The 57,671-nt window shown below is 48.9% G+C and carries 53 protein-coding genes and 16 pseudogenes (1 of these 69 only partly in view); 37 read left to right on the plus strand and 32 right to left on the minus strand.

Annotated elements, in window-relative coordinates; all coding sequences use genetic code 11:
• Positions 1 to 313: 313 nt before the first annotated feature.
• A complete protein-coding gene (locus tag O3W44_RS23355) occupies positions 314 to 796 on the plus strand; it encodes a hypothetical protein (protein WP_269295060.1) in 483 nt (160 codons plus the stop codon).
• A gap of 215 nt (positions 797 to 1,011) precedes the next feature.
• On the opposite strand, the gene O3W44_RS23360 is transcribed toward O3W44_RS23355, so the two are convergent.
• The 4 genes from O3W44_RS23360 to O3W44_RS23375 form a co-directional block, all read right to left on the minus strand.
• The gene (locus tag O3W44_RS23360) at positions 1,012 to 1,353 is read right to left on the minus strand and encodes an aromatic-ring hydroxylase C-terminal domain-containing protein (RefSeq protein ID WP_269295061.1); all 342 of its coding nucleotides are present in this window, start codon (positions 1,351 to 1,353) and stop codon (positions 1,012 to 1,014) included.
• A complete protein-coding gene (locus O3W44_RS23365; protein WP_269295062.1) occupies positions 1,346 to 2,548 on the minus strand; it encodes an FAD-dependent monooxygenase in 1,203 nt (400 codons plus the stop codon). The genes O3W44_RS23360 and O3W44_RS23365 overlap by 8 nt, the downstream gene beginning before the upstream one ends.
• Positions 2,549 to 2,753: 205 nt before the next feature.
• Positions 2,754 to 3,329, minus strand: coding sequence for an NlpC/P60 family protein (locus O3W44_RS23370; protein ID WP_269294999.1), 576 nt, complete (start codon positions 3,327 to 3,329; stop codon positions 2,754 to 2,756).
• Between the two features lie 928 nt (positions 3,330 to 4,257).
• On the minus strand, positions 4,258 to 5,316 hold the full coding sequence (locus O3W44_RS23375; protein ID WP_269295063.1) for a RepB family plasmid replication initiator protein: 1,059 nt from the start codon (positions 5,314 to 5,316) through the stop codon (positions 4,258 to 4,260).
• A 1,816-nt stretch (positions 5,317 to 7,132) separates the two neighbouring features.
• Between O3W44_RS23375 and O3W44_RS23380 the strand changes: the two are divergent.
• Positions 7,133 to 8,334 (plus strand): annotated as a pseudogene (locus O3W44_RS23380) (AAA family ATPase).
• Between the two features lie 59 nt (positions 8,335 to 8,393).
• A pseudogene (locus tag O3W44_RS23385) lies at positions 8,394 to 9,313 on the plus strand (ParB family protein).
• A gap of 64 nt (positions 9,314 to 9,377) precedes the next feature.
• Here O3W44_RS23385 and O3W44_RS23390 read toward each other — a convergent pair.
• Both O3W44_RS23390 and O3W44_RS23395 read right to left on the minus strand, forming a co-directional pair.
• Positions 9,378 to 9,758 (minus strand): LysR substrate-binding domain-containing protein, encoded by a 381-nt coding sequence (locus O3W44_RS23390; RefSeq protein ID WP_331283471.1) that lies wholly within the window; start codon positions 9,756 to 9,758, stop codon positions 9,378 to 9,380.
• On the minus strand, positions 9,740 to 10,231 hold the full coding sequence (locus O3W44_RS23395) for a LysR family transcriptional regulator (protein WP_269295000.1): 492 nt from the start codon (positions 10,229 to 10,231) through the stop codon (positions 9,740 to 9,742). Before O3W44_RS23395 ends, O3W44_RS23390 begins: the two co-directional genes overlap by 19 nt.
• Before the next feature lie 92 nt (positions 10,232 to 10,323).
• On the opposite strand from O3W44_RS23395, the gene O3W44_RS23400 reads away from it, so the two are divergent.
• Both O3W44_RS23400 and O3W44_RS23405 read left to right on the plus strand, forming a co-directional pair.
• Positions 10,324 to 10,977, plus strand: a complete 654-nt coding sequence (locus O3W44_RS23400; protein WP_269295064.1) for a DMT family transporter — start codon at positions 10,324 to 10,326, stop codon at positions 10,975 to 10,977.
• A complete protein-coding gene (locus O3W44_RS23405; protein ID WP_269295107.1) occupies positions 10,935 to 11,246 on the plus strand; it encodes an EamA family transporter in 312 nt (103 codons plus the stop codon). Before O3W44_RS23400 ends, O3W44_RS23405 begins: the two co-directional genes overlap by 43 nt.
• An 81-nt stretch (positions 11,247 to 11,327) precedes the next feature.
• On the opposite strand, the gene O3W44_RS23410 is transcribed toward O3W44_RS23405, so the two are convergent.
• From O3W44_RS23410 to O3W44_RS25230, 5 genes and pseudogenes are all read right to left on the minus strand, one after another.
• The gene (locus tag O3W44_RS23410) at positions 11,328 to 12,143 is read right to left on the minus strand and encodes a MetQ/NlpA family ABC transporter substrate-binding protein (RefSeq protein ID WP_269295108.1); all 816 of its coding nucleotides are present in this window, start codon (positions 12,141 to 12,143) and stop codon (positions 11,328 to 11,330) included.
• Between the two features lie 230 nt (positions 12,144 to 12,373).
• A pseudogene (locus tag O3W44_RS23415) lies at positions 12,374 to 13,193 on the minus strand (alpha/beta fold hydrolase).
• 48 nt (positions 13,194 to 13,241) lie between these two features.
• Positions 13,242 to 14,868: pseudogene (locus O3W44_RS23420) on the minus strand (MFS transporter).
• Positions 14,869 to 15,110: 242 nt separating this feature from the next.
• Positions 15,111 to 16,327: pseudogene (locus O3W44_RS25225) on the minus strand (amidohydrolase family protein).
• Between the two features lie 17 nt (positions 16,328 to 16,344).
• Entirely contained in the window at positions 16,345 to 16,986 is a 642-nt protein-coding gene (locus O3W44_RS25230) for an amidohydrolase family protein (protein WP_442954695.1), read from the minus strand.
• A gap of 331 nt (positions 16,987 to 17,317) precedes the next feature.
• Between O3W44_RS25230 and O3W44_RS23430 the strand changes: the two genes are divergently transcribed.
• The 8 genes and pseudogenes from O3W44_RS23430 (at position 17,318) to O3W44_RS23465 (ending at position 24,267) form a co-directional block, all read left to right on the plus strand.
• The gene (locus tag O3W44_RS23430; protein ID WP_269295004.1) at positions 17,318 to 18,004 is read left to right on the plus strand and encodes a hydrolase; all 687 of its coding nucleotides are present in this window, start codon (positions 17,318 to 17,320) and stop codon (positions 18,002 to 18,004) included.
• Between the two features lie 102 nt (positions 18,005 to 18,106).
• The gene (locus O3W44_RS25235; protein WP_442954691.1) at positions 18,107 to 18,202 is read left to right on the plus strand and encodes a hypothetical protein; all 96 of its coding nucleotides are present in this window, start codon (positions 18,107 to 18,109) and stop codon (positions 18,200 to 18,202) included.
• Positions 18,203 to 18,327: 125 nt separating this feature from the next.
• Positions 18,328 to 18,710: pseudogene (locus tag O3W44_RS23440) on the plus strand (response regulator transcription factor).
• The gene (locus O3W44_RS23445) at positions 18,710 to 19,540 is read left to right on the plus strand and encodes a serine/threonine protein kinase (protein WP_269295065.1); all 831 of its coding nucleotides are present in this window, start codon (positions 18,710 to 18,712) and stop codon (positions 19,538 to 19,540) included. The pseudogene O3W44_RS23440 and the gene O3W44_RS23445 overlap by 1 nt, the downstream one beginning before the upstream one ends.
• Positions 19,483 to 21,498 carry an ATP-binding protein gene (locus O3W44_RS23450; protein WP_269295066.1) on the plus strand — a complete coding sequence of 672 codons (2,016 nt, stop codon included), beginning with the start codon at positions 19,483 to 19,485 and terminating at the stop codon, positions 21,496 to 21,498. The genes O3W44_RS23445 and O3W44_RS23450 overlap by 58 nt, the downstream gene beginning before the upstream one ends.
• Positions 21,468 to 21,938, plus strand: a complete 471-nt coding sequence (locus O3W44_RS23455; RefSeq protein ID WP_269295067.1) for a hypothetical protein — start codon at positions 21,468 to 21,470, stop codon at positions 21,936 to 21,938. The genes O3W44_RS23450 and O3W44_RS23455 overlap by 31 nt, the downstream gene beginning before the upstream one ends.
• A gap of 87 nt (positions 21,939 to 22,025) precedes the next feature.
• Positions 22,026 to 23,006 (plus strand): hypothetical protein, encoded by a 981-nt coding sequence (locus O3W44_RS23460; RefSeq protein WP_269295068.1) that lies wholly within the window; start codon positions 22,026 to 22,028, stop codon positions 23,004 to 23,006.
• On the plus strand, positions 22,993 to 24,267 hold the full coding sequence (locus tag O3W44_RS23465) for a sensor histidine kinase (protein WP_269295069.1): 1,275 nt from the start codon (positions 22,993 to 22,995) through the stop codon (positions 24,265 to 24,267). Before O3W44_RS23460 ends, O3W44_RS23465 begins: the two co-directional genes overlap by 14 nt.
• Positions 24,268 to 24,320: 53 nt before the next feature.
• Here the strand turns inward: O3W44_RS23465 and O3W44_RS23470 are convergent, their stop codons facing one another.
• The 5 genes from O3W44_RS23470 to O3W44_RS23490 all read right to left on the minus strand — a co-directional run bounded on the left by O3W44_RS23470 (position 24,321) and on the right by O3W44_RS23490 (position 26,655).
• A complete protein-coding gene (locus O3W44_RS23470) occupies positions 24,321 to 24,941 on the minus strand; it encodes a response regulator transcription factor (RefSeq protein ID WP_269295106.1) in 621 nt (206 codons plus the stop codon).
• 697 nt (positions 24,942 to 25,638) lie between these two features.
• Positions 25,639 to 26,001, minus strand: a complete 363-nt coding sequence (locus O3W44_RS23475; protein ID WP_269295070.1) for an EthD domain-containing protein — start codon at positions 25,999 to 26,001, stop codon at positions 25,639 to 25,641.
• Positions 25,998 to 26,252, minus strand: coding sequence for a hypothetical protein (locus tag O3W44_RS23480; protein ID WP_269295071.1), 255 nt, complete (start codon positions 26,250 to 26,252; stop codon positions 25,998 to 26,000). The genes O3W44_RS23475 and O3W44_RS23480 overlap by 4 nt, the downstream gene beginning before the upstream one ends.
• Positions 26,249 to 26,464, minus strand: coding sequence for a hypothetical protein (locus tag O3W44_RS23485; RefSeq protein WP_269295072.1), 216 nt, complete (start codon positions 26,462 to 26,464; stop codon positions 26,249 to 26,251). Before O3W44_RS23485 ends, O3W44_RS23480 begins: the two co-directional genes overlap by 4 nt.
• Positions 26,461 to 26,655 (minus strand): hypothetical protein, encoded by a 195-nt coding sequence (locus tag O3W44_RS23490; protein ID WP_269295073.1) that lies wholly within the window; start codon positions 26,653 to 26,655, stop codon positions 26,461 to 26,463. The genes O3W44_RS23485 and O3W44_RS23490 overlap by 4 nt, the downstream gene beginning before the upstream one ends.
• A gap of 464 nt (positions 26,656 to 27,119) precedes the next feature.
• On the opposite strand from O3W44_RS23490, the gene O3W44_RS23495 reads away from it, so the two are divergent.
• Together O3W44_RS23495 and O3W44_RS23500 are read left to right on the plus strand one after the other, a co-directional pair.
• On the plus strand, positions 27,120 to 28,514 hold the full coding sequence (locus O3W44_RS23495) for an SGNH/GDSL hydrolase family protein (protein ID WP_269295074.1): 1,395 nt from the start codon (positions 27,120 to 27,122) through the stop codon (positions 28,512 to 28,514).
• Positions 28,501 to 29,091 carry an autotransporter outer membrane beta-barrel domain-containing protein gene (locus tag O3W44_RS23500; protein WP_269295075.1) on the plus strand — a complete coding sequence of 197 codons (591 nt, stop codon included), beginning with the start codon at positions 28,501 to 28,503 and terminating at the stop codon, positions 29,089 to 29,091. Before O3W44_RS23495 ends, O3W44_RS23500 begins: the two co-directional genes overlap by 14 nt.
• A 97-nt stretch (positions 29,092 to 29,188) precedes the next feature.
• Here the strand turns inward: O3W44_RS23500 and O3W44_RS23505 are convergent, their stop codons facing one another.
• Together O3W44_RS23505 and O3W44_RS23510 are read right to left on the minus strand one after the other, a co-directional pair.
• Complete coding sequence (locus O3W44_RS23505; RefSeq protein WP_269295076.1) at positions 29,189 to 29,458, minus strand: hypothetical protein; 270 nt, start codon at positions 29,456 to 29,458, stop codon at positions 29,189 to 29,191.
• Complete coding sequence (locus O3W44_RS23510; protein ID WP_269295077.1) at positions 29,413 to 30,054, minus strand: hypothetical protein; 642 nt, start codon at positions 30,052 to 30,054, stop codon at positions 29,413 to 29,415. The genes O3W44_RS23505 and O3W44_RS23510 overlap by 46 nt, the downstream gene beginning before the upstream one ends.
• Positions 30,055 to 30,642: 588 nt before the next feature.
• Between O3W44_RS23510 and O3W44_RS23515 the strand changes: the two genes are divergently transcribed.
• The 4 genes from O3W44_RS23515 to O3W44_RS23530 all read left to right on the plus strand — a co-directional run bounded on the left by O3W44_RS23515 (position 30,643) and on the right by O3W44_RS23530 (position 32,166).
• The gene (locus O3W44_RS23515; RefSeq protein ID WP_269295078.1) at positions 30,643 to 30,894 is read left to right on the plus strand and encodes a hypothetical protein; all 252 of its coding nucleotides are present in this window, start codon (positions 30,643 to 30,645) and stop codon (positions 30,892 to 30,894) included.
• Positions 30,895 to 31,234: 340 nt separating this feature from the next.
• A complete protein-coding gene (locus O3W44_RS23520) occupies positions 31,235 to 31,759 on the plus strand; it encodes a CS1 type fimbrial major subunit (protein ID WP_269295079.1) in 525 nt (174 codons plus the stop codon).
• Complete coding sequence (locus O3W44_RS23525) at positions 31,752 to 31,919, plus strand: CfaE/CblD family pilus tip adhesin (protein WP_269295080.1); 168 nt, start codon at positions 31,752 to 31,754, stop codon at positions 31,917 to 31,919. Before O3W44_RS23520 ends, O3W44_RS23525 begins: the two co-directional genes overlap by 8 nt.
• Positions 31,920 to 32,034: 115 nt before the next feature.
• Positions 32,035 to 32,166, plus strand: a complete 132-nt coding sequence (locus O3W44_RS23530; RefSeq protein ID WP_269295109.1) for a hypothetical protein — start codon at positions 32,035 to 32,037, stop codon at positions 32,164 to 32,166.
• On the opposite strand, the pseudogene rluF reads toward O3W44_RS23530, so the two are convergent.
• Positions 32,132 to 32,998, minus strand: a pseudogene (gene rluF, locus O3W44_RS23535) (23S rRNA pseudouridine(2604) synthase RluF). The gene O3W44_RS23530 and the pseudogene rluF overlap by 35 nt on opposite strands.
• 147 nt (positions 32,999 to 33,145) lie before the next feature.
• A pseudogene (locus tag O3W44_RS23540) lies at positions 33,146 to 34,038 on the minus strand (LysR family transcriptional regulator).
• Between the two features lie 113 nt (positions 34,039 to 34,151).
• On the opposite strand from O3W44_RS23540, the pseudogene O3W44_RS23545 reads away from it, so the two are divergent.
• Positions 34,152 to 35,356 (plus strand): annotated as a pseudogene (locus tag O3W44_RS23545) (MFS transporter).
• A 75-nt stretch (positions 35,357 to 35,431) separates the two neighbouring features.
• Here the strand turns inward: O3W44_RS23545 and O3W44_RS23550 are convergent.
• Both O3W44_RS23550 and O3W44_RS23560 read right to left on the minus strand, forming a co-directional pair.
• On the minus strand, positions 35,432 to 36,241 hold the full coding sequence (locus O3W44_RS23550) for a YbfB/YjiJ family MFS transporter (RefSeq protein ID WP_442954696.1): 810 nt from the start codon (positions 36,239 to 36,241) through the stop codon (positions 35,432 to 35,434).
• Between the two features lie 5 nt (positions 36,242 to 36,246).
• Positions 36,247 to 36,846 carry a YbfB/YjiJ family MFS transporter gene (locus tag O3W44_RS23560; RefSeq protein WP_269295081.1) on the minus strand — a complete coding sequence of 200 codons (600 nt, stop codon included), beginning with the start codon at positions 36,844 to 36,846 and terminating at the stop codon, positions 36,247 to 36,249.
• On the opposite strand from O3W44_RS23560, the pseudogene O3W44_RS23565 reads away from it, so the two are divergent.
• Positions 36,798 to 37,576, plus strand: a pseudogene (locus O3W44_RS23565) (helix-turn-helix transcriptional regulator). The gene O3W44_RS23560 and the pseudogene O3W44_RS23565 overlap by 49 nt on opposite strands.
• Positions 37,577 to 38,306: 730 nt before the next feature.
• Here O3W44_RS23565 and O3W44_RS23570 read toward each other — a convergent pair.
• Positions 38,307 to 39,756, minus strand: a pseudogene (locus tag O3W44_RS23570) (flagellin N-terminal helical domain-containing protein).
• 186 nt (positions 39,757 to 39,942) lie between these two features.
• Positions 39,943 to 40,693, minus strand: a pseudogene (locus tag O3W44_RS23575) (SDR family NAD(P)-dependent oxidoreductase).
• A 175-nt stretch (positions 40,694 to 40,868) separates the two neighbouring features.
• On the opposite strand from O3W44_RS23575, the pseudogene O3W44_RS23580 reads away from it, so the two are divergent.
• Positions 40,869 to 41,783: pseudogene (locus tag O3W44_RS23580) on the plus strand (LysR family transcriptional regulator).
• 75 nt (positions 41,784 to 41,858) lie between these two features.
• Here O3W44_RS23580 and O3W44_RS25240 read toward each other — a convergent pair.
• The 3 genes and pseudogenes from O3W44_RS25240 to O3W44_RS23600 form a co-directional block, all read right to left on the minus strand.
• Positions 41,859 to 43,349 (minus strand): annotated as a pseudogene (locus tag O3W44_RS25240) (sensor domain-containing diguanylate cyclase).
• Positions 43,350 to 43,854: 505 nt separating this feature from the next.
• Entirely contained in the window at positions 43,855 to 44,736 is an 882-nt protein-coding gene (locus O3W44_RS23595) for a tyrosine-type recombinase/integrase (RefSeq protein WP_269295084.1), read from the minus strand.
• Positions 44,700 to 44,888, minus strand: coding sequence for a hypothetical protein (locus tag O3W44_RS23600; RefSeq protein WP_269295085.1), 189 nt, complete (start codon positions 44,886 to 44,888; stop codon positions 44,700 to 44,702). Before O3W44_RS23600 ends, O3W44_RS23595 begins: the two co-directional genes overlap by 37 nt.
• An 835-nt stretch (positions 44,889 to 45,723) precedes the next feature.
• On the opposite strand from O3W44_RS23600, the gene O3W44_RS23605 reads away from it, so the two are divergent.
• From O3W44_RS23605 to O3W44_RS23655, 11 genes are all read left to right on the plus strand, one after another.
• Entirely contained in the window at positions 45,724 to 45,936 is a 213-nt protein-coding gene (locus O3W44_RS23605; protein WP_269295086.1) for a hypothetical protein, read from the plus strand.
• A gap of 5 nt (positions 45,937 to 45,941) precedes the next feature.
• Positions 45,942 to 46,427: a hypothetical protein gene (locus O3W44_RS23610; protein WP_269295087.1), complete on the plus strand. Its 486-nt coding sequence runs from the start codon at positions 45,942 to 45,944 to the stop codon at positions 46,425 to 46,427.
• 160 nt (positions 46,428 to 46,587) lie between these two features.
• Positions 46,588 to 46,710, plus strand: coding sequence for a hypothetical protein (locus O3W44_RS23615; RefSeq protein WP_269295088.1), 123 nt, complete (start codon positions 46,588 to 46,590; stop codon positions 46,708 to 46,710).
• Positions 46,707 to 47,105, plus strand: a complete 399-nt coding sequence (locus tag O3W44_RS23620) for a hypothetical protein (protein ID WP_269295089.1) — start codon at positions 46,707 to 46,709, stop codon at positions 47,103 to 47,105. The genes O3W44_RS23615 and O3W44_RS23620 overlap by 4 nt, the downstream gene beginning before the upstream one ends.
• A 95-nt stretch (positions 47,106 to 47,200) precedes the next feature.
• Positions 47,201 to 48,316 (plus strand): hypothetical protein, encoded by a 1,116-nt coding sequence (locus tag O3W44_RS23625; RefSeq protein ID WP_269295090.1) that lies wholly within the window; start codon positions 47,201 to 47,203, stop codon positions 48,314 to 48,316.
• Positions 48,313 to 49,695: a hypothetical protein gene (locus O3W44_RS23630; protein WP_269295091.1), complete on the plus strand. Its 1,383-nt coding sequence runs from the start codon at positions 48,313 to 48,315 to the stop codon at positions 49,693 to 49,695. The genes O3W44_RS23625 and O3W44_RS23630 overlap by 4 nt, the downstream gene beginning before the upstream one ends.
• Positions 49,676 to 50,167 carry a hypothetical protein gene (locus O3W44_RS23635; RefSeq protein ID WP_269295092.1) on the plus strand — a complete coding sequence of 164 codons (492 nt, stop codon included), beginning with the start codon at positions 49,676 to 49,678 and terminating at the stop codon, positions 50,165 to 50,167. Before O3W44_RS23630 ends, O3W44_RS23635 begins: the two co-directional genes overlap by 20 nt.
• On the plus strand, positions 50,157 to 50,483 hold the full coding sequence (locus O3W44_RS23640) for a hypothetical protein (RefSeq protein ID WP_269295093.1): 327 nt from the start codon (positions 50,157 to 50,159) through the stop codon (positions 50,481 to 50,483). The genes O3W44_RS23635 and O3W44_RS23640 overlap by 11 nt, the downstream gene beginning before the upstream one ends.
• Complete coding sequence (locus O3W44_RS23645) at positions 50,410 to 50,769, plus strand: autotransporter outer membrane beta-barrel domain-containing protein (protein WP_269295094.1); 360 nt, start codon at positions 50,410 to 50,412, stop codon at positions 50,767 to 50,769. Before O3W44_RS23640 ends, O3W44_RS23645 begins: the two co-directional genes overlap by 74 nt.
• A complete protein-coding gene (locus O3W44_RS23650; RefSeq protein WP_269295095.1) occupies positions 50,720 to 51,529 on the plus strand; it encodes an autotransporter outer membrane beta-barrel domain-containing protein in 810 nt (269 codons plus the stop codon). Before O3W44_RS23645 ends, O3W44_RS23650 begins: the two co-directional genes overlap by 50 nt.
• Positions 51,448 to 51,795 (plus strand): hypothetical protein, encoded by a 348-nt coding sequence (locus tag O3W44_RS23655; RefSeq protein WP_269295096.1) that lies wholly within the window; start codon positions 51,448 to 51,450, stop codon positions 51,793 to 51,795. Before O3W44_RS23650 ends, O3W44_RS23655 begins: the two co-directional genes overlap by 82 nt.
• A gap of 7 nt (positions 51,796 to 51,802) precedes the next feature.
• On the opposite strand, the gene O3W44_RS23660 is transcribed toward O3W44_RS23655, so the two are convergent.
• A complete protein-coding gene (locus tag O3W44_RS23660; RefSeq protein ID WP_269295097.1) occupies positions 51,803 to 51,994 on the minus strand; it encodes a hypothetical protein in 192 nt (63 codons plus the stop codon).
• 431 nt (positions 51,995 to 52,425) lie between these two features.
• Positions 52,426 to 52,614 (minus strand): hypothetical protein, encoded by a 189-nt coding sequence (locus tag O3W44_RS23665; protein ID WP_269295098.1) that lies wholly within the window; start codon positions 52,612 to 52,614, stop codon positions 52,426 to 52,428.
• A 649-nt stretch (positions 52,615 to 53,263) separates the two neighbouring features.
• On the opposite strand from O3W44_RS23665, the gene O3W44_RS23670 reads away from it, so the two are divergent.
• Positions 53,264 to 53,428, plus strand: a complete 165-nt coding sequence (locus O3W44_RS23670; protein WP_269295099.1) for a hypothetical protein — start codon at positions 53,264 to 53,266, stop codon at positions 53,426 to 53,428.
• A 619-nt stretch (positions 53,429 to 54,047) separates the two neighbouring features.
• Entirely contained in the window at positions 54,048 to 54,626 is a 579-nt protein-coding gene (locus tag O3W44_RS23675; RefSeq protein WP_269295100.1) for a hypothetical protein, read from the plus strand.
• Between the two features lie 49 nt (positions 54,627 to 54,675).
• Here O3W44_RS23675 and O3W44_RS23680 read toward each other — a convergent pair whose 3' ends face one another.
• The 3 genes and pseudogenes from O3W44_RS23680 to O3W44_RS25250 form a co-directional block, all read right to left on the minus strand.
• Positions 54,676 to 54,822: a hypothetical protein gene (locus O3W44_RS23680; RefSeq protein WP_269295101.1), complete on the minus strand. Its 147-nt coding sequence runs from the start codon at positions 54,820 to 54,822 to the stop codon at positions 54,676 to 54,678.
• 151 nt (positions 54,823 to 54,973) lie between these two features.
• Complete coding sequence (locus tag O3W44_RS25245; RefSeq protein ID WP_442954697.1) at positions 54,974 to 55,249, minus strand: oxidoreductase; 276 nt, start codon at positions 55,247 to 55,249, stop codon at positions 54,974 to 54,976.
• 712 nt (positions 55,250 to 55,961) lie between these two features.
• A pseudogene (locus O3W44_RS25250) lies at positions 55,962 to 56,093 on the minus strand (ISNCY family transposase); the annotation flags it as partial.
• Between the two features lie 939 nt (positions 56,094 to 57,032).
• Here O3W44_RS25250 and O3W44_RS23690 point away from each other — a divergent pair.
• The gene (locus tag O3W44_RS23690; RefSeq protein WP_269295103.1) at positions 57,033 to 57,179 is read left to right on the plus strand and encodes a hypothetical protein; all 147 of its coding nucleotides are present in this window, start codon (positions 57,033 to 57,035) and stop codon (positions 57,177 to 57,179) included.
• A 274-nt stretch (positions 57,180 to 57,453) separates the two neighbouring features.
• Positions 57,454 to 57,671, plus strand: a pseudogene (locus O3W44_RS23695) (alpha/beta fold hydrolase) (its annotated part continues 530 nt past the right edge of the window); the annotation flags it as partial.

Here is a 57,671-nt window from a genome sequence, read left to right on the forward strand (position 1 = left end):
CCACATTCGTTGCTCTGGCCATGATTTATTTATTTTTCATCACCAAAGGGAGTTGGGGAGATAAAAATTTCTTTGACCATTATCTTTTCCTTAGCAAGAGTGGGAAGTGTAATTTTTACATAAACAGTGACGCGCATGACAGTATTCGTCACAATGAAATTATTCAATCACAATCTTTCAACTGCTTGAAATATCCTTACATTTATCTAACAGCTTATCACGGAATCAATTCAGCAACATTTACTGCTTGCCAGCGTTCCTTAACAAAATATGGCGATGCAAACTGTGCTACTACTTATATCAGGGAGATAAAGTGAAAATCCTTAACCGTAAAGGCGTTGCTGCACTCTTTTGTTTAGTTTTATTAAGCGGCGTTTTTTTTATTTCAAATAATAAGCATGATAACTTTACATGTATCTCACGCTTATATGTTGAACAGGGAGGATATGATTACACTATTATCAATCATTTTATAGATAACGATGGTGAAGGTAAAAGCATTATCCGGGGACGGCGCATTGATAAGAATGGCCGGGTCGAAAACATTCATCGAAAAATTGAATTTGATTATAGTAAAAGAGGAAAAGAGTATACTTTTGTCAGCAATGACATTAGCTTATTGCCGGGCGATCAGATCGGTAGCAGTGATGAAATCAACCAGAGCCTTAAAAAACAGTTTCAGAGCTTTTATCTGGGAAAAGGTGCGGTGCTACGGCTACGCATTTACCCTCAGGGTAAAAATGGCAGCGTATTTGTTAACAGTAATACGCTAAATTTTTATTGCGATAAAGTATGATAAACCCCCAAATTAACCTCTGGAGCTCAAAGCTGTCTGTGAATAACAACATGTTATCTGCATTCGCTGGTTAAAAATCTCGTTTCGCAAAAACTTATTGTTAACATTTTTTTAATGAAAATCATCGATGACCAAATCATCTTATATAGTTGGTTTTAATAGCATTGATTATTCATCCTAACACTTGTGGTTTCCGATACTTTCAGTTATCTGTTTCATGCACCCGATCGTTTAAATGTTATTTTAGATTTAACATACCATGACTGCAGGTTAGCAAGATGATTATTTGATGAGGCCAGCGCAACATATCCATCGGGTCGGATAAGGTAAAGGGCATTTTGCGCCAGACCAAACTGGGCATAAGTTTCATGCCAGTTGAAGTGTTCTACCACGACGCCAACCTGATGGCACCATTCTGCAACGTTATCCGAAAATTCGCCGTAAATATGAACCTGCCATTTTAAAGTTTGCAAGCTGGCGAAGTTATTTATCATTTCATTTTTTACCCAGGGCAGGCGATCGCCCCCGGAAACGTTGCCAGCCTTTCCTTCACTCAATGTTGAGTGCCGATAATTCAGACTTATTTGTGATAACACCGAAAAAAGACGTTTTTGCAATGCGGGTATATGATACGCCGTAGAGGCTATAAAAGGAAAAAAACAGACTGCGAAAACCGGTTGCCAGTAAAGTTTTGCCATTGATGATGCTGAATGCTTTATCGGTAGTTTTCACCAGTTTATAGGCAAATTTTTGCCGTTCAGTCTGATATGTTTTGAGCAGGCTTTCTGAAGCCTCATTTTTAACAACTGCTGCCAGTTTCCAGGCCAGATTCACCGCGTCACCAATGCCTGTATTCATGCCCTGCCCACCGACGGGACTGTGCACATGTGCCGCATCGCCAAGAAGAAAAACGTTATTATGCTGAAAATTTTTGGCAACCCGATGATGAACACGATATTCAGAAAACCAGTTAACTGTTGAGACCTTCAGGCTGAGATTTTTGACACAGCGTGAATTGATATCGTCAAACGCATATTCGCCACGTTTAGTATATTTATCAGGCTTAAAAGTACCAATCAGGCGCATCTTGTTTTGTTGTCCATAAGGTAAAACCACAAGGAAATCAGTCCGCTCAAGGGCAATATGCGCTTCCTTGTCTGCTGCTTTTCCCGTTGCTTCTACGTCCGCAACATAATAGAGCTTGTCGTAAGTTCCTCCTTCAAACGAAACCTGCAATATCTCTCTCACCCGCGAGTGCGCACCGTCACAGCCAGCTAAAAATTGCGCCTCAATTTTATTAATACTGCCATCAGCGTTTCGTATTGAAGCAACGATACCCTCTCTGTTCTGCGTAAAGTCGATAAGCTCCGTGTTGCGCTCAATGTTGATACCAACAGACTGTAAATAGCGTTCAAGTAAAGCTTCATGGCTATCCTGAGGAAAAATTAACAGCCAGGGATAAGGCGTCAGCGTATCGCCTATTGCATCAAATATAAAACGCGCTTTTCTTTTGCCATTGACATGCAAATTGACATGGGTATCGCGATTTCCCAGTTTGACCAGTTCATCTGCTAAACCGATTTGTTGATAGAGTTCCAGGGTGCGTGCATGGACGACCATCGCGCGTGATTGCGTTACATGGCTGTCGAGCTTATCGATTATCCTCACTGTTATACCCAGCCTATTTAGCCACAGTGCCAATACCAGTCCTGTTGGACCCGCTCCCGTAATAAAAACCTGGGTTTTTGACATGTGGCCTCCGGCTTTTAACGCGCGTTTACGCAGTTATCATTACTGGCAAGCAATTCAATATCCACTTCACCGACATTATTAGCGTAATACAGTGGTAATAAGATGGGATAAAACATCCAGTAAAAGCCAGAAACAGAGTGTTTTCAATCTGACAGACGTAACGACCAGGACTTTGAGCGCCAGTCATTATCGGATGATATCGGCGCTAATTCTTAGCTAACAGATCATGCTGCTGGGCAGAATTGAAAGATATTTCTGCTTTGTATTCACCAGGAAGTCGCCGGGCCTGATAAAAAACGGATTTCCAGTAACTGTTACGTAATGAGGACCGTATAACGCCTTTACTGTAGGACGCATGAAAGAAATGCTGGTTAGTGTCATAAAATCCAACATGCAACTGACGATGAATGCGGAAAAAGACCAGATCTCCCGGCACGAGTTGTTTTTTGCTGACGGGTTTTCCCATGTGAATAAGCTGTCGGGTAGTGACTCTTTCTAGCGGAAGATTGAATCTGTCTTTGAGGGTTCTCCATACAAACCCAGAGCAATCCACGCCCTTAAGGTCTGTCCCTCCCCAGTGATAAGGTGTGCCCTGCCAGGAATACATCTGGTCATGCAACGCCGCAATAACAGAGATGAGATCGGAATCCTGCTGTGAGTTTAATGAAGTTTTGTTGCCGCCTTTATCAGGTTTTTGATGAGCGGTAGAAACATCAGAGGAACAGGCTGTTAACGTGATGACAGCAGCAAATAAAATTGCTCCTGATACTTCTTTAAACATGAGACTTAATACCTGCTTGAAAGAGAAGTGTTATAGCTCGCTTTATGCCTTACTGGCAGAAATTATTGTACTGTAAAAAGTATATAAATACCCTCGCCCTCTTACTTAACTTTACAATTTAAAATAACAACCTAATATTATTAATATTGGCAATAATTTCAATTGGTTATATTATATATTTTTAATTTTCTCTTTATTTCAGACAGGAATTGCGTAATAACCGCAGCTTTAGCATGTAGGAATTTTAAAATATCTGGTAAATCTTTTTTTTATTTTGAGAGCTCCTCTTACGCATTGTTTCTGTTAAAAACTAGATGGGCACTGATTTATGGATAACGTTGCCTGGCAGCTACTTCAGTTAGATCCGTGATGAAAGTGACGCGAAAGCCTCCTGTAGACGTCGAGCCATGAAATTTTTTGCAATGACCTGTTATCCATGCCCTGCTTCGCTTGTTATTGACAGTTTTTAACAACCACTGAAGGGAGATAATGCGCTGATCCACAACGTTTGGGGATCGCTATCCACTGTAGCGAGCATCTGTACGCCGACAACCCCTGCCAACAACCACTGTAGTAAGTACACACATTTTAATAACCACTATAGAGAGTAAAACTTTCCAGTAACCACTATAACGAGAGCACACAAGGCACTTTAAAAGACATGATCCCATAGTCCGCATTATGGAAGCCCAAACAGATGGCATCGCGATTGTGATTATGGAATTACTGATATGTTTTGTGGCGCGGCTTTGCTGGCGAGTTGCACTACAGCTCAGCTTCAAATAACCACTATAGAGAGCATAGCTACTCACTACAGTGGTTGGTCTCTCACTGTAGTGGATAACCACGCCGGTAGGAACATTCTCGCTACAGTCGATAGATCATTTCTGACTACAATGGATAGACAGAACGTTACTCGCTATAGTGGTTATCGATTTTTACTTTTTCTTATTTTTTCAAGCAATTCAAGCTCTTCAGGAGAAAGCATGACCATCTCCCCTTCTTGCCTGGTTTGCTGTTTTTTCACAGCTGGCTTAACTGGGAGTGAATCAATAGTACTGTCAATGTCATCATCTGACAGATCCGGCAAACTGAGTGGGATATCCGCAGGTCTTAGTTTAGGACGGCGATAGTGCACGCAAAAGTAAACCGTGTTGCCTTTTTTGACCTCTGTATAATCCAGATAACCAATCTCTTTCAGTTGCTCCATCGCCTTTCTGACGGTAGCGTTCTGAGTAATGGTGCGTGATGTGAGGTTTAATCTTGCCCGCAAACGTGCCATTGAAATGGGTGCAGGATCGGGCGGCAGGCTTTCAATGAATGTGTAGAGAGCCTGAGCAGACTCTTTACGAGATAATTCATTTATCGCTCTGAGCTGCAGCAAGACTTTTTTATCAAACTGGTAGAGTTCAAAGATTTTCGGATCTGCCTGAAGCGTGACGCTGTCATTTTTCGCGCTGTATTTTGCCGACTGAACAAGGTGCGTCACGTAGTACTCCCCTTCTTTATTGCTGAAAGAGAGAGTATTGGTCGCAATACGAGTTAAAGACGCATCCAGACGGCTTCTGAGCTTCGCTGAGGAACGTACAGAAGGTATGCCACAGAGTTTTGCAAAATCAACGAACGGCAGCGTTACGCTGTCTCCCAGGACCTTGTATTTAGCAAAGGCATGAATGATCCCGACCCATGTTTTAAAGTCATTATCCATGTCCAGTCGGGCGCCCATGATCTTTATGTTCTCATATCCCTCAGACTTAACGATCGATAACTGTTTCAGTTCATCTGTCACATCCATTGTAGAGGTCTGATTCTGCCTGCCGCGATTCGTTGATTTAAGCGTAGGGACAAACAAACCAAGCCTCATCAACGCCACTGGCTGGACGGTGTTATTGCTGTTAGGTGTGAGGTTGATAACTTCGCCAGTGCGTTTATCAGTTTCACTGAAAGCGTCAGTTATCGCCCTGTTTTCTTGTTCTTTCTTCGGCATGGGATTTCCGTGACAGGAACAAGCGATAGTCGCCGTTACTCGATACAGTGGATACTAGCACTCACTACAGTGGATAAGCTACTCGCCACAGTGGATTATTTACTCTCTCTAGTGGTTGTTCTTCTCACTATAGAGGTTAGTGATCAGAGCTAAAGTCACGTATACCCACGGTTAAACTGAAAACAGGGATTTTCAGAATATTATGTAAGTTTGAAACGGGCTCAGCTTTGTAGTCACGTCATAATTTAGCTCAGCAAAATCAGTGCATAAAAACAGCAAACTTATTGCCGTCTCTCTGGATGTCTTACTGTGAGCTGTGTCGGGAGGGGTTTCACCGGGCTTATCCCGGATTCAATTGATTCACAACCTTATTGCTTATTTACTCACTACAGTGGTTGTGACCTTCTCGCCAGCGTGGTTGGTAACGCTCGCTACAGTGGTTGATCGACTCACTACAGTGGTTATTCTACTCTCTATAGTGGTTAACGATCCCCTTTCAGGCCTTTTGTACCAAGGGCTAACAAGGTACGGGGATCTTTATAGGATCTAATAAGGATCTCATTAGGATCAAGTAATTGGATCTGGCCTGTGGATAATGAGGATAACCAGCTAAAAATGTACTGACATATTTTGGTCAGATTCCTGTCAACTGGCTTACAGGTTTTAAACACACGCAGCCCTGCTGACTTACGATTAAGCACCAGCATAAAACCAGATATCGGCTGATGAACCTTTTTAGTCTGTAATGAAAACTCTTACTGCCTGGCCAGTCTTACCACTGCTATTTTTCAGACAACTGATTCACTCCCCTTCAGAACACACCTTTTCCTTTAATGAGATGAGCGGGCATCATGTTACCGTGATAAAAATTTCCTATTCACACTCTCATTTTTAATGTTATCACCATGATTTTTTACTTATAACATATTGATAATAATAGATTTAATTAAAATTTTCAGGGTGAAATCACCCCCTTCTTGACCGATTTTATTGGTATTATGTCCATAAAATTCATGGTTTATTAAAGTTAATGCTGCTGAGCTTCACAAGCTAAATTAACTGACCTTTTACATCAGAAATTGATCCTGTGAATTGGCATCTGTACAACAGCGACTTAATGTAATAAACATGACAGGTTAAAGTGCTTCTGGATTTGAGTTATCCATGTTCTGCTACTGCTGTTTTCTTCATAACAGGGCGACGACAAACCCTTTTCTAACCTACTTTCCACTTTAGCAAAATCATTTACACGCTTTGTCTTTCTGCGAGTCATAATGTGTCCAGCGATGTATCTCTCTCAATTAGCGTTATCGTTAATACCGAAATCGAAGGATGCATTATTTTCAATGTTGCCTGACATGTTCCTCAATCTGTTAGCCGTATTTAAAAACGCGCCGATTTTCACCAAACGATTATTGACTTAACCATATGATAAATAATTATTTTTTTTGAAATTTTCATTATGAAAACACCGCTGCAATACAGTAAATTTTCTGCCGTGGCCCTTCGAAAAACTTTCTACGGAACAGGACCATTGAGTTAACCTGGCCTTACCTGACTCATTTTCCTTTGCAATACGACAACTAACCCTTCTGCCGATTTATTACGGAACGGTCCAAAAACAGATTTTCCCGGCACAATTTAGAACCTGTGCTACACGTAACAAAAGAGCGTCTCTCTTATTCCGGCAGTGTTATAAAATGCACTCCTCATCCAGCAAGTAGAAAAAAATCCAGGTTTTTGTGATTTTTCTAAAAAATTGGCAGGTTTTTGTTTTTTGTGTAGTATGCCAAAAAACATTATCTGCGAGGGGCTTATGAAGCGTGATTACGGTGGCGTACTTGAGATGGCAAAACGCGCCAACACCATGCTGCATGGATTGAGCAATCATATTGAGCAGCAACGTCAGGAATTCAACCAAACAGGTTTTTACCAAACGTTCTCACGTAATGCTGTTGCCAACATGCCATTGCTAAGTAAACATGCTGTGGTGGCGGCCATAGGTGACATGGAAGAAAAAGGGTACCTTTTTGGCAAGAAGCAAACCGGTAGTACTTCACAATACGCATTAAGCCTGCAAAACGTCATCGACATTTATCATCACCGGAAAGTACCGAAATATCGTGACAGGCATAAGGGCCCGTTTGTGGTTTTTGTGGTCAGCCTGAAAGGGGTGTTTCTAAAACGGTGAGTACCGTAACCCTTGCTCATGGTATGCGTGCCCATCCGGCAATGTTGCACAACGATCTGCGAATTCTGGTGATTGACCTGGACCCTCAGGCCTCAAGCACAATGTTTTTAAGTCATACCAACAGTGTAGGATCCGTACTGGAAACTGCTGCACAGGCAATGTTGAATGACCTTGATGCTGAACAGCTGCGTAGTCAGTTTATCAAACCAACTGTCATGCCTGGCGTAGATGTTATCCCTGCCTCTATTGATGACGGTTTCGTGGCAAGCGACTGGGACGCGCTGGTGGAAGAGCATTTACCGGGTGTTGCTCCATCTGAAGTACTACGTCGAAACGTGATTGACAGACTGGCTGATGACTACGATTTTATTTTTGTCGATACTGGTCCACATCTTGACTCATTTATGCTCAATGCCATTGCAGCGAGTGATATTTTATTAACCCCTACTCCGCCTGCTCAGGTCGATTTCCACTCTACGATGAAATACCTGACACGCTTACCTGAAATGCTCGAACGCATAGAGGCAGAGGGAGTGGAGCCTCGCCTGAAAGCCAACATCGGCTTCATGTCCAAAATGACCTCCAAGCACGATCATCTCACCTCGCAAAGCTATGCTCGCGAAGTGTTTACAAAATCAATGTTAGATGCTGGCTTACCTCGACTTGATGGGTTTGAGCGTTGTGGTGAATCTTTTGATACGGTGATTAGCGCAAATCCAACCTCCTATCCAGGCAGTGCTGATGCATTACGTAAAGCAAAACATGAAGCTGAGCAGTTCTCCCGGGCTGTTTTTGACCGCATCGAATACATCAGGAGCACGCTGTGAGCGAACATAAACAGTTAAAGCGGATCGGCAGAACGTTAGGGCAATCCGCGATTGCCAGTATGATTGACAGCAATAATCATTCACGGGTTTTTACGCTGAAATCAGGTCAGGCGGCAACCTTTGTACGTCAATTGATCCCTCATGATAATATCGAGGAAAGAACCTTTATTGATCCTCAGATTAATGGGCGTGATCAGGCGACGCTGACCGAAGAGTCTGTAAAAGATATTTCCCGTACCATTACGTTACAACAGTTCTTTCCTGCCATAGGTCGCATGAGTGAAGGCCGTATAGAAATCATGGATGGCTCGCGACGTCGTGCGGCTTGCCTTTTTCGGGTGCCAGTCTTGAGGTGTTGGTCACAGCAGATGAGATTAGCATCGGTGATGCACGCCAGCTGGCGGCTGATATTCAAACCGCGAAGGAACATAACCTGCGCGAACTCGGTCTGCGATTCATGCTGATGCATGATAATGGTATGAGCAAAAGCGATATTGCAAAAGCTGAAGGCATTTCAAATGCTAAAGTTTCGCGTGCTTTTCAGGCTGCCGCCGTACCGGGTGACATTATCGAAATGTTTCCGGTCGTGTCGGAACTGACACTACAGGACTATCAGTTACTGCTAGATGTCTCTGAAGAAGCGAAAGCAGAAGCTGTAGACATTTCTGGTGTGATTGCACAAATTCAGAAAAATATTGAAGACGCGGGCGAGCTGAACGGCGATATCAATGCAGACGATAAAAAAGCGCAGATTCTGAGTTATTTCCGTGCGGCAAAACGCCAGCTTAAAAATCCCTCGCCAGCGAAAAAAATCGTTACCGAGAAGCTGGCAAGCTTCACCGATCGTAATGCTTATGCAAGACGTAAAATCAATGATGACAAACGTCTGGTGCAATATGAATTCAGTCGTCTGCCTAAAGATGTTGCGGATAAAATTGATAAAGCTATCAAAGATATTCTCTCTGGTATGAATGCCTAATCACTGTAAGCACCAGCCATAGCGATCGCCAGGCCATCATAACGCGGGGTCTGGCAGAGCGGCTTTAAAGCTTAAAAGAATTTTGCACCATCTCTTCTAATACAGAAGCGGCAGGTTCGGCATTCGCAGATGAAGAACGCAACAGAAGGATCTCATGCGGCGCTATTTGAGGAAATGAATGGAGTATCTGCATCGAAGCTGATACCCGGCCACGATCAATCAGGCTAATGCCTAAACCTGCTTCAACGCAGGCTTCTACTGCTCTTGCTGAGGGGCTGGTCAAAATAACTTTCCACGGCTGGCCTGTCAAAGCCAGCGAAGTTGTCATTGCCTCTCTGTAAGGACAATGAGCAGCGTGCAGTGCAAGGGGAACAGGCTCGTTATGGCGAAGTATAAAATGCCGACCCGCTACCCAAACTGGCAGAGTTACCGCCAGGCGCTGCAGCGCCCTTTTTCCGAAATGCCAGGCTGTACGACGACAGCCAGATCAAGCTGATTACGACCGATTTGCTGCATAAGTAACTGGCTTGATGCTGTCAATACTTCCAGTTCAACCTCAGGGCACAATGCAGTAAATGCAGGCAAGATATTGCGAATAACAGGCGTGGCATATTCGTCAGGAATACCCAGCCGGATGCGTCCTTTGACTGCCGTTTCGTGCAAATCGTTGAGAATATCATCATGTGCTTTTAACAGAACCGCTGTAGTCGCCAGTAATTTTTGCCCGAGCGGCGTTAGCGTAACGGATTGATTATCTCGCTCAAGTAATTTTCCCCCTGCGATCTCTTCCAGGCGTTGAATCTGAACACTCACGGCTGCCGGGCTTTTATTTACCTGGGCGGCGGCGGCACGAAACTGTCCCAGGCGGGCAACACAATGAAACGTTCGCAGCAGTGTAATATCCAGCGTGACAGGCATAATTCAACTCCTTTAAACAAGTAAGTTAAGAAGTATCGTTTTATTGAATTATAGGCCTTCATTAAAATTTACCTTTAATGGAGGTGTTACTCATGTTCAATTCACACTCTCGCGTTAAAGGCAACACGCAGGCCAAAGCTAAGGGTTTGTTCGCGCTTTCACTGATCGTGCCTGAAATTTTGCTGGTTCTGGCATGGAGCTCAGGCTTTGTCGGCGTCCGTTATTCTGCCGATTACGCGCCAGTTCTGACGGTTATATTTTGGCGATGTGCTGTCGTGGTAGTTTTACTGCTTCCCTGGGGTGCCAGAGAAATTTTGCGTATACAACCTGCGGTTTTATTTACACAAGCCGGTATTGGGCTGCTTGCAATGTTTGGTTATCTGGCCTGCGTGGCAAAAGGAATTGAATACGGGGTACCTGCGGGACTGGCAGCATTAATGGCCGATCTTCTGCCACTCGGTACGGCGTTACTCAGTAGCCTTTTTCTGGGCCAGCGTTTGGTTGCAAAAACATGGTGTGGCCTGATGCTTGGCGTGGCAGGTGTTTTGATTGTCACTTCAGGCGCGCTCTCCTGGGGTAAGGCTCCACTCTGGACTTATGGGTTGCCATTGCTGGGTATGATCTCACTGGCTTTGGCAACCTTGTTGCAAAAAACGTTAAAAGCAGCTTCCTCTGTCAGTCTCCCGGGAACGCTGTGGTTGCAGTGTGTTGTTTCATTGCCTTTTTTGGCGGGCTTTCGGCGATAAAAGGGGAATTGCTACCTGTTATATCGACAGGATTTGCCATCAGCGTGGCCTGGACAGCCTTGTTCTCAACGCTGGCGGGTTATGGCCTTTACTGGTTTTGCCTGAAGCGGACATCCGCCGTCCGGGTTGCCAGTGTGCTTTATCTGAGTCCTGCTGTGACGTTGTTATGGTCGAAAGCGGCATTCAACGAGCCGCTTTCCTGGACAATGCTCACAGGCGCACTGTTATCAGGTTATGGTCTTTGGCTGGTGGTAAAGGCTGAGGGATAAAGCAAAAAAGGGCGTTAAAAACAGAGCCAGCAAAAAGGCCGCAGCGTTAAAGACGACGGCCTGTCTGAAAGTAAGAATAAATTAAACGGCAGGCAGGCTGTTACCAGCCTTTATCGCATCACCTTTATACACTTCGCGGGCTTTTTCCGCGACTTCAGGCGATTGTACCGCCGCCTTCAGCTTTTGAATCTTATCGCTGTCTTTGTTTTCTTCACGAGAAACCAGCGCATTGACGTAAGGTGAAGCGGCACCTTCCATAAATAAACCATCACGGTTAGCGGACAATCCGGCCTGAGCAGAGAAGTTGGTGTTAATGATAGACAACGTAACGTTTGGATCATCAAGTGTACGGGTTAACTGTGGTGTATCTACTTCCGTCAGTTTCAGATGCTTAGGGTTTTCAACAATATCCAGCGTGGTGGGTAAATAACCCACGCCCTCTTTGAGCCTGAGCAGGCCCTGCGCCTGTAACAGCAGCAGGCTACGCCCAAGGGTGGTGGCTTCGTTTGAAATGGTAATTGTTGCGCCATCCTGCAGTTCGCTAATATTTTTGATTTTATGTGAATAAGCAGCAATTGGAAAAACAAAGGTTTTACCGACAACAGCGAACTTGTAGCCGCGCTCTTTTGACTGATCTTCTAAATAGGGAAGGCTCTGGAAAGCATTAGCATCAACATCTTTATTGTTCAGGGCTTCATTGGGTAAAACATAGTCGTTAAAAGAAATGACCTCAACGTCGAGCTTGTACTTATCCTTAGCGACTTTTTGCACTTCCTGCCAAATTTCCTGATCGGGCCCGGTATTAATTGCAACCTTCACTTTATTATCATTATCTGGCGAGCAGGCGGTCAGTAATAAAACAGTGCTGGCGAGCAACGCCGTAAACAAACCTTTCATCATTTAAAATCCTTACGGTATAGATAAGTTCTGAATAGTAATACAACTCAGCCAGACTGCACACTTACCGTCGGATATAACATATAACGACAAATTTGCATTACGATGAATTTATGCGCAGCGTAAAATTTCTTCGAATCTGCGTTGCGGCCATAAAAAAGCCGGCTTGTTCGCAGACGCCGGCTCTTGAGAGGTGCAGGGCAGGTTATTAGCCTGCCTGGATAACAAATTTAACGAGACTGCAAAAACGACAGCAAATCTTCATTCAGCTGATTTTGATGCGTTACGGCAAAGCCATGAGGGGCATTGTCATACACTTTCAGTTCTGCATCCGCGATCATCTCTGCCGCCATTTTACCGGTTGATTCAAACGGAACGACCTGATCGTTACTGCCATGAATAACCAGCGTCGGAACGTCAATCTTCGCCATGTCAGCGCGGAAATCTGTTTCTGAGAATGCTGTGACACAGTCCAGGGTGCCTTTAGCGAAGCCAGCAGGGCGATGTTTAGCGTCTGGGTTAAAACGCCTTCTGAAACCACCTGACCTGCATTAGTGCCATAAAACGTCGCGTTAAAATCACTGATAAATTGCGCACGATCCTTGCTTAGCCGTCGCGGATGCCAGCAAAAACGGATAAATCGATACCTTGCGGATAGTCACTGATTTTGCCAAAGACAGGCGTCACGGCACCTAACAGCACCAGTGCCGCAATACGTTCACTGCCGTAACGGCCAATATAACGCGCAACATCACCGCCACCCATAGAGAAACCGACCAGAGTTACATCCTGCAGATCCAGGTGATTAATCAGCTCATTAATGTCAGACGCGAAAGTATCATAGTCATAACCTGTCCAGGGCTGATCTGAACGGCCAAAGCCACGTCGGTCAAAGGCGATTGCGCGATAACCACGCTCCGCCAGAAAGTTCATCTGACTGTCCCACATATCTGCATCCAGTGGCCAGCCGTGGCTGAATAAAACCGGTTTTCCTGTTCCCCAGTCTTTGAAATAGATCTGCGTACCGTCGTGGGTTTTAAATGTGCTCATAGTAAGGACCTTTGTTGGGTTTAAAGAATAAAAGCCGGGTAACATTAATTACATCGGTGCCACCAGATACCGGACTTCAGGATGTTTCTCGCCCTGGTGGAAGGCGTAAACGCGACGCTGTATCTTTTGATCGTTCATGGTGTAGCGATCCTGTTGTCGCAAATGCTCCATCCATGAAGCCACGACAAAGGTTTCGACAAAAATGCCGGGTTGAAGAATATCTTCATAAACACACCAGTTAATCGCGCCGCCACGACGTCGCACGCGACGCATATCCTGCATACATACGATAAACTGGCGCGCATCATCCGCGTGGATAAGGTACTCATAGCTCACCATCACCGGGCCCCGGTCATGATGAATGTCAATTGCCGGAATGGCTTCGCTTCCGCTGCTGGCATCCAGATTCAGATCCGGATCTTTATCCAGGCGCCAGCGAAAAACCGTTGTGCTGGCAATAAACATGCCTGCCGCTGCGATGCACAGCGATACTGGAATTGAAAAATGCGATGCCAGCTGTCCCCAGACAGCACTGCCAACTGTCATTGAGCCAAAAACACCGTCAGATAGACCGCCAGCGCACGGGCTTTTACCCATTTAGCTGCGCTGCGTTGTGCACCGAGATTGAGCGTAGATAGCACGGCAATCCATGAAAAACCGGTAAAGAATATAAATGCATTCAGTAGCCAGAAATGACGGACAAAAGCCAGGGCCAGCATGGTCAGGGCAAACAGCAGACTGGCCAGTACCATCAGGCTGTCTGAACTGAAACGCTTACGCAGGCGAGGGAGCAGGACAGCCCCGAAGATGGCACCGACGCCTATAAAAGCCAGCATGATCCCATAACCGCCTGGCCCAAGCCCAAGCTCCCGACGAGCCACCAGCGGCAGCAAAGCCCAGCCGGCACTGCCGAACAGGAAAAAGGCAACAGTGCGTATCAATACATTACGTAAGACCGGCGCAGCATGGACATAGCGAAGCCCGGCGCGCACAGCAGAAAAGAAATGTTCTGGTGGCAGGCGCTGAATGCCTGGCTCGGCTTTCCAGCGATACAGCACCCAGGCCACGCCCAGCACAGAGATTGCGTTGAGCAGGAACACCATCCAGGGGCCGACAAATGAAAGAATTAGCCCGCCAAGCGCCGGACCGATTGCGCGGCTGATATTGATCCCTAAAGAATTAAGCGCAATGGCGGGGCCCAGCGCATTTTTACTGACCAGGTCCGGCACAATAGCCTGAAAGGGGGCGAACTCATTGCCGCACCGGCACTCAGTAAAAAGGCCGCAATTAACAGAATCAGTGGTGTCACGTGGCCTGTAAACGACAGCGCAGTCAATCCGGCTGCCGTGATGAAGACCCAGACCTGAGAAAAAAGCAGATATTTACGGCGATCAACAATATCTGCCATCACCCCAGAGGGCAGGGCAAAAAGAAACATAGGCAGACTGCTGGCGGCCTGCACCATGGCGACAGACAGCGGATCGGCACTGAGCGTTAACATGGTCCAGTTCACGCCGACATCGTTCATCCATGAACCGATATTGGAAACAACAGTCGCCAGCCACAACATGCGAAACACAGGTTGATGCAACGGTTGCCAGGGAGAAGCACTTACTGCCGGCGTTTCTTTTAACGCTTCTGCCGTTGCGCTGTGAATATCGTTAATTTGCGCCATGTCGCGCCTCCTGTAAATCGCCTGCGAACAATAACCAGCCAGACTGACCTTCGGTTACAGACCGGTCAGGATGAACAACAGCCTCGCAACCCGTAAGATGCCAGTGCGGGTAAGCAGGCGACCCCAGTGATAAACACCGGACAGACAATTTCTGCGTGCAGCACCGGCAGGCTACCCGCCAGGCGCACGCAGAACAGCCCCCGAGCATGCCGGGGTGCAATCAAAGAGAGCTATTCACAGGACTAAAACGCAAAGCAGCTACAGCCGAGTGCGCCCCAGAAGGCGTTATCATCGGCCACGGGCACGCCTGAGCCACGAGCAACATCGTGATTATGTGTGTGAATGCCACACGGTCCGCTGCAGTGGTGCGCCTGTGGCATCATGCCAACACGAGTTTGTGCAACGGAAGGCGCGCAGCGGTAGTGGCCTGGGACATTCACGACAGGCGACCATTCAGGCAACACCGGAATTGAGGGCGGCGCTTCAGCATTAAAGCTCCCGGCTGCGTAAACCACCTCGCCATTTACGACGGTAAGAACAGATTCAATGCCTTTGATTTCCTCTTCCGGCACCCTGAAATAGTCTTTGCTCAATACCGCCATATCGGCCAGCTGGCCGACTTTAATCTGACCTTTTTACCCTGCTCACTGGAGAACCATGCGCTGCCCTGGGTCCAGAGCATCAGAGCGGTTTCTCTGTCGAGGCGAGCGTTGACATCATACATTTGCATTCCGCCAACGGTGCGACCGGAAACCAGCCAGTAAAGTGCCGTCCAGGGGTTATAACTGGCTACGCGGGTTGCATCGGTGCCCAGTCCAACAGGCACACCCGTTTCGAGCATACGGGCAACCGGTGGCGTATGGCGTGTGGCTTCCAGACCGTATCGTTCGGCAAAATATTCACCCTGAAACGCCATACGATGCTGTACAGCAATTCCGCCACCCAGTTCTTTGATGCGATCAATATTCTTCTGAGTAACGGTTTCGGCATGATCAAAGAACCAGTGCAGGCCGTTAAACGGAATATCGCGGTTGACTCTCTCAAAGACATCAAGCATGCGGCTGATGGATTCGTTATAAGTCGCATGCAGGCGGAATGGCCAACGATGTTCAACCAGGTGGCGTACCACGCGCTCCAGTTCCTCTTCCATGCCGGGCGCCAGATCCGGCCGAGGTTCGAGAAAGTCTTCAAAATCAGCCGCCGAAAAAACCAGCATTTCACCTGCGCCGTTATGGCGAAAATAGTCACTGCCCTGGCCTGGCGTGAGCATATCTGTCCACTTTTCGAAATCTTCCAGTTCATGGCCAGGCCGCTGTGTAAACAGGTTATAGGCGATGCGGATCGTCATCTGCTTTTTCTGATGCAGTTCGGCAATGACTGCGTAATCTTCCGGATAGTTCTGGAAACCGCCGCCGGCATCAATGGCACTGGTCAGACCCAGCCGGTTGAGTTCGCGCATAAACTGACGGGTGGAGTTTATCTGTTGCTCAAGCGGCAGCTTTGGCCCCTTGCCAGCGTTGAATAGAGGATCATGGCGTTTGGTCGGGCAATTAACATTCCGGTTGGGTTGCCATGGCTGTCACGCTGGATCTCTCCACCTGGTGGATTCGGTGTATCTTTGGTATAGCCAACGACTTTCAGCGCGGCGCGATTGAGCAGTGCGCGATCGTATAAATGCAGGATAAATACGGGTGTGTCCGGTGCGGCTTCATTGATTTCATCCAGCGTTGGCATGCGGCGCTCGGCAAACTGAAACTCCGTCCAGCCACCCACTACGCGAACCCACTGGGGTGTTGGAGTACGCAGCGCCTGCTCTTTGAGCATACGTAACGCATCGGACAGTGACGGAACGCCTTCCCAACGCAGTTCAAGGTTGTAATTCAGACCACCACGGATCAGATGTAAATGTGAATCATTAAGGCCAGGAACCGCTGTGTGGCGTTTTAAATCAATAATTTTAGTGCCTTCGCAGTGATGTTGCATGACTTCTGCAAGGCTTCCTACTGCCAGAAACTTGCCTTCACGAATCGCGACAGCGTCGGCGATCGGGTTTTCCCGATCAACAGTATGGAAGGTGCCATTCGTTAAAATCAGCTCTGCTTTACCAGGCGAAACCATAAATCCTCCTGAACCGATATGTCCGCTAAAGCGACTGCTGTCGCAGGACGGGGATTGCGCTGCCGCAAGTCATGCAGGGCACAGATATGGCGGGATTATGGGTAGCGTGATGTCACAGCGTCTAGTTATACGAACGTATAGTTATACACAGAGATAATAGTGCCGAAAAAAAAAGTCTCATACACTCCTGCCAGACAGTAATTTCCAGTCAGATTCAGGATCACGTTAAAACGTGAGCAACGATCTGTAAGGGACTTCGGGTTACTGCCTTCTTTTGCGCCGTATTCATATTCACGGAAATCCAGCTACATTAACCTCAATGGGTAAACGCATGTCTGACTCTAAGCTTGAAGTACTGACTCCTCATAACAGCCAGATTATTTTCATCGACCAGCAGCCTCAGATGGCGTTTGGCGTGCAGTCAATTGACCGTCAGGTGTTAAAAAACAATACCGTTGCGCTGGCAAAAGCGGCGAAAGTTTTCAATATCCCGACAATCATCACCACGGTTGAGACTGAAAGCTTTTCTGGCCACACCTATCCTGAATTGCTGGACGTGTTTCCGGGGCAGGATATTCTGGAGCGCACCTCGATGAATTCGTGGGATGACCAGAAAGTGCGCGATGCACTCGCGAAGAACGGCAAGAAAAAAGTGGTTGTGTCGGGTCTCTGGACTGAAGTCTGCAACAACAGCTTTGCGCTGTGTGCCATGCTGGAAGGCGGGTATGAGATCTATATGGTGGCAGATGCTTCCGGCGGCACCACTAAAGAAGCCCATGACTATGCTATGCAGCGCATGATCCAGGCCGGTGTGATCCCGGTAACCTGGCAGCAGGTTATGCTGGAGTGGCAGCGTGACTGGGCACACCGGGATACCTACGATGCGGTAATGAATATTGCAAAAGAGCATTCTGGCGCCTACGGCATCGGTGTGGATTACGCTTACACCATGGTGCATAAAGCGCCTTCTCGCCAGAAGAGCGAGCATCACACGCTGGCTCCGGTTCCTGCACGCTAATCTCCTTAGCTAACCGGGGCTCATCGCGCCGGTTAGCTTGCCGTATGAAAGGAGAGCCCCGGCGCTTGCAGGGGCAGGTTAAGTCAAAGGGCGGTTTATACCGTGCTCTGTCTCCGTTCACCGGCATTGCCTGTGGTTGCCTTGCTGGAACGCTTCGGTATGCTGGTGAATAAACAGCTGATCTGCCTGATTATCTGACAGCCTGTTACTCTCGCCAGGTTTCACTATGAATGTGTGTCTGAAATCACCGGCACGCCGCCTGCGAGCGAAAAGCACCCTGGAAAGCGTGCTCACCTGCGTGAATACTGCCAGAGGAACACAGCATGACGCTGTCACAGCGCATTATCATCGTCGATGACGAACGTTCCGTCCGCAACGGATTGAGCAATCTACTTGAATCAGAAGGCTATGCTACTGCGGCTTTTTCCTCGGCGGAGGCGTTACTCAATGACGATATCGCGCTTGCTGACGCTGCCTTTTTATTATTGATGTCAGACTGAAAGGACAAAGCGGACTGGAGCTGTTCCGTGAGTTGTGTCACCGGCTAAGAAAGCCGTTGGGTATTCTCATCTCGGGAGACAGCGATGAGGATATGTCCTGGCGCGCGCTGGAGTCAGGTGCGATTGCATTTTTGGCCAAACCTATTGAAATAGATATGCTTTTTTACCACATTCGTCGCGAATTAACTTCCGGGGAGACGGACTGATGAGTTCACTACCTTTCTCTCCACAGCGTCAGGGAGAAGAGGGACTTTCGCTCTCAGACGAGGTGATTTTAACCTCACTTGCCCTGGAAGGCGGTATCGCCTGGTCACTGTGTCATTCTAAAACTTCAGGCGAGACTTTCATTATTGCCCGGGCAGCCAGCGACGAAGCGGCGTTTCAGGTAACACAACTGCTAAAAAATGAATTTGCGCTGCGACATCAGTTGGCAGACAGTTGGGCAATAATCCCGACCGGGCATACCTTTTATCATGGCCGGTATGCACTGATTTATCCGCCTTTTTCTTTTAAGACGCTGACCAGCCTGATGCGGTCACCGTTACCTGCGATCACTGAATTTTTAAGCAATGCCATCAAATTGTGCGCTCCGCTTAGTGAGATGCATCTTCAGGGACTCATTCACGGCAATATTAAACCCTCAAACTACTTTTATGATCATGATGGCGCGTTTCGCTTAAGCGGATTTGGGCTTTCTTCTGCCTCTGCAGAGGCTTTGCTGCATTCGCGATTACCGGTTAGCGGCGGCACGCTGGCTTATATGTCGCCGGAACATACCACCCGTACACCTTACCGCGTTAACAGCCTGAGCGATCTCTACAGCCTTGGCATAGTGCTTTACGAGTTGCTGACAGGAAAGTTGCCTTTCATGCCAGCCGAAGGGGATATTCAGAATGGGTGCATCTTCATATCGCCTCTGATCCTTGCCCTCCACATTTCATCCGGCCCGATGTTCCCTCCGTGCTGTCTGCAATCATTATGCGTTTACTGGCAAAGCTGCCTGAAAATCGCTATCAGAGCGTGGCCGGACTGTTAGCCGATCTCAGACGTTGTCACGGCACGCTGACGGAAGGAGGCGAAATCGCAGAGTTTACTACTGGCCTACGGGACACGCTGTCAGCAACAGATCCCTCGGCCACGCTTTATGCATCCCACCCGCAAGCAGCCAGGTTAACGGCTGTGCTGGAGAAGGTCAGTCAAAGCGGAACATCTTGTTTGGTGATGATCACTGGCGCCCCCGGTACGGGTAAGTCCTCTTTGATCTTCTCGGCCCTGAAACATATTCAGGCAGAAAAAGTGCTTTTGACGGTAAGTAAAGCCGATCGGTATTCACCGGTCATTCCTTACGCGCTGGTTACCGCGGCTTTGCGATCGTTGACGTTACATATACTGGGCATGCCTGCAGCCGAACTGACGCGCTGGAAATCGCGCATTTTGCAGGCGGTTGGCGATTGTGCAGGATTAGCGGTGAATTTGGTGCCCGAGTTAGGTTTGCTGTTAAACCTTAAATCGCAAACGCCCACTGAAACAGATTTTGTTAATGCAGGTGCTCAGTTCACCTTAACGGCATGTAATTTAATCAAGGCATTTGCAACAGCGGAACTCCCGCTGGTGATATTGATTGATGATATTCACTGGGCTGATGAGGCCAGTCTGCACCTGTTTGAAAACCTTTTTAAACACCATGAAGCTATTCCGTTGATGCTGATCGTGACGCAACGTGACTTAGCGTCACTGCCGTGCTCGTTGATACATGCGCATCTGACCCGGTTGCGTCATGCTGCGAATAATGTGGTTGAAATCATGCCTGAGCCGCTTACGGTAAAAGCGGTGGCGCGCTGGCTGGCCAGTGTGTTGCACGTACGCGCCTCAACGACCACCGGTTTAGCGCAATTAATTCATGAAAAAACAGGGGGTAATCCTCTGTTTGTGCAGGAGTTTTATCAACAGGCTGCGCTGGATGGGTTGATCACGTCGGCAAAGCATACGGGTAAATGGAGCTATGATCGCAAGGCAATAATGGCGCGCCGTTATACCGAGAACGTGGCCAGCAGGGTAATGCAACAGCTTAGCGTTATGCCGGAGCAAACCAAGGATTTACTGGGCAGCCTCGCATGCCTTGGCGGCTCGGGTAACTTGACGCTGTTAAGCCAGGTAAAATACCTGACGCGGGAAGAAATTAACGACAGGTTAGCCCCGGCAGTGCAGGCTCAGCTGATCAGTCTCACGGGTGATAACTATGCGTTCACCCATGATCGGGTTCATGAAACCGCTTTTGCCCTGATTGCGGCAGAGGCGCAAAACCATTTGCATTACCGGGCAGCCAGCCAGTTAGCTGAGCAGATTTCTCATTCGGAGGGAAACGATGCTCTGTTCCGTGCCGTTTACCATATCGCTTTGATCACCGGGACGCCGCCTGCCTCCGCTCGGGCTGAAGAGTTCTATTCGCTGGTGTTTTTAGCCGCCAAACGGGCCAAAAACACAGGCGATTACGCGTCTGCGCTGCGCTTTCTGCAAACCGCCAGAACGCTTAAACCGCAGCGGCCTTTTATCCTCATGCTTGAAGAAGCGGAGTGTGAATTTCTGCATGGTAATCTCGCGTCTGCGCTTAATATCTGCGGAAAAATGTTGAGCGCCCCTGGCGATCTGACCGAAAAAGCCAGGGCGGCCTGTCTGATGGCTGAAATTCATATGCGTCAGTCAGATATTCCGCTGGCTCTGGAAACCACCATCGCCTGGCTGGCCGTTTTCGGCATTCATTTCATTCGCCATCCTGATAATGATGAATGTGATGCGGCACGTACATCACTTCAGCAGCGGGTAGGTCGCGATCCGCATAGTGCCTTTATGCCCTTAGCGTTAATGCAGGATCATGAAATCGAATCGGTGATGAATCTGTTAGCCAGCTCGACTGTGTTCGCCATTTTGTCTGCCCGCGATTGCATTTTCTGCTGCTATGCAAAATGCTGCATCTCACGCTTGATCATGGCGTAACGGGAGCATCTGCCTTTGCCATCTCATGGTATGGCGTACTCATCGGAGATCGCTATGGTGAATATAAGCTGGGTTTCCGGTGCGGCATTCTCGCCCGCGAATTGGTTAATCAACATGATTTCACGCAGTATCGCGCCAGAACATTAATCTCACTCGACAGATTAAGCATCTGGACGCAACCCATTTCATTTGCGATAGATTGCGCAAAAGCGACGTTTGCTGCTGCTGTGGCTATCGGCGATCGCACCACGGCCTGTTTCGCGCTGCGCCATCAGATCATGAACTGCCTGGCGCGGGGCGATCATCTTGATGCGATTCTGACCTCCATTGAGCGTGCGCTGGCTTTCGTTCGCAAAGCACGATTTAAAGATGTGGAAAACGTTCTGATTATGCAGCGTTGCTATGTTAACACGCTGCGCAATCCAACGGGCGACCCCTGACAGGCCATCATCTTTTTCCGCCTTCTCACCGGATACGGCGCCCACCGCGACGCCGTCAGGGGCCATCGCGCTGGTCAAATTCTGGTCGTGGATATACCGTGGCAAAGCGCATTTTTAAGTGAAGAATTTATCAGCGCCAGCCACTGTTTTGATCAGGCCGCACGGTTGAGAGAGTCCATTGCCGGACATATTCATATTTTTGATTTTCATTTTTACAGTGCACTTTCGCTGACGGTGCCACTGATTGCTGAACAATACACGCCGGATGTTCAGAACAAAGTCGTGCATCACTACCAGCAAATTGCCGGCTGGGCAAACGAGAATCCTGGTACTTTTTCTGACAAAGAGGCGCTCTTGTCGGCAGAAATATGCCGCCTGGAGGGAAAAAGCCTGCCCGCCATGGAAAAATATGAGACAGCAATACGTCTTTCACAGGAAGGCGGCTTTATACACATCAATGCACTGTGTCATGAACTGGCAGGGAACTTTGCCCATTATGCAGGCCTGAATGTTGCGGCTGATGCCTACTTTAAAAAAGCGATCAACGCCTGGAGAGAGTGGGGGGCAGCGGCTAAGGTGAGGCAGCTTGAAAGAAAACACCCCTATCTGGTCACTGCTGCGCCAGTAACGCCTTTCAACACCATCTCTTTCGCACAGAATGAAACGGTGCGTGATTTAGAGAGTGTGGTGACGGCCATCAGAGCGTTGACAGAAGAGATCAATCTTGACCGCCTGATCAATACGCTGATGATGATGCTGCTGGAGCGAGCGGGCGCACAACGTTGTTTACTGATCCGCATCCTGGACAATAACCTGCCTGAAACAGAAGCAAAAGCGGTAATGACCCCTGACGGGATCCGCGTTGACATTGTGAATGAAGCGCCGACAGCAACTGATTTGCCGCTTTCCGTTCTGTCTGCGGTAATTCGTACCGGACAGGAAATCCGTACCGGAAAGCCAGAGATATTTAGCCCGTTCAGTCAGGATCCCTATCTTGTCGCTTCCGGCGCGGCGGTAATGTGTTCCTGTATTCAAACAGGCCAAACTGGTTGGCGTGCTCTATTTTGAAAACCGGCTCATGCCTGATGTATTTACCGCCGAACATTCAAAAATCATTAGCACGTTAGGTGCTCAGGCAGCCGTTTCACTTGAAACGGCACGTTTGTATAGTGAATTGCTTGAAGAGAACGTACAGCGCCGACGGGTTGAGAAAGAACTGCGTGCCAGCCAGACCTCTCTGATGCAAGGCGAACAGATTAGCAATACCGGAAGCTGGCGCTGGGAACTGAAACAGGATCTGATGATGATATCGGATGAATATGGCCGCATTCTCGGGTTACCTGCCGCGCAAAAATCCCTTTCAATGGCTGATTTTTTAACCCGCGTTCATCCAGACGATCAACCCAGTATCAGTGAGCGGGTCTCGGAGAGCGTGCGTAATGGCATGAATATGCGGGCGGAGTTCCGTATTCTGCGACCCGATGGCGACTGTCGCTATATCCTGGGAATTGGCGATCCCGTTGAAAACTGGCCTGATGTTAAAGAATATTTTGGCATTATTCGGGATATTACGGCGCAGCGTCAGGCGGAAGATGCCGTTCGCATTGCCCAGGCGGATCTGGCGCGCGTTTCACGTGCCACCACGATTGGTCAGCTTACTGCCTCAATCGCGCATGAAATAAACCAGCCATTAATGTCGATTGTTGCCAATGCGGGGGCGAGCATGCGCTGGCTGAATCGGGATCCGCGTTATCTGGCAAACGCGCGGGAAAGTTTGCAGGAGATCATTACTGAGGGGAAACGTGCGGGCGACATCATTCGCGGCCTTCATGCCTTAACCCGAAAACAAGAAACTTTATTCACACAGGCGAATCTGCACACCATTGCCCGCCATATTCTGTCTATTTCGCGCAACGAAATTGAACAAAAATGGATCGCGCTGGAGTTAAAACTGCAGGCAAACAGCGCCGAAATCTACTGTGACAATATTCAGATACAGCAGGTTTTGCTCAATCTTATCGTTAATGCGATCGAAGCGATGAGCGGTGTTGAGCATCGTCCCCGAATACTGACACTGACCTCAACCAACCCCAGCGCAGATACGCTACGCTTCGAAGTGGCTGATACAGGCAGCGGCTTGTCACCCGACGTTATCGGTCATCTTTTCGACTCATTCTTCACGACAAAGAAAGAGGGGATGGGCATGGGGCTTACCATCAGTCAAAGCATTATCAAAAAACATGGTGGGGAATTAATGGCTGACAACCGGCTGCCACATGGAAGCGTGTTCTGGTTTACTCTGGAGGTAAAGCCAGAACAGAACACGTAACAGGCTGGCCTTCTTACCGGCGCAATTTTCCTGCACCGATAAGGATAAAGGCGTTACCGGCTGCGAGACTTACCCAGATTGAGCCTTTCGGCTGCTCTGACTAAATCAGAAAGTGAACGTGCCTGCATTTTTTCCATTACGCGTCGCTTGTGTACTTTAGCGGTAATTTCACTTACCCCCATCTCGTGCGCAATTTGTTTGTTCAGCAGGCCGCCAATAGCCAGTAACATGACTTCAGACTCGCGGGGAGTGAGTGATTGATGGCGAACTGTCAGGTCGAGCTTTTCAATTGAAGAGACCATATTTTCCTGGGAAATGTGCAATGCTTTAGAAACGCTATTGAGAATTTCCTCAGGATCGGCAGGCTTAGTCAGAAATTCGTAAGCGCCCTCTTTCATTGCTTTTACCGTGACAGGAATAGTGCCAAATCCGGTAAGAAAAATAGTGGGTATTGAATAGCCCCGTTGATGTAATGTGCGGTTAACGTTTAATCCGTCTAAATTGGGCATGTTAATATCCAGAATAAGACAACAGGGCGCAGGGTAGATGGGATGTGATAAAAAATCCTGAGGTGAAGAGAAATCCGCAACATCATAATCTTCTGAGCGAAGTAGTTGTATCAGAGAATTTCTTACTGAATCATCATCATCTACTACGTAAACCATTTGATTCATATTTCCCCCAACTGGAAACGGATTAGCGGCTACCTGATTCAAAGGATCACCTGTGCACAACAAGGAATGAAAAGCGATAAAGACGACAAGATAAAGCAAGCTAAAGGGTCACCGCGATAATACCATAATAATTCTCATTATCACCTTTAAAGTCAGCACTGCGCGCAGGTAAGGTAACCCACTGACCCAAAAGGTCAAATCATGAGCAGGTTTTGAGCCAGGTTAACAGCAAAAGTGTAATTTTCAGGTTTGGCGGCAAAGTGACGTCGGCTCGCGACCTGTCACCGTGCTGGCGTGATTCAACGAAATAAACGCATCATCGAAATATCGTTAACAGAGATAATCTGCTTATATTCATAGCGCAAAATGCGTGCTTTTATCAACTGCGGGTTAACATGCAAACTTTTAAACGGCGATTCAGCCATTTTAATATGGACGAGTCTGTCATACGCCGGTTATCTCTATTGCAATAGCAGCATTGCTGTTAACAGTTAATTCGTGTGGCATAAGGTTGTTTCTGAATAATTATTGCGTGTGAAAAGTAGTTGCCATTAACACCAGGTGAAATAATCCATATATATTAAAAAATTATGAAGATAAAAATGGTTGTGCATCGTTCAATAAACGGCTTTGAAGCCAGCCGTTTATTAAAACCCACATCATGCCGATATAATATTTTTGTCTGGCTGCATTAACATCATGTTTTTTTGGTGACTTTTTCTGATGACAACCGGTTAATTACATTATAATTTACTGCTGTCCAAAATTCAGATCGCTCAGAATCAATAATGGTGTGCTCAGCGGCTTCAATATGTGCCCAGTCACGTGTGCAGATATAGTCTTCTACATCATTTAAGGACGCGAAAGACAGGACGGTTATGCCATCTATTTTCTCGCCTTCAGGATCTTCCTGCGTCAGGTCAAAGGGGTGAAGCTGAGCATAGCGGCTGACATATTTTTTTGTTGCGTCCATGGAGGCGACGAGATCGGCATGATCGTGCAACCACTGGTGTTGAAATGCTTCCCGGCTCAAAGCGGGCTGCCGGTAATGAATTTTCACCAGGCTGAAAGGATCGCGGTGACGGGCAGAGGAATAATAATGAATTCACGCGCCAGCTGCCGCGTAACTTTACGAAACACCGTTTGCTCATCGGCAATAATGCGTTTGGCATACTGCTCTTGTGTAAGGGTTTGTTCTGTGTCGTCTACTGAGTTGTAAGCGATGTAGGCAAACCCATCCCATGAGAGACGATGATAGACCGGCACTCGTGCTGCGGGGTCAGCGACGAGGCGGTTGTGATCGTCGATCATGGCACGATAGGGGGTCTAAACCAGGAGGAGGGGCCAGATGCCAGCCGGTGAACCTGATCGTAGCGCAAAACGCTGTCATTTTGTGTACCGGGCCCCGCATAGGCAAATTTCGGCCCATGTACCTTACGCCAGTATTCATCCCAGTGTTCAAAGGCAAGATTTGGTTCAGCCTCCAGTGCCAGTTTTGCAGCATGGCGATCTGGCTCAGTCACTTCTTTTCCTGTGCAATCAACAGAAGACCCTTTATCGTGCGGGCGTTCAGTCCACTGCGTATTATCGCTACGTAATACAAATGTCGGCGTAACAACAAGGGGCTGGTTTGATGCTTCTTTGGTTTCACCTGCGGGGGACGCTGCAACATATCGGAGCGAGTAAGATCGCCGAAGTGGGAAGTATCGTTCATCTCTTTTCCTTATTGCCAGTGAATATAAACATCTGCACGGGTTTGTTTAGGTCCCTGCCGCTTGCACCGGATACCACCGCTTTGATTAACGTACAACAGGGCATTTTTCGAACGGCAGGGTAAACAGACACTATAGCCTGCTGTCGCGCCAGCGAAGCCACGCTGAATAAATTGAGATGAACCACGCGCTTATCGATACAAAACAGATTTAACGCTGATTTCCCGCGCAGCCGGAAAATTCTTTGCCACACTGATAAAGATTTTCACTGGCTCAATTTTAATTTGTCCTTGTTTCTTCTCTGAAAGGATCACTTCGATTCTTTGCCTTAGCGGCATCGTTCCGCACGTTATGACGTGAAGTGGTAAACATTTCTCTTGCGCTGAAACGCTGCTGATAAAAGCGCAAGCCGTTGAACAATGCGGTCAGGCTTGCGGGCTTCAGTCTGACTGTTAATTCGGAGCTGATGATGAAGAATAATACCAATGCGTCCTCTCACACTTCCCTCGCGGTTATTACTACGCTAAGTGCTTTGTTGATGCCGGTTTCCGCTTCAGCATGGGATAGTCTCACCGTTTTCGGCGACAGCTTAAGTGATGGCGGTAATATTGGCCGTTACACCTGGGATGGCGCTACGCATCCGCTTTATGATGAAATCCTTGCTCAGAATATGGGACAAACGCTGCTTCCCTCTTCTCAGGGGAAGCAACTACGCCGCTGGAGGCGCGGTAGCGACGCCTTTACTGAATCCGGATCTCAATACGCAAGATCAGGTTTCTGCCTGGTTTACCGCCATGGGGGAAGGGCTGACAGCAATGGTCTGTATATTCACTGGATCGGTGGCAACGATCTGGCTGCGGCGGTCATCAGTCCGCTGTTCGCAACGGAAATTGTTGATAACAGCGCAACAGCGGCTGCCGCGCAGGTAAAAACGTTACTGGATGCAGGCGCGGGGGCAGTGATTGTGCCTACCGTTCCTGATGTAGGCGCAACGCCTGCAGTGACAGAAGCGATTCTCAGCCTGCTGGGGCCAGCCGCTGAACCTGCACTGGCGGCGGCGTTCCAGTCTCTTGACAGCGCCGTAACGCCGGATGCCGCATCACGCCAGCAGGCGATTGAAACGGCGCTGACGCAGGCGGCGTCTGAAATTTCCTCCATTCCCGCCGTGCGTGATGCGCTGGCCCAACAGCTGATTGCCGCCTGGCAAACCATAAGCGACCAGGCGGCAACGTTAACCGACCGTTATAACCAGCTTGAAGAGAGTGGATTGGTGGCTACCCGGGGCAATATTGTGCGGGTTGATGTTAACGGTTTATTTAGTGAAGTGATTGCCAATCCCGCTCTTTATGGCATCAGCAACACGGCGGGAATGGCTTGCCCAACCGGTGTTTCAGCCTCAGTCTGTACCTCATCTACGCCTGGATTCTCCAGCGCACAAAGCTATCTGTTTGCTGACCGTTTACATCCTTCCCCGGCGGTGCATGCGCTTATCGCAGATTATATTCAGTCAGTGCTGGATGCGCCTCTGCAGGTGGCGGCGCTGACGCAATCCCCGCTGGCAATGGTGCGTGACGTACATAATACGCTGGATGGGCATTTGCAACAGCAGCGCCATCGACCTGCCAGCGCAGGCCAGCTCACGGTTTTTGGTGGCTATGCGGGACAGCATTCAAACAGCAAAGGCGACGCCTGGAACGATGGCGACGCTACCACGACCAATCTGGCACTGGGTCTGGGATATCAGGTAACGGAAAACTGGCAGGCGGGCGCACTGCTTTTACTGCGAATCAGCACCAGCAGCCCTCATCCCGTTACGATTACCGCTTACGTGGTAACCTGGTGGCGCTGTGGAGCCAGTTAAGCATTCTGGATCAGGGTGGATCAACACCGATATTCACTATGCCGATTTGGATTTTGATGACATTGAGCGTCAGGTAAAGCTGGGGCCCGCTACCCGCACTGAGCAGGGCAATACCGGGGGCAAACTACTGGGGTTACGGGTGCAAACTGGCTGGGATTTGCCGTTGGGTTCTTATGTCACAACTGGCCCCGTTGCCAGTTATGCGCTTGACTATGCTCGCGTTGGCGGCTATCAGGAGCAGGGTAACAGCAGCAGCGCGATGCGCTATTACGATCAGACCACTCATTCTCAAATCGGTTCGCTGGGCTGGCGCATTGATACTCAGCAGCTGTCGGTCAATCCGTGGGCGCAGGTCAGTTATAACCATCAATTCGGTGATACTGACTCACCCGTGACGGCGGGGTTAAAATCCACACGCACGTCGTTCAGTCGTTCCGGCGAAGCGCGCGACGAAAACTGGCTGGATATGGCTGTCGGTGCGAACGTACCGCTTGGTCAGACGGTAAGTGCCTTTGCGGCGGTTTCTGCGGTGGGGGCGTCAGTGAATATAATGAAGTCACCTGGAATGTGGGTTTGAATGCAACGTTTTAAGCAGCGGTAAAAGCGGGTAAAAATTCAGTGAAGCGCAGCTATAAAAGCCAGCACAGCGAGTGCTCCTGTGCTGGCTTTCTGCATCAGTGACGGCTGGCACATCCACATTGTGCCATTTCTCCCGGCACTTCTTTACCCAGATGCGAGTGCCGAATTTGCAGTTCACCTCGCCGCCATAGGCCATTCTCATCATAACGGTTGTCCAGTAACCGGTTGAGAGCCTCTGTCACCAGTAAGTCGTTATGCTGTGACCAGCTTGTCAGGTGCCAGGTTGATGTGCGCGCTTCATCAATATCGCCAAAGCCCACTACAGCAATATGCGTCCCCTGACCAAAATCACGAATTGCCTGCATCGTGCCAAATGCCAGCAGATCATTTTCGCAAAGAGTGCCTCAATGCGCTCCGATGCCCGGGTACGCTTCAGGTAAGCCATCATTGCCTGGTAGGCCAGCTCGCGATCGTGACTGCCCGCCACCAGTACCTTTGCTGTTTTATCTGCCGCTTCTAAACCGGCGGCAAAGCCCTTCATTCGTCGCAAGGGTGAAGAAAGGCGTTCATATCCCTGCATGTAGCCAAAACGCTGGTGCCCCTGCGACAGCATCAGTTGCGCAATTTCTTCCCCGGCAGTGTAGTCATCAGCAGTGACAACCCGGGGATTGTTATGATCAGAGCTGCTGCACAGATGCATCAGGGTTGAAGATAACGCTTCAGCGGCTGCGTTTAGCGCGTCACGATAAACAGTCGAAACGACCAGCACGCCATCAATCGGTTGCTGCGTCATAAAGTGCATAACTGACTGACGATTCTCTGGCGAGTCGACATTCAGCAGCAGCGTCAGAGCGCCACGAGTATTAAGCTGGTGGGTCACTTCGTTCAGCATCTTCACAACGCAGGGATGAGTCAGCTCCTCGCTGATAACCCCAATTACCCTACCCTTACGTTCCGTCATTGTCTTTGCCTCTGTTATCGTCATTTTCGGTTTTTGTCTGGAATGATAATCAAAAAATAACAAAAAACATATCTGCAACATTTCAAATCTAATCCAGATCGGTCCGTTCAGAGAAAGGCAGTTGCCACAGGGATAAGTAAAAATGCCCTGCACGCTTAATCCTGAAGCTGTATATAGCAGGCCATGATTTTCTCAAACACTCCTTTTAAGAGCTTGTAATTTATTAAGGAGAGTTAATTTGCTTTTTTATGGTTTTTTGTTGCCTTCTGTTTTTCACTTAAATTCCTGTTAAATAACTCACTTAAAGTTGATTTAATTTTTCCGGAACTCAAAATACAGATCGCTCGTTAGCGGTGAAATATAAAACCCCAAAAACAACACGGATAGAGAAAAAATTTTACGGTTATTAAAAAGTTAAAATGAATATAAATGGATTGCGTCATATGTTATTCATGGTGTTGTCAATTTTTTTTTTGCTGCTCAGGCAAATATGACTGTTTACCCTATGGTCGTTGGTCTTAATGAAAAAGGTGAAGGAGTGTACGATTAATATCAAAATCACGGGACGTGCAGTTTGTGCAAACAAAGGTGTTTAAGATTATCAGTCCGGGGGCGCCAGATGAAAAAGAGATTGAAATTAAACCCGGAAAGGGAAGTGATTTGGTTGTCATGCCACCGAAATCGGCTATTCCCGGAGGAAGTAGCAAACTTATTCGTTTCGTGTCAATGAATATACCTGAAACAGAACAAATATATCGCGTGATGTTTGAAGGCGTACCATCACCGGATGATCCTGCATTGAGTAATGCCGGTAAAAGATTACGACAGATGTCAGTGTAAATCTTGTTTGGGAATTCTGGTTACTGTTCCTCCACGCAATCCGCAAATTTCCACTTCTCTGACTAAAGATCACAAGAAGTTAGAAAATAAGGGTAATCAGCGGATAAAAATCATTGATGTTGGATTAAGCCATCAAGGTAAGCCTGAAACAGCATGTCAATGGAAAACTGATAATATAAATTTATTTCCTGGGAGGTAATATCATTTACCATTAATAAAAAAACAAGGAAAAATAATCATTAAATACAAAAGCTGGCTTGGAAAAAACAAGGCCAACGAGTGTTTAATGTTAATCAAATGAAAGTAACGTTTATTTTTTGCTAAACACATTGCAACCAAATTGTTGATAAATAATGAATTTCTGTATGACATTACGTCTGAATTAAAAAGAATACATGGAAAACTTATATTACTAAACCTCTCACTTTTGCTGCTTTTTGTTTGCCTGACAGGTTCAGCTTATGCCGTTCAGAAAGATATCACTGTCACGGCGAACGTTGACCCGACAATTGATATGACGCTATCTGATGGTAGTGCCTTACCAAAATCTGTTGAGATGAAATATGTTTCAGGGACTGGTTTATCCCCGGTCTCTATGATGACCAGGATTGGGTCAAATGCAATGAGCGCCTCAGCGGGTGCTATTCATATGAAGTTAGTTACCGCGCCGCAGTTGGTTAATAATGCCGGTGCTACTACCAACACTATTCCTCCGGCAGTAAGCTGGGGTGGTCAGGCCTTGAGCGACACGACACCTGCTGATTTCACTACCGCCGTGCTTTTCCCTAACGGAAAAGAGGCTGCTACAACCGGCTCTCTGGCGAAGGAACTGAATATTTCTCAGGCTAAGAAAGGTAATGAATAATCAGAACATCGTCTGGACACAGATCAATCAGAATAAAATTCGTCCGGTCAGGCTACCGGGTATTACTACACCAGTGCTCTGTATACCAGCGCCGTTACAGCTCAGTGTCAATAAATTTTTGGTAAAGGATAAAACGCCGGGCATTATCGCGAAAAGCTAACAGTCATTTTCACGCCAACAGTAGATTAACCGTTCTTAATGTCGCAGAAGGCGTGTCGTGATATTTAACGGAATCTAAATTTCCGGCTGAGATTATTAGCCGTGCCGCACGGAGCATGGCGGCACGTAACAGTGAAAGCTATACCGGCGACACTTCTTCAACCGGACGTTTTCTTGCAACGGACAATTACCTGTACAGAACGAATGGCGTGCTTAGCGGCCCTTTTTCTTCCGCCCAGGCTGAGTAAAACGTTTGCGAGAGGCGAGGTTGCCAGCCGATTTTTCAGCATTTTTGGGGCCGCTATTACCCGGCTTTTTAGCTACCGCCTTAGCGGGCGTTTTTTGCTTTTTCACTTCCAGATGTTGAATTTTCAATCAGTTTAAACAACCCGATCAATTCATCGTCTGTTAAATCTCGCCATTCACCCAAAGGCAAGCCTTTCAGGCTGACGTTCATAATGCGGGTACGCTCAAGTTTGGTAACTTCATAACCAAAATGTTCGCACATACGGCGAATTTGACGGTTAAGCCCTTGCACCAGCGTGATACGAAACACAAAGGGTGCCTCTTTCTTCACCTTGCATTTTTGGTAACCGTTCCGAGCATTGGCACACCGGCACCCAAACCGTGGATGAACTCATCAGTCACGGGTTTGTTGACGGTCACCATGTACTCTTTTTCATGATCGTTGCCGGCGCGTAAGATTTTATTCACTAAATCGCCGTGATTGGTCAGGAAAATCAGCCCCTGAGAATCTTTATCCAGGCGGCCAATAGGGAAGACTCGTTTACTGTGATTCACAAAATCAACAATATTGTCTTTTTCACCCTCTTCGGTGGTACTGACAATGCCAACCGGTTTATTTAACGCAATCAATACCAGATCGTCTTCATTACGTGGCTCAATAAGCTGACCATTAACTTTTACCACATCGCCAGCTGATACCTGATCGCCAATCGCGGCCCGTTTGCCGTTAATAAAAACATTCCCTTGTTCAATGTAGCGATCGGCTTCACGACGAGAACAGATCCCGCTCTCGCTGATGTATTTGTTAAGGCGAATAGATGAGTTGATCAGCATGGTTCCTCCGTAAAAAAGCGGACTATACCTTACCGGGCACAGGTTGCGAAGTCTGGACAAAAGGAATCAACTGACCAAAAGGCGTGACGTGATCGGAGCGGTGTCATACTCGCCTTTATTTATCTGTATCAGGGGCATCATCTCTTATTAAGACGCGGTGCGTTGCCCCTGATATTTCACGGCCTCGACAAAGACAGAAAAGGCCGAAGACGTATTTCTTCTGTGAGGATAATAGAGATGATAGCCCTCGAAATAGGGACTCCAGTCTGCCAGAACCTCAATAAGACGCCCCTCTTTAATATGCTCTTCTACCATATAATCAGGAAGATACGCCAGGCCGATGCCGTCAAGGGCAGCGTTGAGGATATGAATGTTACTGTTTGCGGTGAACTGGCCATTAACCCGGACGTTGATTTTTCGCTCATCTTTCTCAAACTCCCAGGCATAAGCACTTCCACCAATAGCGTGTCGAATGTTTATGCAATTGTGAGTGGTTAACGCCTGTGGGTGATGAGGTTTTGGATTATGGCTGAAATAATCAGGCGAGCCCACCACTGACAGGCGCCAGTCCGGTCGAGGCGAACAGCAATCATATCAAGGCTGATTGATTCACCGAGGCGTATACCGGCATCAAAGCGTTCACTGACAATATTGGTAAAACCATAATCGATACAAATTTCTACGTTGATGTCTGGATACTGGCGGAAAAACGCAGGTAAAACAGGCCGCAGTAATTGTTCAGCCGCATCATCTGAACAGGTCAGGCGAATATTTCCGGCTGGCTTATCTCTCATTTCACCGATTCTGTCGATTTCTGTGTTTATCTGCTCAAAAAGTGGACCAACTGACTGTAATAACCGTTCTCCCGCTTCAGTGGGGGCAACATTACGTGTTGTGCGGGCAAGTAACCTCACTCCCAGCCTTTCCTCAAGATGCTTTACCGTATGGCTCAGTGCAGAAGGCGTAACGCCAAGAGTACGTGATGCTTTGGTAAAACTTTGTTCTTTAGCCACTGCCAGAAAAGCCAGGATGTCATTCATAACGGAGACGCTTATTGTTGAGTAAAATTCAAAGTACTTAAAAATTACCCTGGATAATCAAAGCTATCAAACTGTTTTAAACTGGGTGCTGAATTTTTAACGGAACAGAAAAAATGCCTACAGCGCCTGCCACTTCAGACAATAAAACACACGTCAGCCATCATCCCGCATGGGGAGCCATCTTTTCAATGACGCTCGGGGTGGTTGTTCTTATTGCCTCGGAGTTTATGCCGGTAAGCCTGCTGACACCGATTGCTGACGATCTAGGCCTCAGCCAGGAAATGCGGGTCAGGCCATTTCAGTATCGGGGCTGTTCGCAGTGATTACCAGTCTGCTGAACACACCGCTTACAGGGCATATCGATCGTAAAAAGTCCTGCTGAGCTTCACTTTTCTGCTGACGATTTCAGGCCTGATGGTAACGCTGGCGACCAATGGTATAACCTTTATGGCGGGACGTGCGCTGTTGGGTGTTGCTATCGGTGGTTTTTGGTCAATGTCGACGGCCACCGTGATGCGTCTGATCCCCGCTCATGCCGTCGCCAAAGGGCTGGCATTGATTAATGGCGGTAACGCGCTGGCAGCCACCGTTGCTGCACCACTAGGCAGTTTTCTGGGCCAGTATATCGGCTGGCGAGGATCTTTTTCATTGTGGTGCCTTTGGCTGTTATGGCTTTTATCTGGCAGTGGCGCAGCATTCCCCTGATGCCAGCGACTACAGCAAAAAGCCATTCGGCTAACCCTTTTCTTTACTTCGCATGCCACAGGTGGCGCTGGGAATGACAGGCATTATGTTCCTGTTTATGGGGCAGTTTGCCATTTTCACTTACCTGCGCCCTTTTCTGGAGGAGATCACGCGGGTTTCGGTGACGCAACTTTCACTAATGCTGTTAGCTTTGGGTATTTTTGGACTGGCTGGCACCGGGTTTATCGGGCATTTATTGCAACGAGGCCTTTACGCATACCTGATCGCGATACCGCTTGCCATGGCGCTGATAGCGGGATTGCTTATCGGGGCGGGCGCTTCTTTTATGGTTGTAACGATTTTACTGGCCGCATGGGGCCTGATTTCTACGCCAGCGCCGGTAGCGTGGGGACTCTGGCTCAGTAAAGCCTTGCCAGAAAATGCTGAAGCGGGCGGCGGGCTGATGGTGGCCACTATCCAGCTGGCGATTACTGTCGGAGCAGGCCTGGGCGGGATTCTGTTTGATGCTGTCGGTTGGTGGAGTCCTTTTGCGCTTGGACTGGTTCTTCTGATTGCTTCTGCACTCTTTGCATGGGCAGCACAAAAGAGAGTGCAAACCTTTCTCTTTCTGTAGCTGATTGATGATAACAGTTACCGGTCTGGTCAATGGCTCTTCCTTAAAATGGGAAGAGCCAGGTTGTTTTTAGCCTTAAGCGTTGCTTTTCCCCGGCTGGATGAGTGTCATGACGCTAACCCCGCCTGCAATAAGCCCTGCCGCCGCCAGGATAATGGCCTCATTTAACGTACCAGACACCGCCACGCTTGCTGAAGAGAGCAGCGGACCGGCCAGCTGCCCGGTTGCATAACCAGAAGTCAGTAAGCCGACCATTCGGGCCAGTGAGCCTGTTGAAATCTCACGAGCGAAACGCATTGTCAGCTGCATAATTGAAAGAAATCCCAGCCCGGTTAACACAGTGGAGAGTAAAAGGCCCGCAGTGCTCTGCATAACCACTGAGGCCGCCACGCCAACACCCTGCAGCATCATTGCGGCCGCCAGACAACGCTGCGTATTGAAGCGCGCCGCAAAAGAATCACCAGCGCCACTCCGGCTACAGCAGACAGGCCGAACAGGGGCCAGAAAAAGGCGGCCAGATCCCCTTCCGGGAAGGCGCTGTGGGCCATCTGAGCAAGAAAGGTGGCCGGCAGAATGTAACCGAACCCGGCCAGAGAGTAGATAACCACCAGCTTTTTTCAATTCCTTGCTAACGGGTGGATGCAGGTCAGCATGGGCGCTGACCGGACCAAATTCAGCCGGAAGCGCACGGCAGATCAACAGACTAATAATCAGTGCCACAGCACCATAGATATACCAGGCGTAAGAGGAACTGAAGTGAAAGCAAGCCATCAACCATGCCAGCACACCGGTTAGCGTGATCCCGACGCCGGGACCAGTAAAAACGGCCGCAGAGAGGCGGGGCGCATTATTGTTACCCAGCCTGAGCTGCGTCCATGAAGTCACTATAATCAGTGCCCAGGCACCCCTGCGCCTGCAACGAGACGGAACAGGCACTGAAGGATAAACGAAGAGGTCGTGCCTGAAAGCAGCGTTACGAGCACCGTTGCCAAAATGCCTGCTTTGAGAAAAAAGGCATGACCCTGTTTCATCCGGCTGACGTGTATGGCTCCGGCTAAATAGCCAATGTAATTCATCGCGGCCACTATTCCTGCACCAGACAGGGTGAGATAGCCGTCCCCTATCATTAAGGGGATCTGGGGTGTCAGTGAAAAGCGGCCGATGCCCATCACGGTTACCAGCGTTAAAATACCGGTGAGCATAATGATGAAATTATTTGTACGGCTGTCGTTCATTCTTAAAGTTATCCGGTCACGTCTGTAATATTGTCTGGCCTGGCACAAGATGCCCGGCCTTGCGGTAGCTGTTATCATCGGCACTGATGAAAATGAAAAGTGAAAATCCTCTTTACCCTCAGCGGCGGCGACAATAATAAACGCTGTATGAAAGGTGAAAAGAGGAGACGTTATCCTGTGATTACAGGTCATACTCAGGAACATTTGTGCCCAGACATACCGATATAAAAAGCTTCCTTTTAAAACACCGGGCAAAATTAAACCCAGAGGAGTACGGATTTAGCTCACTTAACCGGCGTGTTAAAGGATTGCGCAGAGAAGAAGTAGCGCAGCTGGCTGCGGTAAGTGTCAGTTGGTATACGTGGCTGGAGCAGGGAAGGGATATCCGGATTTCACCGGCTGCACTTAACCGTATTGGTAAAGTGCTTCAGTTAACGGATGTTGAGCAGCAATATCTCAACGCCGTTATTTTTGGGGGCGGGCAGCTGACGCAAAATCTGTCTGATCTCTCTGTTGAAGTGATGGCAATGGTTGATGCCCTGCATCCTCACCCGGCTTTTGTCCGGCGTGCCAATATGGATATTCTTTACTGGAACGACGCTGTTCGGGACAAGATTTTTGACTGGTCAGTGATCCCAGAGTCAGAAAGAAATTCCCTAAAACTGATGTTTATTAATGAGGATTACCGCAAGCGGATAGCGCACTGGGAAAAGCGGCGAAGCATACCCTTGCTTCATTTCGATCATATCAGGCGGCCGCGGGCAATACTCATGTGTTTGAAAATGTCATTACTGACCTGATGTCCAGAAGTACCCTGTTTCGTGAAATGTGGGAACAGCACGATGTCAGCCGCGTGGGAGCAGGAAACAAAGCCATCATTGATGATAACGGCGTGCTCCATTACTACACCTATACGGCATTAGAAATTGAAAACAGTCCGGGCATCTTTTTGATTTTTTATCTTGAAAAATCAGGCGATCAGTAACATACAGCCGGGGCGCGTTTGTTAACGTGCGATACCATAACAGGATAAAGCGGCATTTAGTTACAGCATCCACTAATTTATGTTGCCGACACCCGCATTCCACAGAAACGACAAAGCTCATCCTGATCATGATTTTGGTGCACACCGGAAACACTCTGCCCATCCTGAGCCACGCTGTACAAACCTCGCACACGCGCCAGGATTGACCCTCCTGAAAAGGCGGCCGGCCCCGGCCTTAGGCCGGGAGTCTGTTTTTCACGTTAACGATTGTTGTAACTAATACGCCTCTCTTACCTTTCACGTCACAACATGCAGAAGCAGTTCGTTCAGCAGCAGGGGCCACAGATACCCCGGAGACGGCTGCGTGACATCTTGCAGAGTCCGCTGAAATTTTTATCTGCATATGTTAAAGGGAATTATGAGGGCGGTTTACTACCTTAGTACCCGAATAAACGCTAATGCCCCGGTTGATGATTTGTTGTATCACCTGTGCATTAACCGCATGAGCCCCGACAGGAATCGATATCCCTGAATGGTTTTTAAGCCATTATCATCGCTATGAAGAGAAGTGTGATAAAACCGATTAAAGATACAGAAGACGCTTCTTGAGATCGTTTGAGTGGTACGCCGTATCGAAGCTCCCCACAGAATACCAGAAGCCGCTCAGACAGCGGTGCTGAAGCAACAGCACCGCTATTAAAAATCCATTTCTTCCATGCGTTCAAAATCCTTAACTGTTGAGCAGCGATAACACGGCTTGCGGCGTCTGGTTGGCAATCTTCAACGCGGCGTTTTGTCCCTGCTCAAGAATTTGCGCCCTGGCTAACCGGCTCGCTTCCAGCGCATAATCAGCATCCTGAATGCGGCTTCGGGCTGCCTGCGTCGCGGTATTCTGCTGCGCCAAAACCGTTTTATTAGACGTGTAGCGGTTTATCTTTGCACCATAAGTTGAGCGATAGCTGCTCACTTTATCCAGCGCCGCGTCTAATGCATTCATGGCGGTTGAAACAGATGCATCAGAAATCAGGCTGGTATTACTTAATCCTAAGGATTTCGTATCTGTTGGCGTCGGCTCGATAGTATCGGACTGCACCTGCTGACCAAAGCTGGCACTGGTCACTACGTCAAATGGCCGGCTCTGTTTAGGCGGAACCGTCGGCGTAACCGTCGGCTGCGGCAATGTTCCCCGGGTCAGATTACTGGTAAATGAACCATTCCCGACGACGACGACAATCAGATCTTCACTGACGTTATCAAGGGTGATACGTTCCTGCCGGTTAGCGCCGTTCGTCCCGTCGTTAAACTCACCTGCAGCAACATCTTCATAACGGTCACCGTCACCGCTATAACTGATATTCATCCCGTTATAGCTAAGCGTATCGCTGCCATTCAACGCCAGGTGGCACCACCTGTGATTAATTGCGAATCATCATAGGTGGCACCACTGGCAAAAGCCATTACTGGTAGTGAGTAATTTAGTCGTAGCAGAAGCATCGTCAGTAATACCTTTACTGACCAGGTGTAATCCGGATCGCTTCCGTCTATTGGCGTACCCACCAGATGCTTACCATCACGGGTAAACAGCTGCAAATCATCATCTTGTCCCAAAGCGTCAATGGTGATGGTGATATTGGTGGCGCCAGCGGAATATACGCTAACGGCACGACCCCAGAGTTGAAAGAGTAATTCTGGCCCGGCACCGGAAATTTGGTGTTAATCGGCTCCACGTTCCCCAACAGAACGGGTGGCATTTCCGGTGAGTCGGTTGCCAGAGGATACTGGCCAAATATCTCAGTCTGACTGGCAATATCATTGATACCTGCGAGGATTTGCTGGTATTCATTATCAATGCTTTGCCGGTCTGATTCTGACATCGTGCCATTCGCCGCCTGGATAGCCAGACTCTTGGCCCGGATAAGTAACTGACTTACCTGACTTAAGCTGCCTTCGGCGGTTTGTGAGTAGCTGATAGCATCATCCAGACCGCGCGCGACCACGCTGTCTGCATTGATATTAGCGGTCATACGATTAGCAATCGCTTGTCCCGCCGAATCATCTTTTGCGCCATTAATGCGTAACCCCGATGAGAGGCGCTCAATGGACTTTGCCAGCTCTGACGAGTTTGTTTTGCGCGTTTTATTCGATAGCGCGGCGGTTTCATTATGATTTATTGTTAACATAATCGCTGTGTGCAGGTGTTGTAATAATTTGAGTTATCGGCTGCGCGGTAACCGGCTTTAGACAGAAGATCAAAAAAACAGCACCCGATCACTAACAGTGACGTAAAACTATTTACATTAAGACAAAAGGCAGAAACGGTAATGTTGTTTCTGCCTGCCCGGTGAATATAAGGTGCGTCCGGCCTGTTAAACCTGAGCCATGCCTCCATCAACAAACATCTCTGTTGCGTTGATAAAACTGGCTGCATCTGAGGCGAGAAATGCCACTACTTTGCCAATTTCCTGCGGTTCACCCAGTCGGCCTAAAGGTACCTGCGCCGCCAGCGCATCGAATAATCCCTGTCGGTGTTCTTCACTCACGAGCTCTCCTAAACCCGGCGTGCGCACCGGTCCCGGACTGACGGCATTGACACGAATACCTCGATCTTTGAGATCCAGCGCCCACGAACGTGCAAAGTTACGAACAGCAGCTTTACTGGCACTATAAACGCTAAATCCGGCGGTTCCCTGCACTGACGTAGTGGAAGCCGTCAGGATCACCGACGCGCCCCCTCAGTCAGTAACGGCAGAGCTTTCTGCACTGTGAATAACACGCCGCGAACATTGGTTGCGAAAATGCGATCAAAATGTTCTTCAGTAATCGCGCCCAGTGCCTGCATGTCGCCACCGCCTGCATTGGCAAAAGTATATCCAGTCGTCCACTACGTTGAGCGATTTGTGCATACACCCTATCCAGATCGGAAAGAACAGAAGCATCGGCGCGAATACCCAACGCTGTCGGGCCAATGGCAGAGACGGCGGCATCCAGTTCCTGCTGACGACGCCCCGTAATAAAAACCTGCGCGCCTTGTGCTGCCAGCTCCTGCGCTGAGGCCAGGCCAATCCCACTGGTTCCACCGGTAACAAGGGCAATTTTTCCGCTAAGTGGCTTATTCATGATTCTCTCCAGATTAAGTGATGACGTTATGTTGTCCTGGCAGATGGCGCTAGCAGTCAGTCGCTTACTTGCCGGGAATGGGATCACTGTAAACAAGGGACGGTTATAGATAAATTATGTAAAATAAGAATCACTATTCACCTGTGTGGATAATCAACCTTAAGTGAGGAAAAGCATGGATCAGTTAATGGCGATTCGGGCATTTGCGCGCGTTGTGGAAGCAGGAAATTTTACGCGCGCTGCAGATTCCTTAAACATGCCCAACGCAACGCTGAGCAAAATGGTGCAGGAGCTGGAGGCACATCTGGGGATCAGGTTGTTGCAACGTACCACGCGGCGGGTAACAGTTACGCCCGAGGGTGGGATTATTATGAAAAAAACAACGCGCGTTTTACGGGATTTAGAAGATATTGACACTTCGTTCAGTTCAGTGCGGAGTAAACCCCGCGGGCACTTACGTGTTGACGTCGGAGGCTCAACGGCAAGGGAAGTACTCATTCCACTCCTGCCCGATTTTCTGTCACGCTATCCCGACATCAGGATGGATCTTGGCGTGTCGGATCGCCCGGTCGATCTCATCAGCGACAACGTTGACTGTGTCATTAGAGGCGGCGCTCTTAATGACTCCACAATGATTGCCCGTCATCTCGGTGATGCGCATCTGATTACCTGCGCCACGCCGGGTTACCTCAAATCTTTTGGCGTACCGGCATATCCGGAAGAACTCAAAAACGGCCACAGGCTCGTCAGCTACCTCTCCCCAAACAGGCCGGGCGACGCCGTTTCGTTTCGAACGAGACGGAGAGAAAGTGGAGATTAAAACAGAGCACCGCATTGGCGTTAATGAAAGCAACGCGCATCTTGCTGCCGCGCTGGCGGGATTAGGGATTATTCAAACCTTTACTTACGCGCTGGCTCCAGCGATACAAAATGGGTTAATGGTAGAAATCCTGCCAGCATGGCGACCAGCCACTTATCCTTTCATGTTGTTTACCCGCAAAACCGACACGTTACGCATCGCCTGCGGGTTTTCATTGAATGGCTACTTGAATGTTTTCCTGAGCGGGTAAAAGGCAGTCGCCTGATTTAACCCCTTTACATGCACAGGCTGTTCCCGTTTTCTGTGGCTACGTTTTCGTACCTGCTAACCCTCTGTCAGCAGACGTTATAGTGAGGCCTGGTCTCTTCCCTTATGCTTGGCCTGATAGAGTGCAGCATCAGCCTGCGTCAGTAACTGCTGTATATCAGCGTCATTGCCACTGCCGGTTAATGCGGCACAGCCCGCGCTGATAGTGACAACTTTAGCCGGAAAATCGCTCGCCGCATGGCCTATTTTATGGCTTCGCACCGCTTCAACCGCTTTTTGAGCCACGCTGTAAGCGTCATTTAACGCCGTCTCCGGCAAAATAATGGCAAACTCTTCTCCACCATAGCGGGCACCACAGATCCTGAAAGCGATGAGCCAGAGTTTTAATGATCTCGCCCACCAGGCGAAGACATTCATCGCCGCTCACATGCCCATAAACGTCGTTGTAACGCTTGAAAAAATCCACATCTATCGTAATCAGAGATACAGGATGGCCACTGACCGCTGAGCGTAAAGAGACTCTTTTAAATACACATCAAATTGCCTGCGGTTCGCCAGTCCTGTCAGGCCATCCACCATTGCCATGGCCTTCAGATTGCTGTTCAGGACGGTGAGTTCGTCACGTAACTGAGCAAGCTGAGCCTGATAACGCAAATTCATTCTTACCTGGCGCAGGATAAAGATCCCATCGCCAGAATACCTGCCAGTAACGCAAGATTAAGCGTGACATCCTGCACCCGACTTTTCATCCACTGCTGAATCAGGTTTCGTCTGTCGCAGCCCGCCGCAACAACGAGAGGATAGCGATCTGAGCGGGCGAAGCCAAATATTCGCTTTTGCCCGTCAAGCGCCGCACTCCATTGTCCGCTGCCACGATCGGACTTCATTAACATTTCACGAAACAGCCAGCTTGAAGAGAGATTTTTACCAATGTAGCTGTCTGGCATAGGGCGAGCATAAAGTACGGTGCTATCGGCGAGCATTAACACCAAAACGTCACGTTTACCCATCTCATAATAAGCATAGTAACGTCTGAAATAGTCTACTTTGATGGTGGCCAGCAGAACGCCCTCAAAACCGCCGCCCATACTGTTAACCCGCATTGAAACGGAATAACAAGATCACCGGTACTGCGGCTTCGAATAACAGGGCCGATATGACGCTGTTGCGGGGATTGTTGCGGTGGTATGAGAAGTACTCGCGATCGGCGTTATTTATTCCTGCTGGTACCGGTTGAGCAGAGGTCGCAATCCATTTGCCATTGGCATCGTAATAGAACAGGCCGTGCAGTTGCGGCAAACGGCTTTTCAAATCACGCATAATAAGACTAAGGCTGTCGCCATTTACGCCAGTGGAGATCTCATCCTGCGTCTCGCTGCAACTCTCTGAGCGTAATTTCAGTCTGGAGAAAAGTATCTTCTGCCTGTCGCGCCTGAGAGAGAGAGAAAGGTTAATTGCCGTTTCTTCTGCTGTTCTGACAGTTCTTTGCCAGGACTGGCTAAGTGACCACGCATTAATTGACAACACAGCCAGAATTAACAGCGCGCCAAACGCCTTGATACTTTGCATCAAAGGTGACCGCAGAGGCTGCTCAGCCTCTGGTTTTGTGTCTGCTGTTTTTATTAAAAATTTTCGTCTTTCCATGGTTACAGTAAAGCACAGTTAATGATAAAAACAGGCGCTTGCAACGCAAGGAGAGCGTTCGGGCCAGCCATGAACGTTATCAGTGACGGGAATGGCATTTTCGCTGTAAACAAGCTAAGGCGAGATAAAAACGGAGAAGTCAATATGCGTTACACTGTCACTCAAAAAGCGCCCTGATAATGCTTTAAAACCCGTCAGGCAGTGCGATACGACCTGATACAAGTGAACAGTAAAAGCGCACCGCGATACGGTTCAGGCAAGATTAGGTGATTTCATACTTTTTCTATACACAGGCTGTCCCCATTTTCTGTGGATAACCCGTGCTGGTATAGACAACTGTCAGGATGTGATGCGTTACGGGCGGTGTACCTGCCTGACCCGATGAAAAGCTCATTCTTTAGCTGCGCATTTTCACCAGACTAAAGCAGGCTCACGGTGTATCGGATTGCTGTTGTTCCATCAAATCAACCATCGCCCCTTTGTGTGCATCAACATTTCGAATGTAGCGCATCAACGTTTCGGGCTTTTTCGGTGCCTTCCTGCATGATTTGCGCCACCGGATACCCTTTTTTGCCATATCCTGTGCCGCGCCCACCCGGGCGCTGTGTCCGCTCCAGCCGCGATAACGATTTTTATTGGTTTTCACCGGCTTAACAGGCCCCGCAGCGCGCCGTGCCTGTGCAAAAATCTCTTCAAGTGCCGGCGTGCTCATCGGGCGCTCTGTGTTAACGATCCTTGTCTGAACGATGAACCGGACAAAAAATGAAAGCATCAGGTTCACCCGCCAACCCGCAGCGGCAATCCACTTCGTCAGACGACGTGATGAGAGGGCACTCAGTGCTTTGATCAGGCCGCCGGTTTGCACAATGGTTTTAGTCCATGCTACGTCGAGAATGATTCGGCCATCTTCAGCCCGGCTGATATCTCGCACCCGCAAACGTGCCAGTTCACTGACGCGCAAAAGCGTGCTGTAGGCCACATGTAAAAAGGCCAGATTACGGACGTCCTGCTTGCGTGTTGATACAGACCAGAGTGCATCCAGCTTCATCAAATCTGCCAGCCGGAACGGCACAGCCTGTCCGGTTCGTTCACCTGCCACTACCGCTGTGCGGTTGATTTTTTTAAGGGTGCGGAACACCAGAGGTGAGGTATTCGGCGGCTGAATCCCCGCGTTACGGTGTAACATTGAGATCAGTGAAGCGTGGGTAGAGATAGTTGAAGAAGCCCGGCCACTGGCCTGTAAAAAGGTGAGATAGTCACGTAAATCATCTGACGTCATCGGCAGAAAGCTGCGGCTATTTTTTGCGCCCATTGATAACTGATGCGCATTACGCTGAGTAACTGACGCCAGGTATTCGGTGAAAACGCCTCACGGTCTTGCACAAATGCCTCAAGCTGCGCGGACAGATCTTCTCTGATAGCCGTCAGTGGAAGCACGGCACTGGATTGTATAATTTCTGTCATATCTGCTCGTAATCCGGCTCGTTAAGAATTGATCGCGCTACGCCAGTTCTGACGGGTTATCCCTCTGCTCATGCTTCCAGAATTCGCGTAGCGGCGTCATTTAAGGGTCAGTTATCTACACCGTTTTGCTTGCAGTTATCTTACCCGTTCCGTTGCGCTGTCATGGCTTCATATAATGCTCATTATATTAACTTATGTGATGAGCAGACATCGGCGTCCCTTGATTTTATAAGGATAGAAACGGTAAGCGTGACAACCCGGTTTGTCGCTGTCGGTTCGCCCTCACAGACGCTTTACTTAGTCCGGGAAGCCCGCGCGTGGTAATAAGGAGAAAAGATGAGAGGTTTGAGTAAAAATTAAAAGATGCACTAACGTTAATTTGAGTCCAGCCACAAATCAAACAAGCACGCAGTAAAATAATAACCGGTCCTGTTTTGGGGATTTTTATCCTGGGGTTATTTTTTATAACACTGAAAAAGCATTAATGCCTGATTAGCTTAACTCTTAGCGTAGTCAGACTTTTATCCACTGTCATTTATGTATCTGCTCTTAATAAAAAGGAATTAAATTAAAACGCAATCTACTAATTTTACTCTTCTTTAAACCACAATTAAGATCCAGGCATAAAATATTTATTTCCAGCATTTTGTCCGGAAATAGTCTCTTGAATAAAAAATTATCAAGTTCCGATAAATATTTCATGAGTGAAATGATGTTAATTGCATCACCAAATTCTTACTCATCCTCACATAAAATATTTAATTGAACAAAAATGCCTGAAACGTAACGGTTAACCTGATCCGGGCGTTGTATTTTCTCTGTTGAGGAAAACATCTTGTTTAAATTAAATCCTTTACTTCTGGGCCTTATCGCGGCGCAAGGGGTGATCCCTGCGTTTAATGTCACTGCGGCGGAATTAAAACCTTATACGCCGGAGCTGAACGACAATAAGGCAGGCGTTTACTGCCTCTGCAACGGCAGCACGCAAATGCTAAGCGGGCTGCCTCAATTTACCCCGGCAAAAGGGGTGAAACGCGCATTACGCTAACCGAATTGCAAAATAAGGGTCGCATCATTAATGACAGTTTGACCGGGAAAGAGCGTATCGAAATCGGTCAACAAACCTTAAACATTCGCATCCCTGACGTCGAATCCAACAGCTATACGCTGTATCAGGTTTATAATTCAGATTTTATGACCCATTTGCCTGTCATTGGTCTCGACACGGTAGTGCCAGATTATATTGATGTTAATGATGCGCAATATATTAATGCGCGGGTGGCATCGGTAAGTAATGGCACCATAAATGTCGATATTGGCAGGCAAGGCGCTGCAAGCCGTGCCACCACCAACAGCTGGTCAATGGCGGCGAAACAGAGCGAATTATTTACCGCCAGCAAACAAGGGCACCTGAACTGGAACTCAAACAACCGCATTACTTTTACCGCCGCCACGCCACCCTATAGCGGTGATCGGTTAGCCTATAACAGGGGCAACGTAGTCAACTACAGCGGCGTTTTCAGCGTAACAACCCCTTGATGGCGCTACCAGCACCTTTAACGTTAATAACCTCAATGAGTTACGCAATTACAACAACTGGCTCATCGCTCAGCTCTCCGACGTTAATCTCAGCCCAGAAAACTATAACGCCGAATTTAATAAAGCTTTTTCTCTGAATGACAAAAGCGTGGTGTATCGCATGAGCAGCGATAATCTCAATGATGAGATAGCAGAGCCGCTGGGCGATCAGGTAGTGCTAAGCGCCGAGGGTCCCGATGCCAGCATCAAAATCACGCGCGTGGTAAAACCCTGGAGGTTGTGAACAACAGTACCGCTGTGATGCGTGCCAGTAACGGGGCCAGCGCAATTATTGATGGCAAACTCGCCAGTACCGGGCCAGCACAGTCAGAAAGCAAGGCGCTGGAATTAATCAATGGCAGTAGCGGAATCAATAACGGCGTGATAAACGGTGGCTTTTTTAATAACGCTAACGGCAACGGGGTAGACCCCAGCACGCTCGGCTATATCGGCAAAGCGGTGTCGGCCTCCTCTGGCAGTCAGTTCACTAACAACGGCGTAATTAACCTTGCGCCTGGTGAAGGCCCGAATTTTGGGAGAGTCAGGCTATCTGGCTGGGCAGCAGCAGCGCGATCAATCATGGCAATATCAATGTCGGTGTCACAGACGTTGATAGCAGTAGCGCAGGGACAGGCGTAAGTTTCAGTGGAAAAGGCAGCTTTACCAATGCGGATGACGGCACGATTTATCTTGGTCGCGCTGCGCAGAATAGTCAAACCAGCGACACAACGGATGTGGCTATCAATCTGAGCGGCGGTCTCAGCGCAATCAGCCAGGTCCATGATTCCAGCGCCATCAACAACGGTCATATTGTTATTGGTTCCGGAGTACAGAACGCGGTTGCCATGCGCGTTGAAGCGGGGCCGAATGCACTGGCGCTCAACAATGGCGTGATTGATATCAATGGACGCGCGCAATTTCAGCCCGCTGAAAACATCGGCATGCTGGTACTTGACTCTGGCAGTGGCGGGCGCGTTGGCAACACCGGCACCATTAACCTGAACGGCGATAATAGCACCGCGATGAAAATCATTGCCCGCGACGGCAACAGCGCCAGCGCGTTCTCTGGCGGCACGATAAATGTCAACGGTGACGCCGATTCCATTTTCAGCACAATCAATACCGCCGTCTGGCTGACTGGCCAAGAGGGCAGCAGTGTCAAAGCGGATCTTAGCGGGCCGATAAACCTTAATGGCAACTCGGCTGTCGGCATTCGCGCCGAAGGTAATGCCACCGTTAACGTGACGTCCGACGCGGTGCCACGCCTGAACGGCGGTCAGTATCAAATTGGTGTTTATGCGATCGGCCCGGAAGCCAGAATTAATCTCCCCGCCAACGGCAGCTATACAACGTCCAACTGGTTTAACACGCTGTTTCGCTATCAGGATGGCGCGATTTTTGATGGACGTGGTATGACCCTTACCGCGGATACATTTTTCTCCACTGGCGTGATGGGAAGTGGTGACGGCACACAGGTCTATACTCACGGCGCAACAATCAACATTGGCCAGATCGCCACCGGTTTAGTAATAGAAAACGGTGCTCTTGGCATCATTGATGCGAACACCCAGATAAACATAACCGCTGACACAGGAAGAGCAGCATTAGTGGACGGCATGAAACGTAACCTGGTCGGCGATTATATCGATCCAAATTCAAAACCCTCTGATGACAGCCTGCTCATTAACCATGCTGCCATCAACGGTGCCGCTGACTGGCAAAACGGTCTGGTCGCAGCCAATCATGCTCAGTTGATCAATACGGGCAACATCACGTTCGGCGGCCGGGAACCCATGCCATTGAAGCCTATTCCGGTTCAACCGTCATCAACAGTGGCGATATCAGCGTGACGCGCAGCAGCACCGGGCTTAGTGCGAATGCTAATCCTTTTGCTGGCGATAATCTCAGATCAACCGTGATTACTAACAGCGGTACGCTAAACGTCAGCGCGGGAGAAAGTATTCTGCTATCACCGACTATCGGTGCATCGGCCAGTTACCCGCTGGCCCGCATCAACCAGAACGGTACCATCAATCTTTACGGCGAAAATGTTCTGGGCGCACAAGCCTGGGCAGGCGCAACGCTTAACCTTGGAACAGACAGCAAGGTCGTGTTTCACAGCGCCAACCAGACCGCTTATCAGGCGCTCGATGTAAATTCCAGCCTGGTCAGCAGCAGTGGTGATACCGATGTCAGTACGGACGGCTCGACGCTGTACCGTCTTGTCACAGGGGCTTCCTTCTATCCCCTTACCGCGCCTAACGTCACGTTAAGCGGTGCAGGCAGCAACGGGATTACAGGTTCTGGCACCGGCACCACTTTATTCGGCACGACCGTTTTCACCGTTAACGGCGAAGCCGCAACGGCAGTGCGCGTGACCGATGGCGCAGAAGCTACGCTTTCAAACGCTATTACGCTGAACGGCGAAAATAGCGTCGGCGCGGTCAGCGACGGCAGTGACGCAACGATTTATGCCGCATCTCAAATTGCGGGTGAGGGCAAAAATATCACAGCCTTTGCTGTGGGTAGCGGCGCACGGCTGTTCAATCAATACCCGGGGCGCGTCGATTTAACCGGGGATAACAGCACAGGTGTACGCCTGTATGACAAGGGCAATTTTACCAACCGTGGCAGCGTGCATGTGGCGTCGGGCATCGGCGTGGATGTCAACAGTGGTCAAGGTGAGTATGTGCCGATGGACAGCGAACTGCGAGTGGATGATGGTATCGCCGCGTTACGTGTTGGCAACGAGGCGGGGCTAAACCTCTATGGAGAGGGTCAGGGCCGCAGCACCCTGACCGCCAGCGGTAGTGCTGACACGCTGTTACTGGATAACGGTGCCGCCTGGTTTGAGGCCAACGACATCATTTTAGGTGTCTACGGCAGCGGTAGCGTTATCAACAACCGCGCCGAAACGGCAAACATTTCACTGCAAAACGTCATGCTCGACGTAAGCGGTGGCACCGGCATTCGCTCTGCAACCTCCTTCGATCCTGAAGGCAGCGCCTTCATCAACGTCAGCAACGGCGGCACCGGTTATCTGTTTGCCAATGCCGACGGCTCAACAACAGATAACGATCTGGTGATCGGGAAGAACTATTCCATCCTCGTTTCAGGCGAAGGCACCGGCATCCGTGCTGATACCACCGGCAGGGTAATTTCTCAGGGTTCTGTTGTGGATCCGGGATACCAACGGTGGCTCAGCGATAGTGACCAGCACCGCCAGTGAAGTGATCAACCAGGGTTCAATCACCTCATTAAGCCTGGTCGCGCCAATCATCGACTTACGCGGCGGTCAGACGGTGTTCCTCAATGAAGGGAACATTTTTGCCCCCTTCCCGGAAACCGTTGTGGTGGCTGGCGGAGCAACCGATGACGTCATTGCCCTGCTGGACGGCAACGTGACTGGAGATGTGAATACCGGCAACGGCAGCGATTCACTTCTTGTCACCGGCGGAACGTTAAATGGCAGCCTGACAATGGGCAGCGGCAGCGATAATCAGGCCAGGGTGCAAAAAGTAAGCCTGGCGAAGACCAGTCACATCACCGCTGCAAGCGGCGCGGGCGCAACGCTGAGTTTTAGTGAGATCGAGGCGCGCGGTGGCTCCTTTGTTAGCGATGATCTGAGCAAAGGCACTAATCTCGGTGCCGGATGGAGCACGCTTAACTTCTCCCCGCTCAAAGTGGACATTGACCGATAACATCAAACTTGCGCACAGCACCATCAATATCGACAGCGGTTCGACGCTGTTCGCGGGTGATAACGTTAATCCACTGTTGCAGGGTGCCACTGACGATTCTCTCGTCGTGAATAATGCCGGTACGCTGGATCTGACTAACGGAAGCAACACCGCCAGTAATACGCTGACTATCGACGGAGAGCTGGCGTCAGCAGGCGGAACTGTACAACTCAATTCCACCGCCACGCAGAGTGACAGGCTGCTTGTCAACGGCAGCGTCAGCGGCTACGACCTTTATCGACGACAGGCTGGTGGCTGGCGAACAGGCGGATACTAACCGCGACGGCGTAGTCGAAGCCACCGAAGGCGTCTCGCTGGTACAGGTTTCAGGTAATGCCAGCGCCAGCAGTTTCGTGTTGAAACAGGGCTACGTGGCGTCAGGGCCGTGGCAATACAGCCTGTACAGTTTTACACCGGGTACGAGCAGTGCCAGCCAGCGCCAGCTCAGCGGCAGCGGTAACGCCTTCTGGGATTATCGCCTCGCCAACAGTTATGTTTGTGAAGGGGTTCGCTGTGCCAGCCGCAAACAGGAAGCACCCAGGCAGCGGTGCGACCAGCAGTGATACCGCAGGTGCCTCCTATATTTCAGCACCTCTGGGTCTGGCCCACCATTACACGCTGGCGATCACCGACGATCTGCATAAACGCCTCGGTGAGTTGCGTCATCAGCAAAGTAACACGGACGCATTGAGTGGCGAGATGTTTATTCGCTATCTCGGTTCAAATCTGACTATAAAAGTCACCGCGATGTCAGTCAGTACGGTTATGATTTCGATCTCGATTACAGCGCCGTTCAACTGGGCGGCAACCTGCTACGCAGGGATGGCGTGCGTGACAGCCTGCGCGGCGGCATCCTATACGCGCGGCAACACGCGGATACGTCCGCACGCCGCAGACGGGTACAGCTCCACGACTTTCGACAGTGACAGCCTCGCGCTCTACACCACCGGCAGCGTGACAGTTTCTATCTGGACGGTTCGCTGGCCCGGAACTGGCATCGCGGTGAAACCGATATCGCCCGTGAAAAAGAGGCAGGATCAGCAAAGGGATGGATGGACCGCGTCGCTGGAGTCAGGTTATTCGCTGACCTTTGCAAACGGATTGCGCCTTGAACCGCAGGCACAGCTGACGTATCTGAACCTTAAAATGGATGATTTCACCGACAGCGATCGCACCCGCGTCGCCTGGGATGCTTATGCGAGCAAACCATCGGACGTCTGGGCGCGCGTCTGGATCGCTTATTGCAGGATGACAGTCAGCGTCAGTACACGCCTTATATCCGCACTAACTATTATCACGGCTGGGGTGGAACGGCGAAGGTGAAAGTGGGCTCCGCTGACAGTGACAGTAACCAACGCTTCGAAAGCGGTAAATTTGGTCAAATGTGGGATGTCGGCATTGGCGGTACCACCCGCTTTAAAATGATGTTTCGCTCTACGCTGAAGCTGATTACCGCAAAGAAATTGACGGAAACGGCGCGAAAGGCTGGCGTTACAATGCAGGGATACGCTGGACATTTTAAACGGGCTCTGGATAAGCCACCACTGAGACGCATTATGAATTGTACGGTTCAGCCGTACAATTCATAACAAATCACTACGGTTGCGGCGATACGCTTTGTTTAGCCACTGAGGTTTGATCAAGCGTTTGCATATTTTTTTGATAAGCGGCCAGTTGCGTACCGAAGCTTTTTTCGAGAACAGCAAAGGTTGCCTGCGCTTTATTTTTATACAGCTCGCTGGAAGGATGAGTACAGTCTGGTGACATTAAGGCCTGCCAGTTATCCATTTTTTAATCCGTTCAAACTGGGGAACCAGAGGCACCGATTCTGACCGGGCAACAGCATTCAGACTGGAAACATAAGGTTCTAACTTCACACGTGCGATACGCCCGCAAATGGGATGCGGTTCCTGACACAATCACCGCTTTGCCTTCGGCGCGCAATTTCAATCAGCTTTGACATCACTTCGCCATATTTTACCGGACTGACAATATAATCAGGTTCAGTATCTTTGAAACGATAGTGCCGGGCATCGTTCATGGCAAAATTAAGGAATAATAATTTTAGCTTCCGATGTTTCCATCTCCTCACGCCGGTTTTATTTTGCGGTAATGATATTCACCTGTCAGTAACTCCAGTGCCTGTGCAGACGGCGCCATAATTTACAACGCGAATACCCGGACCATATTTATCTTTAAAAGCGTATTACACAGCTATTTCATTTTCTTTTGTGATAACCGACTTTAGTTTCCTTCTTTTTTACTGCCATCACACCTTTGGTACTGGATCCGCCATAAGCCGCAATAATAAAGTCCTTTTGAGCATCAGCTGCATGTACCGTCCCGCTCAAAACAGAAAAGAGAGCAAATAAGGAAAACATTATTGGAAAAGAAATATGTAGCCTCATTGAATTTACCTTTGACGTGTATACATGATGCTTATCTCAACCGATTGCCTGTGTGACATCAGGGCAACAAAGGGGCATGAACGAAACAATCCGAAAGCGTGATTTATCATTTTTGCCTGGCAGGAATAGGAACAGTCCCATTTAACGGATGAAATGTTAAAAACAGCACGGCTAAACTTTGAAACATTTTTTCATCGCCATCACCTTTGCTAATCAGTTTTACTGTCAGGCTTAAGATTATTCTTTAAATCATACCTGCCTGACATGCGCCTGAACTCATAAATAAAATAACTTAGCTTGCTAATTACCAAGACCACCCATGTGCGGGATATCAAAACTTCAACATTACCTATCATAAGTTAAAAGATATTTCCTTTTTGGTTTACTTACTTTTCGGCGTGTGCATTAAAACGATAACCTCTTTTATTCATTGCGAGGTTTATCCGAATATTTCCTGACTCTGTTAATGCATAATGTAAAGCTGATACCATTATGTTTCTCATGTAAAACGTCGTTTGCCGAGGGATGTCTGTTACAGTCGGGCCAAATAAACACAATGCCGTTTTGTTTAACGGTGCTCACTTTTTCACCAGTGCGCAAACAGACCCAACTTAAAAGCAATGCAATAAAAACCCTTAATGGAGAAAAAGTGGATAAAACTTCATTTTTATCAACGCGAAATACAGGCCTCGATTTTTACGCGCTGCTTACTTTAGAAGGCGTGCTGTACCACGAGCACGCAGTTTACCCGGAGGGAATTCCTGGTATTACCTGTCAGGAAAAAATGAATCGGCTTTTTTACCTCCCTTATTGAGTTTCGTCTCATACGTTCCGAATGAAGCTTTTTCTTTTATTGTAGGCTGTTTTCAGCGATGGTGTTTTTACGCAAAGGAAAGATTTCTCTTTTATCCAAAATCGAAAGAAGAGGCGTGCTTGTCCCCTTATCTCTGCTTTCGCCTTATTCCTGGCGTCATGTAAATTCGCTGCTGCAACGATTAAAGGCAGTGCATATGTACCGCTGCCGGATTAGCGGTAGGGTTTACACGCACCTTCACTCACCTGTGGTTCCCTGTCTCGTTATTCCGCCATCTCCTTTTTATTCCTGCTCCGTATAGGCGAAGAGCGCAAATGCAAAGTTCCCGCCGTCCCCTTTCCCGTGCCAGTTCGCCTTCCCGAGTGGCTTTCTTTCTCGAGCTGCACTTTTTCTGGTACGGTGCATAAAGATGCAGGTGAACTGGTGTCGTTAATTCCCTGACCGCCCTGCCCTCCGTGTTACTTTGCAGCCGGTTGGTGCGCTGTATCCTCACTTACCCAGAAAGAAGATCCCAGAGACGCTAAAAGTCCTGCCGCATTCAGGGTTTCGGTCCGCTTGGCGCTCTGCTTGTTGCGCCGCCTTCGGGCGCACGTCCTCCTTGCAACCCTGGCGGGGTGGGATGAAGTATTTACCCGGCTCTGCATCCAGCGCTTTCCTCTGCTATTTTCTCCCTACTGGATTGTTCTTTCTGTTTTTGAGAAAATGCGCCTGGAAAGAAAATCGTTTCGCGCACTGGAAAAGCTATCGTCGATTCGGCTTTGTGGTCTACGACATGCACTCATCCGTTGTCCATTCTTTACCGCACTGGCGTCTGTTTGATTGTTATTTCCCGGATAATCTTCGCTTTCTACTTGCGTCGCTGCAGCGACACCCGGTTGCTTTTGATACTAAGTACCTGTTGCTATGGCTTTATCAAACGTATTCCTGTGCTGGCAACCCTGTTTGGTTTAAACCAGCCAGCACTGCAACCAAATTGCGCCAGTGGCTAACTCCCGCAGGACAAACAACCAGGTTAAACAAGACGCGACCCCCTCAACGCATCAACCGTTCAGGTCAGGGTTACCTGCAGAGAAACCCGCATCCGGTGAGCCGTTTACGGGGTTTTTGTGATTTAGCCATTACTCATCCGCTTCACGCGTTCCTTTACACGCCGCTCGGCCTCGGCGCCCGAAGATACACATGTGTGGCGGCACGTTAACCGCTCCCTTGCAAATTCTGCTGCCGCGCGCCGCGCAGCGGTATGGACATCAAAGAATGCTGGTGCGCCAGTGTGTCAGACCAGATCTGGCTTCTTCGTTTTTCAACAGATCTTCTCTGCCCGCTGAGGCCTCGTTTATCAGACCAACAGCAATTACCGGAATATCGCGATGTTGCTTAATATCTCGAGCCGCCAAAGCGCACCTGATAGCCAGCCTGGTACCTTGGGATTTTCGCCGTTGCGCTAACCCACCGCTGGAAACACACGAATAGTAGGCACAGTTAAGCGATTCTGAGCTGTTCTCGAGAAGGCGATTCACTTTGAGCTAGCATCCCAGCCTTCGCCCTCTACCCAGTCTGTGGTTGAAATCCTTGTCCGACGCCAACCCGTATAGTTTCCGGGTACGGACTCTGTACCGCTCTGAAAAACCTCAGCGGAAAGCGCATTCTGTTTTCCAGCGAACTCCCATACTCATCCCCGCTACGCTTGTTAGAAAGCGAAAGAAACTGATGCAGCAGATAACCATGCCGCCGCATGAATCCCACAAGTTCTATTCCTGTCCGACGGCTCGTTGCGCACCGTCGACAAACGCTTGTTTTACGTTTCATATCGTCGTCGCTCATTGCAGGTGTATCGTCTTCAATTAAAAGCCACCGCCGACGGAGCAACAGCTTGCCAGCCGCCCGCGTTTATACTAATTGCTTTCGCCCGTCAGTGGCACAGCGCAGGAAGCTTATGTCCGGCATGGCGGTTGAATACCGACATGAATACTGTGAACATCAGTGATATCATCTCAGCACCGATTGCAATGCTGCTTCAGTTTTATCATCCATAATCCTGATCCTCGTGCGATCCGGCTGATATCCTCGTTAACTGCCGCTGTTTGATAATCATTAAGCCCGTACCAGAAAACGCCAGTTACCCGAAGATGAATACGGCAGCCACGCGGTCGCTTTTTATTCTCATCCAGCGGAATACTGATACATCGGCGCAATGATAACGCACAGCTATCCAGCGAGAGTCACCATCGCCTGATTCCGAGAAAGAATCACGAAACTTTGAACGGGTGTGAAGAAAGGCGAATAGCTACAACTATAGTGGCAGTTTGCGACACGCGGTGGGTGCGTCGATTAACCTGCCATGATTCAGAGCGACTTGCCTGCCGGATGCTTCACACCTGCCGGCTTTAACCGGAACTCAGTGGTGACTGCTGCAGCCTTCGACAGGTCGGTCATTTTCATGACAGAAACGCTATCCATGCCGTTTGCCAGCAGGTTGCGGCACTCCCTGGCTGGTCAGCCCGCCAGTTGCCGTCCTTTTCCAGCCTCTTCCTGACACGCCTCTTTTCCGGCCTTTTCTTCGCTGCTGTGCAATTGTTATCAGTCTGTCCTCATGCTGTGGCACGCGGTGCGCCAGTTCGCGAATAACGGTTTCGGCATCCGGCGTTTCACCCGCCTGAATCAAGTAGCTTTACCAGCACCCGCTGCCTCCGTTCAGGTTTTCGCCACAAAGGCTGCAGCCTGTTCATCGAAGATTTTGGACACCGCGTCGTGTGGCGTGGGCGTGCGGTTTTTCTTCATCCTGATGGCTTGGCTGTGGGAGATCCGTTGGCGGGGTTTTAATACAGGGCCGCTGCCGGTGCGGCAGGCTGCCAACGTGTATTGTCCAAAGAGGAAGACTCAGAAATTCATGCTCATTTTTATTACTGCTACCCAGAGAATAACCTGCATTTATTTAACATAATGTTGATTATACGCCTTTATTGTAAAGAGCCGTTACGCTGTGAATGTTCGCTGGGGAGCCAGATTTATCACGCCGGTTACGGTGGCTTGCCGGACGTGCCGCAATCTCCTGTGGCCGATATCATGAGAAGCTTATGGGCGGATGACATGGGGCCGGAGCTGAAATAGCCAGCTAACGCACCGGATCATGAAGCGGCAACACCTGCCTCGATAATAAATTGTTACTGACGCGATAAACAGCGACATGAAAGTTTGATTCTCTGTTAACGATAAAACTGGTAGCAAAAATCCGGGCCTGTAGAGAGCGTAGCCTCATCGCAAGTCAGGGTGCACCTGGTTGACTACGCTTAAACAGAGGGTTACCCGGTTAACTACGGAGGTAAAATGTCACGCGTACAGGCAGTCGATCAGATTGTGCGTATCCGCCAGTGATTTCGCTGCATCACGAACGTTCTATCACGGGTTGATGCGGTCTTTGGGATTCGATGCTTCAGAGGAGAAGCTGCAGGCCGCGGGCTGGACCGATGGCATCGACCCGGTTTATGGATCTATCAGGCCGATGAACAAGGCGGGTAAAAAACCTTTATCGGCCGGGTAACCCTGCTTTGATTACTGCGCCTGGTCACTGAACGGCCGCCAGGATGTTGATCAGTTACAGGTATGGTTGGAAGAGAACAATGTCACCATTGCTGATGCGGCAGGTGAGCGGCGTCCTGATTATTACGCCGTGTTCTTTTCCCGATCCGATGGAGGACGCTTCAAGGTATGCACTACGCTGGCGGAACATCGCCTGATGTCTCGCCTGCTGTGATTGCGTTTAGCTGTTAATACGCAGGCGTTTTTTCACATAAAATCTGTTCATACGGACTTCATATGCCTTTTAATGTGACATTTACTACGTCTGTTTCTGCCTTATACTACCTTGAAGTCATGCTTAATCGCGTGGAAGCTTTACAACACTTGCCTATTTCGCCGCATAACTTACTGAACATCTAGCTCTTAACTGCCCTGTAAATTTGTCCTTGCCTCATGCGCAAAGCCCATCACCCGTTCTGTCTTTTTCGTTCAACAGAGGAGTTAGTGCTATGTCATTTGTTACAATCCAAAGACGGCGTAAATATATATTTTAAAGACTGGGGTCCCCAAAACGCATGTTTATTGTTTTTCATCATGGATGGCCTCTTAAGCGTGGATGACTCGATGCTCAAATGTTGCTTTTCTCGGAAAAGGCTTTCGCGTTATCATATTGACTGCCGTGGCCATGGACGTTCAGATCAGGCCAGTGACGGTCCGATATGGATCA

Source organism: Pantoea sp. LMR881 (assembly GCF_027157825.1).
In the GTDB taxonomy this organism is placed as follows: Bacteria; Pseudomonadota; Gammaproteobacteria; order Enterobacterales; family Enterobacteriaceae; genus Pantoea; species Pantoea haifensis.

Coding starts and splice junctions, on each gene's coding strand:
- O3W44_RS23400 (WP_269295064.1), top strand. CDS start 10,324: ATGTTCAATTCACACTCTCGCGTTAAAGGCAACACGCAGGCCAAAGCT.
- O3W44_RS23490 (WP_269295073.1), bottom strand. CDS start 26,655: ATGAACGATACTTCCCACTTCGGCGATCTTACTCGCTCCGATATGTTG.
- O3W44_RS23660 (WP_269295097.1), bottom strand. CDS start 51,994: ATGGATAACTGGCAGGCCTTAATGTCACCAGACTGTACTCATCCTTCC.
- O3W44_RS23430 (WP_269295004.1), top strand. CDS start 17,318: ATGTCTGACTCTAAGCTTGAAGTACTGACTCCTCATAACAGCCAGATT.
- O3W44_RS23470 (WP_269295106.1), bottom strand. CDS start 24,941: ATGAATCAAATGGTTTACGTAGTAGATGATGATGATTCAGTAAGAAAT.
- O3W44_RS23410 (WP_269295108.1), bottom strand. CDS start 12,143: ATGAAAGGTTTGTTTACGGCGTTGCTCGCCAGCACTGTTTTATTACTG.
- O3W44_RS23370 (WP_269294999.1), bottom strand. CDS start 3,329: ATGTTTAAAGAAGTATCAGGAGCAATTTTATTTGCTGCTGTCATCACG.
- O3W44_RS23365 (WP_269295062.1), bottom strand. CDS start 2,548: ATGTCAAAAACCCAGGTTTTTATTACGGGAGCGGGTCCAACAGGACTG.
- O3W44_RS23600 (WP_269295085.1), bottom strand. CDS start 44,888: ATGACAGAAATTATACAATCCAGTGCCGTGCTTCCACTGACGGCTATC.
- O3W44_RS23675 (WP_269295100.1), top strand. CDS start 54,048: ATGAAGTATTTACCCGGCTCTGCATCCAGCGCTTTCCTCTGCTATTTT.
- O3W44_RS23525 (WP_269295080.1), top strand. CDS start 31,752: ATGAATAATCAGAACATCGTCTGGACACAGATCAATCAGAATAAAATT.
- O3W44_RS23455 (WP_269295067.1), top strand. CDS start 21,468: ATGCTGCATCTCACGCTTGATCATGGCGTAACGGGAGCATCTGCCTTT.
- O3W44_RS23530 (WP_269295109.1), top strand. CDS start 32,035: ATGGCGGCACGTAACAGTGAAAGCTATACCGGCGACACTTCTTCAACC.
- O3W44_RS23510 (WP_269295077.1), bottom strand. CDS start 30,054: ATGACGGAACGTAAGGGTAGGGTAATTGGGGTTATCAGCGAGGAGCTG.
- O3W44_RS23375 (WP_269295063.1), bottom strand. CDS start 5,316: ATGCCGAAGAAAGAACAAGAAAACAGGGCGATAACTGACGCTTTCAGT.
- O3W44_RS23595 (WP_269295084.1), bottom strand. CDS start 44,736: ATGGGCGCAAAAAATAGCCGCAGCTTTCTGCCGATGACGTCAGATGAT.
- O3W44_RS23495 (WP_269295074.1), top strand. CDS start 27,120: ATGATGAAGAATAATACCAATGCGTCCTCTCACACTTCCCTCGCGGTT.
- O3W44_RS23445 (WP_269295065.1), top strand. CDS start 18,710: ATGAGTTCACTACCTTTCTCTCCACAGCGTCAGGGAGAAGAGGGACTT.
- O3W44_RS23665 (WP_269295098.1), bottom strand. CDS start 52,614: ATGAGGCTACATATTTCTTTTCCAATAATGTTTTCCTTATTTGCTCTC.
- O3W44_RS23505 (WP_269295076.1), bottom strand. CDS start 29,458: ATGCAGGCAATTCGTGATTTTGGTCAGGGGACGCATATTGCTGTAGTG.
- O3W44_RS23480 (WP_269295071.1), bottom strand. CDS start 26,252: ATGATCGACGATCACAACCGCCTCGTCGCTGACCCCGCAGCACGAGTG.
- O3W44_RS23395 (WP_269295000.1), bottom strand. CDS start 10,231: ATGCCTGTCACGCTGGATATTACACTGCTGCGAACGTTTCATTGTGTT.
- O3W44_RS25230 (WP_442954695.1), bottom strand. CDS start 16,986: ATGGTTTCGCCTGGTAAAGCAGAGCTGATTTTAACGAATGGCACCTTC.
- O3W44_RS25245 (WP_442954697.1), bottom strand. CDS start 55,249: ATGAGCGACGACGATATGAAACGTAAAACAAGCGTTTGTCGACGGTGC.
- O3W44_RS23450 (WP_269295066.1), top strand. CDS start 19,483: ATGCGTTTACTGGCAAAGCTGCCTGAAAATCGCTATCAGAGCGTGGCC.
- O3W44_RS23615 (WP_269295088.1), top strand. CDS start 46,588: ATGAGCAGCGATAATCTCAATGATGAGATAGCAGAGCCGCTGGGCGAT.